Annotated in this window: 31 protein-coding genes and 1 tRNA gene; 21 read left to right on the top strand and 11 right to left on the bottom strand. The window is 33.4% G+C overall.

Annotated elements, in window-relative coordinates:
* Positions 1-39 precede the first annotated feature (39 nt).
* Positions 40-110: transfer RNA gene (locus AC1RRN_RS18860), tRNA-Cys, on the bottom strand.
* Positions 111-204: 94 nt separating this feature from the next.
* Complete coding sequence (folB, locus tag AC1RRN_RS18855) at positions 205-564, bottom strand: dihydroneopterin aldolase (protein ID WP_192186547.1); 360 nt, start codon at positions 562-564, stop codon at positions 205-207.
* 118 nt (positions 565-682) lie between these two features.
* Here folB and AC1RRN_RS18850 point away from each other — a divergent pair, with 118 nt between their 5' ends.
* The 5 genes from AC1RRN_RS18850 (at position 683) to AC1RRN_RS18830 (ending at position 5,261) form a co-directional block, all read left to right on the top strand.
* On the top strand, positions 683-2,800 hold the full coding sequence (locus AC1RRN_RS18850) for a glutamine--tRNA ligase/YqeY domain fusion protein (RefSeq protein ID WP_492968787.1): 2,118 nt from the start codon (positions 683-685) through the stop codon (positions 2,798-2,800).
* An 880-nt stretch (positions 2,801-3,680) separates the two neighbouring features.
* A complete protein-coding gene (locus tag AC1RRN_RS18845; protein ID WP_492968786.1) occupies positions 3,681-4,157 on the top strand; it encodes a hypothetical protein in 477 nt (158 codons plus the stop codon).
* A gap of 92 nt (positions 4,158-4,249) precedes the next feature.
* On the top strand, positions 4,250-4,576 hold the full coding sequence (locus tag AC1RRN_RS18840) for a YtxH domain-containing protein (protein WP_492968785.1): 327 nt from the start codon (positions 4,250-4,252) through the stop codon (positions 4,574-4,576).
* 76 nt (positions 4,577-4,652) lie between these two features.
* Entirely contained in the window at positions 4,653-5,003 is a 351-nt protein-coding gene (locus AC1RRN_RS18835; protein ID WP_492968784.1) for a competence protein, read from the top strand.
* Positions 5,004-5,006: 3 nt separating this feature from the next.
* Positions 5,007-5,261: a DUF6327 family protein gene (locus AC1RRN_RS18830; RefSeq protein WP_492968783.1), complete on the top strand. Its 255-nt coding sequence runs from the start codon at positions 5,007-5,009 to the stop codon at positions 5,259-5,261.
* 21 nt (positions 5,262-5,282) lie between these two features.
* Here AC1RRN_RS18830 and AC1RRN_RS18825 read toward each other — a convergent pair whose 3' ends face one another.
* Both AC1RRN_RS18825 and gltX read right to left on the bottom strand, forming a co-directional pair.
* Entirely contained in the window at positions 5,283-6,263 is a 981-nt protein-coding gene (locus AC1RRN_RS18825; protein ID WP_492968782.1) for an SPFH domain-containing protein, read from the bottom strand.
* Between the two features lie 247 nt (positions 6,264-6,510).
* Entirely contained in the window at positions 6,511-8,016 is a 1,506-nt protein-coding gene (gltX, locus tag AC1RRN_RS18820; protein ID WP_492968781.1) for a glutamate--tRNA ligase, read from the bottom strand.
* A gap of 285 nt (positions 8,017-8,301) precedes the next feature.
* Between gltX and AC1RRN_RS18815 the strand changes: the two genes are divergently transcribed.
* The 8 genes from AC1RRN_RS18815 (at position 8,302) to AC1RRN_RS18780 (ending at position 20,119) form a co-directional block, all read left to right on the top strand.
* Entirely contained in the window at positions 8,302-11,664 is a 3,363-nt protein-coding gene (locus tag AC1RRN_RS18815) for a coiled-coil domain-containing protein (RefSeq protein ID WP_492968780.1), read from the top strand.
* Entirely contained in the window at positions 11,661-12,080 is a 420-nt protein-coding gene (ybeY, locus tag AC1RRN_RS18810) for an rRNA maturation RNase YbeY (RefSeq protein WP_072970009.1), read from the top strand. The genes AC1RRN_RS18815 and ybeY overlap by 4 nt, the downstream gene beginning before the upstream one ends.
* A gap of 363 nt (positions 12,081-12,443) precedes the next feature.
* Positions 12,444-14,315 (top strand): tRNA uridine-5-carboxymethylaminomethyl(34) synthesis enzyme MnmG, encoded by a 1,872-nt coding sequence (gene mnmG / locus AC1RRN_RS18805; protein WP_492968779.1) that lies wholly within the window; start codon positions 12,444-12,446, stop codon positions 14,313-14,315.
* 156 nt (positions 14,316-14,471) lie between these two features.
* Positions 14,472-14,936, top strand: coding sequence for a hypothetical protein (locus AC1RRN_RS18800; RefSeq protein WP_492968778.1), 465 nt, complete (start codon positions 14,472-14,474; stop codon positions 14,934-14,936).
* 56 nt (positions 14,937-14,992) lie between these two features.
* On the top strand, positions 14,993-15,841 hold the full coding sequence (locus AC1RRN_RS18795) for a class I SAM-dependent methyltransferase (RefSeq protein ID WP_492968777.1): 849 nt from the start codon (positions 14,993-14,995) through the stop codon (positions 15,839-15,841).
* Positions 15,842-16,088: 247 nt separating this feature from the next.
* On the top strand, positions 16,089-16,658 hold the full coding sequence (locus AC1RRN_RS18790; protein ID WP_056196666.1) for an OmpH/Skp family outer membrane protein: 570 nt from the start codon (positions 16,089-16,091) through the stop codon (positions 16,656-16,658).
* 100 nt (positions 16,659-16,758) lie between these two features.
* On the top strand, positions 16,759-19,038 hold the full coding sequence (locus AC1RRN_RS18785) for a helix-turn-helix domain-containing protein (protein ID WP_492968776.1): 2,280 nt from the start codon (positions 16,759-16,761) through the stop codon (positions 19,036-19,038).
* Between the two features lie 319 nt (positions 19,039-19,357).
* Positions 19,358-20,119: a hypothetical protein gene (locus AC1RRN_RS18780; protein ID WP_492968775.1), complete on the top strand. Its 762-nt coding sequence runs from the start codon at positions 19,358-19,360 to the stop codon at positions 20,117-20,119.
* A gap of 37 nt (positions 20,120-20,156) precedes the next feature.
* Here the strand turns inward: AC1RRN_RS18780 and AC1RRN_RS18775 are convergent, their stop codons facing one another.
* Complete coding sequence (locus tag AC1RRN_RS18775) at positions 20,157-21,119, bottom strand: HU domain-containing protein (RefSeq protein ID WP_492968774.1); 963 nt, start codon at positions 21,117-21,119, stop codon at positions 20,157-20,159.
* A 257-nt stretch (positions 21,120-21,376) separates the two neighbouring features.
* On the opposite strand from AC1RRN_RS18775, the gene dprA reads away from it, so the two are divergent.
* The gene (dprA, locus tag AC1RRN_RS18770) at positions 21,377-22,477 is read left to right on the top strand and encodes a DNA-processing protein DprA (RefSeq protein WP_492968773.1); all 1,101 of its coding nucleotides are present in this window, start codon (positions 21,377-21,379) and stop codon (positions 22,475-22,477) included.
* A gap of 78 nt (positions 22,478-22,555) precedes the next feature.
* On the opposite strand, the gene trpS is transcribed toward dprA, so the two are convergent.
* Positions 22,556-23,530 carry a tryptophan--tRNA ligase gene (gene trpS / locus AC1RRN_RS18765; protein ID WP_492968772.1) on the bottom strand — a complete coding sequence of 325 codons (975 nt, stop codon included), beginning with the start codon at positions 23,528-23,530 and terminating at the stop codon, positions 22,556-22,558.
* Between the two features lie 183 nt (positions 23,531-23,713).
* Positions 23,714-24,088: a GxxExxY protein gene (locus AC1RRN_RS18760; RefSeq protein WP_492968771.1), complete on the bottom strand. Its 375-nt coding sequence runs from the start codon at positions 24,086-24,088 to the stop codon at positions 23,714-23,716.
* A gap of 188 nt (positions 24,089-24,276) precedes the next feature.
* On the opposite strand from AC1RRN_RS18760, the gene AC1RRN_RS18755 reads away from it, so the two are divergent.
* Positions 24,277-25,035 carry a lysophospholipid acyltransferase family protein gene (locus AC1RRN_RS18755; RefSeq protein WP_492968770.1) on the top strand — a complete coding sequence of 253 codons (759 nt, stop codon included), beginning with the start codon at positions 24,277-24,279 and terminating at the stop codon, positions 25,033-25,035.
* A 549-nt stretch (positions 25,036-25,584) separates the two neighbouring features.
* Here AC1RRN_RS18755 and recA read toward each other — a convergent pair.
* From recA to AC1RRN_RS18735, 4 genes are all read right to left on the bottom strand, one after another.
* Positions 25,585-26,592, bottom strand: coding sequence for a recombinase RecA (gene recA, locus AC1RRN_RS18750; RefSeq protein WP_086065163.1), 1,008 nt, complete (start codon positions 26,590-26,592; stop codon positions 25,585-25,587).
* A 174-nt stretch (positions 26,593-26,766) separates the two neighbouring features.
* Positions 26,767-27,276 (bottom strand): acyl-CoA thioesterase, encoded by a 510-nt coding sequence (locus AC1RRN_RS18745; protein ID WP_492968769.1) that lies wholly within the window; start codon positions 27,274-27,276, stop codon positions 26,767-26,769.
* 34 nt (positions 27,277-27,310) lie between these two features.
* Positions 27,311-27,694 (bottom strand): DoxX family membrane protein, encoded by a 384-nt coding sequence (locus tag AC1RRN_RS18740; protein ID WP_026982373.1) that lies wholly within the window; start codon positions 27,692-27,694, stop codon positions 27,311-27,313.
* 7 nt (positions 27,695-27,701) lie between these two features.
* Positions 27,702-28,850, bottom strand: a complete 1,149-nt coding sequence (locus tag AC1RRN_RS18735) for a DNA polymerase III subunit (protein ID WP_492968893.1) — start codon at positions 28,848-28,850, stop codon at positions 27,702-27,704.
* Positions 28,851-29,286: 436 nt separating this feature from the next.
* Here AC1RRN_RS18735 and AC1RRN_RS18730 point away from each other — a divergent pair, with 436 nt between their 5' ends.
* From AC1RRN_RS18730 to AC1RRN_RS18705, 6 genes are all read left to right on the top strand, one after another.
* Positions 29,287-29,739, top strand: a complete 453-nt coding sequence (locus tag AC1RRN_RS18730; protein ID WP_492968768.1) for a hypothetical protein — start codon at positions 29,287-29,289, stop codon at positions 29,737-29,739.
* 191 nt (positions 29,740-29,930) lie between these two features.
* Positions 29,931-31,220 carry a beta-helix domain-containing protein gene (locus AC1RRN_RS18725; RefSeq protein WP_492968767.1) on the top strand — a complete coding sequence of 430 codons (1,290 nt, stop codon included), beginning with the start codon at positions 29,931-29,933 and terminating at the stop codon, positions 31,218-31,220.
* Positions 31,221-31,321: 101 nt separating this feature from the next.
* Positions 31,322-31,744 carry a hypothetical protein gene (locus AC1RRN_RS18720; RefSeq protein ID WP_492968766.1) on the top strand — a complete coding sequence of 141 codons (423 nt, stop codon included), beginning with the start codon at positions 31,322-31,324 and terminating at the stop codon, positions 31,742-31,744.
* Positions 31,741-33,195: a gliding motility protein SprC gene (gene sprC, locus AC1RRN_RS18715; RefSeq protein WP_492968765.1), complete on the top strand. Its 1,455-nt coding sequence runs from the start codon at positions 31,741-31,743 to the stop codon at positions 33,193-33,195. Before AC1RRN_RS18720 ends, sprC begins: the two co-directional genes overlap by 4 nt.
* Before the next feature lies 1 nt (position 33,196).
* Positions 33,197-37,393, top strand: a complete 4,197-nt coding sequence (locus tag AC1RRN_RS18710; RefSeq protein WP_492968764.1) for a PorP/SprF family type IX secretion system membrane protein — start codon at positions 33,197-33,199, stop codon at positions 37,391-37,393.
* 129 nt (positions 37,394-37,522) lie between these two features.
* Positions 37,523-41,423 (top strand): SprB repeat-containing protein (locus AC1RRN_RS18705; RefSeq protein ID WP_492968763.1); only part of this gene is annotated, 3,901 nt, incomplete at its 3' end.

Below are 41,423 nucleotides of genomic sequence, written 5' to 3'. Positions count from 1 at the left end.
AAACATAAAAAAACCTTCAAATTGCTTTGAAGGTTTTTGAGGCATCGTCCGGATTCGAACCGGAGTAGGAGCTTTTGCAGAGCCCAGCCTAGCCGCTCGGCCACGACGCCATTGCTTGAACGGATGGCAAAAGTAACTAAAATCTTTAAAATTCAAAACTTTAAAAGTAACTATTTTAAAAAATTAGTTTTTTCCGGGAAAGAATTACTTTCTTATTTCCGTCATTTTTATAGTAACTGATTCAACATCACCACCAATAGGAGGATTTATTTTTGAAACCCAAACCGTTGTTTTTTCTATCGTTTCTATTTCTGCCAGGACACGAATATTGATTCTTTTAGCCACATGTTCTAATAAATGAGAACGAATTGCCATTTCTTCTGTAACAATTTTGTTTAAATGTACATAATCAACTGTGTCAGCAAGATGATCTGTTTGTGCTGATTTTTGTAAATTAGTTTTGATTTGTAGATCAACAGTGTAATCTGATCCAATTTTTCCTTCTTCAATTAAACATCCATGATAGGAAAAAGTGCGGATGTTTTTTAGTTTTATAACTCCCATTTCAAATTTAGTTTCAAGTTCTAAGTTTCAGGTTTACTGAGAAGTTTCCAAAGAAAACCATAAACTGTAAACCATAAACTGTAAACTTTTTTATCTTTGCTAAAATTACTATAAAATAATGGCATCAGAAGAGAAATCACTCAATTTTATTGAACAAATCATAGAGGAAGATTTAAAATCAGGTCTTTCACAAAACAAACTTCATTTTCGTTTTCCACCAGAACCAAACGGATATTTGCACATCGGACATGCTAGTTCTATTGCATTAAATTTTGGTTTAGGAATTGATTATCAGTCACCTGTAAATTTACGTTTTGATGATACAAATCCAGAAAAAGAAGAACAGGAATTTGTTGACGCTATTAAAAAAGATGTGGAATGGCTAGGTTATACCTGGGCAGAGGAACGTTATGCTTCTGATTATTTTCAACAATTATACGATTGGGCAGTTTTATTAATTAAAAAAGATAAAGCATATGTTGATAGTCAATCTTCTGAAGATATGGCCATTCAAAAAGGAACTCCATCAACTGTTGGAACTGATAGTCCGTTCAGAAACCGTTCTGTTGAAGAAAATTTAGACTTATTCGACAGAATGAAAAACGGCGAATTTGAGGCTGGAACTCACATTCTTCGTGCAAAAATAGACATGAAATCAACTAATATGTTGATGCGTGATCCTATCATGTACAGGATTTTACACAGACATCATCATAGAACCGGAGACGATTGGAAAATCTATCCAATGTACGATTGGGCACACGGACAAAGTGATTATTTAGAAGAAATCTCACACTCATTTTGCACCCTTGAATTCTTGCCTCACCGTGAATTATACGATTGGTTTTTAGATCAAATTATTGATGAAAATCAGATTCGTCCAAAGCAAAGAGAATTTGCAAGACGTAACTTATCACATACTGTTGTTAGTAAAAGAAAATTACAGCAACTTGTTAAAGAAAAACATGTTAACGGTTGGGATGACCCAAGAATGTCAACCATTTCAGGGTTAAGAAGACGTGGTTATACAGCTGCTTCTTTACGTAATTTTGCTAATACAATTGGTATTGCAAAACGTGATAATTTAATAAATGTATCGGTTTTAGAATTCTGTATTCGTGAAGATTTGAACAAAATTGCACCTCGTGTAATGGCTGTTTTAGATCCGGTAAAATTGGTAATTACAAATTATCCTGAAGGAAAAGAGGAGTGGTTGGAAGCTGAGAATAATCAGGAAGATGAGAATGCTGGTTTTAGAAAAGTTCCTTTTTCACGTGAATTATATATCGAAAGAGAAGACTTTTTAGAAGAAGCTCCGGCGAAATTTTTCCGTTTGACTTTGGGAAAAGAAGTTCGTCTTAAAAATGCTTATATAATTAAAGGTGAATCTGTTATAAAAGATGCAGCAGGAAATATTACAGAAATTCATGTAACGTATGATACTGATTCTTTAAGCGGAAGCGGAACAGAAGCAAGTCAAAGAAAAGTTTCCGGAACATTACATTGGGTTTCTATTCAACATGCAGTTGAAGCAGAAGTTCGTATGTACGATCGTTTGTTTACAGATGAAGCTCCGGACAGTTATAAAGACAAAAATTTCTTAGATTTTGTGAATCCAAATTCGTTGGAAATTATCAAAGGATTTGTTGAACCAAGTTTAGCAACAGCTCAAAATGAAGATAAATTTCAATTTCAACGTTTGGGTTATTTTACTGTTGATAAAGAATCAACTTCTTCAAAATTAGTATTTAACAAAACGGTTGGATTGAAAGATGCCTGGGAAGAAAAAGGTAAAAAGGAAGAAAACAGCATCAATAATTCTTTAAAGGATATCAACAAATATTTTAAAGTTGAGACTAAACCAGAACGTATTGCAATTGAAAGTGCAATAGGGGAGAGCATTAAAAATATTTCTAGTTTTTCATTATTACAAAATTCATTAAAGAAAAATATCAACAATAATAAAGCTTCTTTACTGTTTGCTCAGTTTATTTTGAAATACTCTCATTTAAAATCTGTTGATTTTGAAGAAGAGGATATCAAAAAATTATACAATATGTCATTAAGAAGTGAATCTACTTATGTTCGATCAAAAGCACTTTTGAATTTAAGAGATTTAGAAAATGAAAGTTTCAAAATTCAGTTTGAAGATGAAATTTTAAAATTATATTCAAATCCACCAAAAAATGCTTCGGAGAGAGAAATTGAAATTCTTTCTGAAATGGTAAAAAAATAATATCATTATAATCTATTGAAAAGCGCTTTTTATAAGCGCTTTTTTTATTATTTATATTTTCTATTTAAAATTAAATTTTTATAAATATTTTATATTAAAAATGACGTTCATAAATTGATTTTAAACGGTTTTTTTACTTATTCCGATACAGAATTCATCTTTTAGAAAATAATTAAAATAAACCCTTTATTTTAATTTTAGCTCATGTTTTAGCGATCTTTAGAGCTTATTAACAACGGAATGTTTATAAAGTTACTATTGAAGATCCATTTTTAAAAAATGTGTGAATTTCTTCAAAATAGAAAATGAAATTTTATTAGATCAATTTTAATTATCATTTTATTTTTTTTTAAAGAATATATCTATTATATATAAAATCTATTTTATTTTATATTTTAATAGATAATATAAGTTAAAAGTGACCTTCATAATTCAATTTTAAGACGTTTTTTTACTTCTTCCATCTCTTAACTCATCTTTTGAATAATTGTTTATTTTTGAGCTTTATTTTAATTTTAGACGTCGTTTTTGTCAGTTTAACGGGTTATTAACATATAATTGTTTATAAAGTTGGTATTTTTATCCAAAGGTCAAATCTGAAATTTTTAATTTTAAAAATGACACTTTAGGAATCGAATCTGAGTTTTTCTAAAATTCAAAAAATTAGTTTTTGTTTTTTAATTTGTATTCTAAGTCTGAATTCCGAAAATTGGTTTTATGGTCAATTCTAATTGTGTAAATGTTTTTGATAATACTCCAGTAAATGTATTTTTCAAAGTATTTCATAATTTTCAAATTTCATGAAATTGGTTTTGTGATTTATAAGTTTTGATTTTCATTTTTGATCAAAGAAATTTTTTAATCCTTAAATTTAATTATCATGAAAAATGTATTTTTTACTCTGGCTATTTTATTTGCAAACATTGCAATTTCTCAAACACATCAAATTTCAAAACACAATGGAGAAGAATTGGATGTTAATTTTATCAAACATGAAAATGATTTAATTCATTATTCTCTAAACGGAAGTTTCGAAGAACATAAAATTACCAAGTATGCTGTTTCAAAAATTACGAATAAACAAACGAATCAAACTCAAAAAATATCTGATAAAGTTATAGTAGATTCAAAATCAGATTATAAAATGGTAACAGTTTTACCTCAAGAGAAGACAATAGGTTTAAAACAAGCAGCTAATTTTTCAGGAATATCGACGAAGACAAAAGGGGAGCCGCCAATTGCAAATAAAAACCAAACTGCTTTGAGGATCAAAACGCAGTCAGCTTCAAAGGGTTATCCATTTGTAAGCATAGTTGAAAATGATGGGAAATATGAAGCAGTTGCTTACATGTATTAATTGTATTGTTAAATATTTGTAAATATCTTTTAACCAATATTTTATAATTTAAAAAAGAAGTATCTTTATTCATCACTTAAAATAATATAATCATGTCAAATAAATCAAATGCAATTGCGGCTGTTATAGCTGGCGCTGCAATAGGAGCGGCGATCGGAATTTTATTTGCTCCAGACAAAGGATCAAAAACGCGTGCTAAACTTAAAGAAGGTTTAGATGATGCATCTAATAATTTGAAGGATTCGCTTTCGGCTAGTTCTGAAGTGTTACGTGATAAGTTTACAAGTGCCACTCAGGGTCTTGATGGAACTTTTGATGAATTGTTATCAAATGTTAGCCATAAAACAGAAGAAGTAATTACTTTTTTAGAATCTAAATTAGCTGATTTAAAAGCACAGAACGCTAAACTTCAAAAATAATAAATACAAGAAGCACAAATTTGATTACTTTTAGAAGTAATTTTTGTGCTTCTTTTTTTAAATTTAAATTATAATTATGGCTTTTGAGGAGTTAAAAGAAAATACCGAAAACATTCAGGATCAGGCTAAAGTTTATTTAGACAGCCATTTAGCATATTACAAACTTTGGGGTTTTAAGGTTGCGATGAAATCAACCACTTTAATTTTTAAGTTTACGTTGATTTTATTATGCTTTAGTATGGTTTTAATTTTTGGATCTTTCGCTGCAGCTTATGCTTTCGGATCTTTATTTGAAAGTACAGCTCTTGGTTTTTTAGCAGTAGGAGGGATCTATCTTTTTTTTACAATTTTGCTTTTCTTTATAAAAGATAAATTTGTTGAAGGTCCGATTTTGGAAAAATTCTCAGAAATCTTTTTTAACGACTAATTTATGGAATCAAAAAAATACTCATCATACGCTGAAATCGAAAGAGATTTAGAAATTCTGAAATTAGAAAAAGATATTAATTATCAAAAATTAGTTTTAAGTTTTCAGAAAACGAAAGAAGGAATTACACCTCAGAAAATTGTTAATGGATTCTTTTCTTCTTATAAAGATTATTTTTCAAATAACTATCCTAAGATTTTACAATCCATTTTACCACATATTATCAGTTGGTTATTCAATAAAAAAAGAGGCAATTAAGCCTCTTTTTTATTTTTAAAATTATTTTGTTTCGGGTTGAATATCGTCTTCATAACCAGATTGAGGTTCAATTGGTTTTGGTTTCACGATTTTTTTATTGTTCTTCTTCATCATTTCACCAACCTGGTTTGATGCTGTGAATGAGGCAACCATATTATTTAACATGTCGCTTCCGGCTTGTGGAGAATTTGGAAGCAAAATTAAATTAGAATTGGCATCCGCTCCAATAGCCTGAAGTGTATCATAATGTTGCGTAACAACAATTAAGGCAGAAGCTTCTTGAGAATTGATTCCCACATTATTCAAAACTTCAACACTTTCAACTAAACCTCTTGCAATTTCACGACGCTGATCTGCAATACCTTGTCCTTGTAAGCGTTTACTTTCTGCTTCAGCTTTTGCTTTTGCAACGATTCTGATTCTTGAACTTTCAGCTTCAAATTCGGCAGCAGTTTTTTCTCTGTCGGCAGCGTTGATTCTGTTCATGGCATTTTTTACCTGAATATCCGGATCAATATCGGTTACCAAAGTATTGATAATATCATACCCGTAAGTCGTCATCGCTTCGTTCAATTCTCTTTTTACTGCAATAGCAATATCATCTTTTCTTTCAAAAACATCATCCAGTTTTAGTTTTGGAACTTCGGCACGAACGACATCAAATACATAAGCCGTAATCTGATCGTGTGGATATTCCAGTTTATAAAAAGCATCATATACTTTTTCCTGAATTACTTTAAACTGAACCGAAACTTTCATTTTGATAAAAACGTTGTCCTTTGTTTTTGTTTCAATGATAACATCTAACTGTTGAATCTTAAGATTTACACGTCCGGCAATTCTGTCCACAATCGGAATTTTAAGTTGTAAACCTGAATTTCTAACGCTTAAAAATTTACCAAATCTTTCGATCACAACGGAAGATTGTTGTTTTACGGTAAAAAATGAAGACATTAAAATGAATAATCCGAAGACTATTAAAATAATAAATGCTGTACCCATGGTGATATTAATTTAGTTTTTATGATCTGGTAAATTACGAATATTCTTCCAATTTTAATTTTTTAAACATTAAAAAAACGCTAAGAACATTTTGTAGATGTTTCTTAGCGTTTATAGTTTTTTACCATTAAGTAAATTAAGTCAACTTTGTCAAGATAATTAAGCTAACCTTTATGAACTTAAATAATTATATAATTTTACCATTCAGTTAAGCTTAATAAACTTAATATCTTAATTGTAAAATAATTTATAAGGTAGCTATCGCTTTCTGAATTCTCGAAATAGTTTCTTCTTTTCCGATGATTTCAACAATGTCAAATAGGTGAGGACCTTTAAGAGCTCCAACCAAACTTAGACGGAAAGGTTGCATTACTTTGCCCATTCCAATTTCATTTTTAGTTAACCAGTCTTTTACGATTGCTTCGATATTTGCTGAATCAAAACCATCAATATATTCTAGGGTCGAAATCAATTCCTGCATTAAAGCCGGAGTTTCTTCCTTCCAGTTTTTGCTTGCTTTTTCATCATAAGATGTTGGAGCCTGGAAAAAGAAATCAGTCAAATCCCAAAATTCAGAAACGAAATGCGCTCTTTCTTTAATCAACGAAACGATTCTTGTAACATCATATTTAAAAATATCAACACCTTTTTCAACTAAAATAGGAGTGAAGTCTTTCGCTAAATCGGCATCATTTTGTTTGATTAAATATTGATGATTGAACCATTTGTTTTTCTCCGGATCAAATTTTGCTCCAGATTTATGAACTCTGTTCAAGTCAAAAGATTGTACTAATTCTTCTAAAGAAAATAATTCTTTATCCGTTCCGTCATTCCAACCTAACAAAGCAAGGAAGTTTATAACGGCTTCTGGGAAAAATCCTTTTTCTCTGTATCCAGATGAAACACCTTCTTCCGTTTTCCATTCTAATGGAAACACAGGAAATCCTAATTTATCTCCATCTCTTTTTGATAATTTTCCGTTTCCAACAGGTTTTAAAATCAAAGGTAAATGTGCAAATTCTGGTGCATCCCAACCAAAAGCTCTGTACAATAAAACGTGAAGAGGCATAGATGGCAACCATTCTTCTCCACGAATAACATGTGAAGTTTCCATCAAATGATCATCAACAATATTGGCCAAATGATAGGTTGGCATACCATCACTTTTAAATAATACTTTATCATCAAGAAGATTGGTTTCGAATTTTACATCGCCACGAATGATATCTTTTAAATGTAAAGTTTCATCAACCGGAGTTTTAAATCGGATCACATAATGTTCTCCATTTGCAATTCTTTTAGCAACTTCTTCTGCAGAAATTACCAAAGAGGTATCTAATTTTTCACGATTATGATGGTTGTAAATAAATGTTTTTCCTTCTGCTTCGTGTTGTTTTCTATGTGCATCTAAAGCTTCCGGAGTATCAAAAGCATAATACGCCCAACCCGAATTGATCAATTGATCAGCATAAGATTGATATAAATCTTTACGATCACTTTGTCTGTACGGACCAAATTTTTCATTTTTACCAACGGTTTCTTCAGGAGCAATTCCTAACCATTCTAATGCTTCCATAATATAAGCTTCGGCACCAGGAACAAAACGAGTCTGATCTGTATCTTCAATTCTTAAATAGAAAACACCATTGTTTTTTTTGGCAAATAAATAATTAAATAGGGCAGTACGAACTCCGCCAATATGTAATGGTCCAGTCGGACTTGGTGCAAAACGCACGCGAACTTGCTTTGACATTTGTTTAAATTTTGATGCAAAGATACGATTCTAATTAGAGAATTAGAAAATGTGTTTAATTAGATAATTGTCTTGTTTCTGGTTTAATTTTTTAATTACCATTATTTAATTATACAAGAAATTTAAGTGGATAATGTTTTCCTGTAGCTCAATTTTCTAATTTTCTGATTGATCATTTTCTAATTAGTAATGCCTTGCTTGTAGCTTAATTGACTAATTTTCTCATTGATCATTATCTAATTAAAATTAGTACTTTTATAGGTTATAATCAAAAGAGATTTTATTTTGAAAACGACATCTGCCATATATCAAAAGTTAGAAGCTTTTATAAAGAAATATTACACGAATGAATTGATAAAAGGAGGACTTCTTTTTATTGGTTTTGGATTATTGTATTTTCTGTTTACGCTTTTTATTGAGTATTTTCTTTGGTTAAAACCAGTAGGAAGAACGTTTTTATTTTGGATGTTTATTGGAGTAGAAATTTTTCTGTTGTTCCGATTTATTGTGTTTCCAATTTTTAAGTTGTTCAAACTTCAAAAAGGAATTGATTATAATCAGGCTTCCAAAATTATTGGAAATCATTTTACAGAAGTAAGTGATAAGCTGACCAACTTTTTACAATTATCATCTTCTGAAAATTCAGCTGAAAGTTCAGAACTGATGTTGGCTTCGATAGAACAAAAAGCGAATTCGTTACAACCAATTCCGTTTGGAAATGCGATTAATTTTAAAGCAAACAAGAAATATTTGCCATTGGCAATTATTCCAATTTTACTTTTTGCAGTGTTTTATATTTCTGGAAACAGTAATATTATTTCTCAAAGTTTTAATAGAGTAGTGCATTTCAATGCTACTTTTTTACCACCGGCTCCTTTCAAATTTGTGGTTTTAAATTCAAATTTGCAAACAGAACAAAACAAAGATTTCGTTATTAAAATGGAATCGGTTGGGAAAGTAGTTCCGGAGAATGTGATGATTCATATTGGAGATGAAAGTTATTTTATGGAATCTTCTCAGCCAGGAAAGTTTGAATTCAAGATTGAAAAACCGGTTGATAATGTTCAATTTTCTTTTGAAGGAAATTCGGTTTCATCTGAGGAATATGAATTAAAAGTTATTACAGTTCCGTCAATTGCCAACTTTGAAATGGTGCTGAATTTTCCATCTTATTTAAAAAAGAAATCCGAAACTATTCAGGGAACCGGAAACGCAATTGTTCCGGAAGGAACTTTGGTAACCTGGAAAATGAATACACAATCAACTCAGGAGATTGTTTGGAAAGATGAAAACACAGTTTTTAAGTTCAATAAAGCAGAAAACGAATTTAAATTGGCTAAAAATATTATTCAAAATACAGAATATCAAATTCTTACTTCGAATAATAAGGTCAAAAATTACGAAAAACTGGACTATCAGCTCTCAGTTATCAAAGATCAGCATCCTACAATCACAGTTTCGCCTTCACCGGACAGTTTAAAGTTAGATAAGAATTATGTTTTAGGAAGATTGGGTGATGATTATGGTTTGTCGAAGTTACAGATTGTATATTATGAACGTAATAAACCAAAAACAGCGAAGCGTGGAACGATACCTGTGAAGCAAGGAGTTTTTGATCAGTTCGTTTTTAATTTTCCAAGTAATCTGGCTGTAGAAGAAGGAGTGTCTTATGAGTACTATTTTGAAGTTTTTGATAACGATGCGCCTCATCATTTTAAGAGTACAAAGTCTTCTGTTTTTTCAGACAGAGTTTCTACTACAGATGAAGTTCAGGATATGGAATTGCAACAGCAAAATCAGAATATTAACAGCCTTGAAAAATCTTTAAAAAATCAGAATAAACAATTTTCTGAAATGGATAAGATTCAAAATACAGGAAAAGAAAAGGATAATTTAGAGTTTAAAGATCAGCAAAAAATCAATGATTTTATCAAACGTCAAAAACAACAAGACGAATTGATGAAACAGTTTGCTGAGAAAATGAATCAGAATTTAGACAAATTCAAAGACGAAAAGAAAGACAAAACAGCTGAAGATTTACAAAAGCGTTTAGATAGTGCAGAGAAGGATTTGGAGAAAAACCAAAAGCTTTTAGATGAATTAAAAAACTTAAACGACAAATTGAATAGTGAAGATTTGTTTGATAAGATGGAAAAATTCAAACAGATCAGTAAGAACCAATCTCGCAACTTAGAACAATTAGTGGAGTTGACTAAACGTTTTTATGTAGAGAAGAAAGCAGATCAGGTTGCGGAGAAATTAAATAAACTGGCAGACCAACAAGAGAAGCTTTCTAATAAAGACAGTGAAAACACCAAAGACAAACAAGATGAAATCAATAAATCTTTTGATAAAATTCAGGAAGATTTAAAGGATTTGAAAGAAGAAAATAAAACATTAAAAGCACCTTTAGATATTCCTTCTGATGCTTCAAAAGAAAAAGATGTTGATTCTGATTTGCAAAAAGCTTCTGAGGAATTAGCTAAAAAGAATACTTCTTCGGCTAAGCCAAAACAAAAAAGTGCTGCTCAAAAAATGAAGAGTATGGCACAACAAATGGAATCAAGTATGGAAGGCGGAGATCAGGAACAATTAGAAGAAGATGTTGCAATGCTTCGTCAGGTTCTGGATAATCTTCTGGCTTATTCTTTATCTCAGGAAGATGTGATGAAACAATTTAAATCGATGAAATTGGGTTCTTCGGCTTATACTAAAAATATTAAAGTGCAGCAGAATTTGAAACAACAATTCAAACATGTCGATGATAGTTTGTTTGCTTTGTCTTTACGAAATCCAAAAGTAGCTGAAGATGTAACGAAGGAAATTGGTAACGTACAATATAATGTTGATAAAGCGATTGAATCTTTGACAGATGTTCAGGTTCCAAAAGGAGTTTCGCATCAACAATATGCCGTTTCATCTGCGAATAAATTAGCTGACTTTTTGAGTGATTTATTAAACAACATGCAGATGTCAATGTCTAAACCAGGATCTGGAAAACCAAAACCGGGAGATGGTCAAGGAATGCAATTACCAGATATTATTCAAAAGCAAAAAGGGTTAGGTGAAAAAATGAAGCAGGGAATGAAAGAAGGGAATAAACCTGGAGAAGGACAACAAGGGCAAGGTCAAAGTGGTGAAGGTAAACAAGGTCAGGGAAAAGAGGGGCAAGGTAAAGATGGACAAGGAAATAAAAGTGGTGGAAAAGGAAATGAAAATAAAGAAGGAAATGATGGAGAAGGGGACGCTGAAGCCATTATGGAAATTTATAAAGAGCAAGTAAAACTTCGTGAAGCGCTACAAAAAGAATTAGCAAAACAAGGTTTAGATTCTCAAGGCAAATCTGTAATTGATCAAATGAAACAATCTGAAAAGCAACTTTTGAATAAAGGTTTTAAGAATGAAAACCTTCAAAGGATTTTAAATATTCAACAGGAATTATTAAAATTAAACAATGCAGTTCAGCAGCAAGGTCAGGATACCAAGCGTCAATCTGAAACAAACAAAGCTGAATTTTCTAATCGTTCTAATGCTTTACCAAGTTCACTTTTGGAATATTTAAACAGTGTAGAGATTTTAAACAGACAATCACTACCTTTGCGCTCGAATTTTAATCAAAAGGTTCAAGAATATTTTAATACAAAATGATCAATTTTAATTACGAAACCGAATTTACTTTAGATAACGAACAAGCCTTTTCTGATTGGTTAAGTGCTGTAATCGTTTCTGAGAATAAAAACGAAGGAGAGATAAATTACATTTTTTGTGATGATGAATATCTTCATAAGATAAATGTAGAATATCTAGATCACGATACTCTAACAGATATTATCAGTTTTGATTATACAGTTGGTAACGAGCTAAACGGAGATATATTTGTTTCAGTAGAAAGAGTAGAAGATAACGCAAAGGATTTTAATGTTTCTTTTGAAGAAGAATTGAAACGTGTTTTAGCTCACGGCATATTACATTACTGTGGATATAAAGATAAATCAGATAAAGACGCTGAATTAATGCGTTCAAAAGAAGACGAAAAAATCGCAATGTTTCACGTGGAACAGTAAAGAATTGTTTTAAGTTTTTTATTGTTTCAAGTTTCAAGTTCAGGTTTTGAAAACGAAACAGATGATTAAAATTGTTCCACGTGAAACGTTTCTGGTTTAAATTATTTCAAAAGTGTTTCACGTGGAACATCAGGATTGATTTAAATCTTATTAAAAAGAGTAATGTTTCACGTGGAACATCTCGGATCAGGTTTTAATTTTGGAAGAAAACAAAACATGTTCCACGTGGAACTTTAAGTTTGGTTTTGAAACCTGAAACCGAAACCTGAAAAAACAAACAAAACCGTTCCACGTGGAACAAAAGAGTAAAGAAGTTAATTCTGAGAACCGACTTAACCGGTATCCCAGAGAATAAAAGAAAAAATGTTTTTAGAAGAATACGATGTTATTGTAGTTGGTGCAGGTCATGCTGGATCTGAAGCCGCGGCAGCGGCCGCGAATTTGGGATCCAAAACTTTATTGGTTACAATGAGTTTGCAGAACATTGCTCAAATGTCTTGTAATCCTGCCATGGGTGGAATTGCAAAAGGACAAATTGTGCGCGAGATCGATGCGCTTGGAGGTTACTCCGGAATTGTTTCAGACCGAACTGCAATTCAGTTCAAGATGCTGAACAAATCAAAAGGACCTGCAATGTGGTCGCCAAGAGTTCAGAGTGATCGAATGCGTTTTGCCGAAGAATGGAGAATGATGTTGGAGGGAACTCCAAATTTGGATTTCTACCAAGAGATGGTAAAAGGTTTGATTATCGAGAACGGAAAGATAAAAGGAATTAGAACTTCGTTGGGAGTTGAGATTCGATCCAAATCGGTTGTGTTGACAAACGGAACTTTTTTGAATGGTTTGATTCATATTGGAGAAAAACAATTTGGTGGAGGAAGAGCAGGCGAAAGTGCCGCAACCGGAATTACCGAAGATTTAGTGAAAGCCGGATTTGAAGCTGGAAGAATGAAAACAGGAACACCGCCAAGAGTTGATGGTCGTTCTTTGGATTATTCTAAAATGAACGAAGAAAAAGGAGATGCAAAACCGGATAAGTTTTCTTATTCTGATTTGACAACTCCATTAACACATCAAAGATCTTGTCACATGACATATACGTCTTTGGACGTTCATGATATTTTGAGAGAAGGTTTTGATCGTTCGCCAATGTTCAACGGAAGAATCAAAAGTCTTGGTCCAAGATATTGTCCTTCGATCGAAGATAAAATAAATCGTTTCGCTGATAAGGAACGTCACCAACTTTTTGTTGAACCAGAAGGATGGAATACTTGTGAAGTTTATGTAAACGGATTTTCAACTTCGCTTCCAGAAGATATTCAATTTAAAGCTTTGAGTTCTGTTGCCGGATTTGAGAAAGTGAAATTCTTCCGTCCAGGTTATGCAATTGAATATGATTATTTCCCACCGACACAATTGAAACATACTTTGGAAACCAAGTTGGTTGAAGGATTATATTTTGCAGGACAAATTAATGGGACAACAGGATATGAAGAAGCAGCTTCACAAGGTTTGATGGCTGGAATAAATGCGCATTTAAAAGTGCACGAAAAAGCACCATTAATTTTAAAACGTGATGAAGCATATATTGGAGTATTGATTGACGACTTAATTACGAAAGGAACAGAAGAGCCTTATCGTATGTTTACATCAAGAGCAGAATATAGAACATTGTTGCGTCAAGATAATGCCGATTTCAGATTGACGCCAATGTCGCATGAAATTGGTTTGGCTTCTGAAGCTCGTTTACGTCGAATGGAAAAGAAATTAAACGAGTCTGAAAAGATGGTTGCATTTTTTAAAGAAACAAGTGTTTCGGTTGCAGAAACAAATCCAATTCTTGAAGCGAAAGAAACAGCTCCAATTACGCAAGGTGATAAAATGTTTAAAGTTTTCTCTCGTCCGCAAATTGATTTGGAAGACATGATGAAGTTTGAAAAAGTAAAAGAATATATCGAAGCAAATGATGTTGATCAGGAAATTTTGGAACAAGCCGAAATTCAGGTTAAATATTCTGGTTATATCGAAAAGGAAAGAAATAACGCTGACAAATTAACGCGTTTAGAAGAAGTGAAAATTCCCGAGAATTTCGATTACAATAAAATTAAATCAATGTCAATTGAAGCAAAACAAAAATTGAGCAAGATTCGTCCTGTGACAATTTCGCAAGCTTCAAGAATCAGCGGAGTTTCTCCGAGTGATATTTCGGTGCTTTTGATTTATATGGGAAGATAAAGATTTTAGATTTCAGAGTTTAGATTTTAGATTATGCAGTACAAAAGTATTTAGCCAATCTAAAATCTAAACTCTGAAATCTAAAATTAAAATTGTTCCACGTGAAACTATTTCAATAATCTAAACTCTAAACTCTGAAATCTAAAATTTTGTTATATGAAGATTGTAGAAAAAGAAATTCTGTCTTTAGAAGAAAAAGAGGTTTTGCGTGAACTTTGGAATAAGGAATATCCAGCGAGATTGCATTTGAAAAACAATGAAGATTTTGAGTTGTATCTAAACGGTCTTTCAAATACAAAACATTATTTGTTATTTGATGATTCGGATAAAATTAACGGCTGGGCATTTACCTTTTTGAGAGAAGGTGAAGATTGGTTTGCTATAATTTTAGATCATACAATACAAGGCAAAGGAAATGGTTCTCGTTTGATAAATGAATTAAAAAAGAATAATACTAGTTTGAATGGTTGGGTTATTGATCATGAAAATGAAGTGAAACAAAACACAAAACATTATAGATCTCCAATGCCGTTTTATATTAAAAATGGTTTTACAATTTTGACTGAAATAAGAATTGAAAATGAAAAGATGTCGGGTGTAAAAATAAATTGGAAACACTAAAGAAACATAAAAATAATAGACCCAAAAAAATAAACCAAATACCTACTAATTATAAAATGGACGTTTTAAACAAAAAACATTTTCTTACTGTAAAAGACCATTCTGTTTCGAAAGAAATTTTTGAATTATATCATGATGAAACTTTAGACATGTTGATTACATCTCCACAACCTGCATTAGAAAATCTGGGAAGATATTACGAAAGTGAAGATTATATTTCGCATACGGATAACAAACGTTCGTTATTTGAAAAAGCATATCATTTTGTGAAAAATATTGCTTTGAAAAATAAACTGAATTTGATTAATTCTGAGCAACCTCACAAAGGAAGAATTTTAGACATTGGTGCCGGAACAGGAGATTTTTTATTGACAGCAAAAAATGACGGTTGGGAAACTGTTGGAGTAGAACCAAGCGAACGCGCAAAAAATATTGCAATACAAAAAGGAATTTCTTTTGTGAACGAAATTGACGCTCTTGAAAATAATTCTTTTGATGTGATTACAATGTGGCACGTTTTAGAACACGTTCCAAATTTAGAACTTCAAATTCAGGAATTGAAGCGTTTACTAAAACCAACTGGAACATTAATTGTTGCGGTTCCAAATTTTAAATCTTACGACGCAAAATATTATAATGAATTTTGGGCAGCTTATGATGTGCCAATTCACTTTTGGCATTTTTCAAAAAAAGCCATTCAATCGCTTTTTGAAAAAGTAGATATGAAACTTGAAAAAGTGCTTCCAATGAAATTTGATTCTTTTTATGTGAGTTTATTATCTGAAAAATATAAAACCGGAAAAATGAATTACATCAGTGCTTTTTTCATCGGATTAAAATCAAATTTAAAAGCGAGCAGCACAAAAGAGTATTCATCCCACATTTATGTCTTAAAAAACAAGTAAAACGCAATTTAAGCGCGTTTCTGCCATCTTTTCGCCTTTACCGAGGGGAATTTATGTCTTTTTTGAGAAAATGTTTCTAACGAAAGCTATTAAAGCCGGTTTTAATAGGGTCAAATTATTGACATTTTTCTTTCCATAAATAAAAACAATATCATAAAATTATAGCATTTTTTAAACTTTATGTTGGTGCTATTTATTTTTTTATATTTTTGTCTTCAATACAATAAAAAAAATAGAAATTTAGAAAATGAAAAAAGCATTAGTAATTATCGCACTTTCAATTTTGGTTGTTTCGTGTAATAAAGCAACAGAGGTTAAGGAAGTAAAAACAGCTTACGTTGATACTTCGGTTTTAATGAAAGAGTACACTGAAGCAAAAGATCTTGAAGCAAAATACAAAGCTCAAGCAGAAGAAAAAGGAAGACAGCTACAAGCGGAAATTACTCGTTTTAAACAAGACGCTGCTAATTTTCAAAGTCAGGCACAAGCAAACGGACAAGCTTGGGCACAACAAAGAGGAGCTGAATTGCAAAAAAGAGAGCAACAATTAGGTTATGCTCAACAAGCATTATCTCAACAATTGCAACAAGAAAGTGGTGTTGAAATGGATTCTCTAATCAGTGGAGTTAAAAAATTCATCAAAGATTACGGTAAGAAAAATGGTTATTCTTATATCTACGGTACAGGAGATGCAGCATCAATTTTATACGCTGAAGAGAAGTATGACATCACAAAAGATATCATTAAAGCTTTGAACGATAAATATAAAGCTGAGCCTAAAACAGAAGCTCCGGCTAAAGAAGAAGCTAAAAAATAATACCAAACAAACTAACTAATTTTAAAAACCTAAATCTGTCAAGATTTAGGTTTTTTCTTTTATAAAAACGCGATACTTTTGGTATTTCAATACAAGCCCAATGCAAAACGTTTCAGAAGCTGCTGCTTACACCTTACAATTCATTAATCAAACGCAAAAATCTATATTCCTGACCGGTAAAGCGGGGACAGGAAAGACTACTCTTTTGCGCGAAATCATTGCCACTACACATAAAAATACGGTTGTTGTGGCGCCAACTGGTATTGCCGCACTAAATGCGGGCGGCGTGACGATTCATTCGATGTTTCAGTTACCTTTTTCAGCTTTTTTGCCCACTTATGAAGAGAGTTCACAGTTTACAGAAACGGTAAAATTCGAAAACAAAGAATCGCTACGCAGGCATTTCAAAATGAATAATGTAAAGCGTAACGTAATCAGAAACATGGAATTACTAATTATCGATGAAGTTAGTATGCTTCGTGCCGATTTGCTTGATGCAATTGACTTCATGATGCAGACGGTGCGCAGAAATACACGCGCTTTTGGAGGTGTTCAGGTGCTTTTTATTGGAGATTTATTGCAATTACCGCCGGTAATTCGGGATGAAGAATGGAGAACTTTGCGTAATTATTACAAAGGAAAATTTTTCTTTCATTCGCATGTAATTCAGCAAAATCCGCCTTTATACATTGAATTATCTAAGATTTACCGTCAGAGTGATGATAAATTTATTTTGGTTTTGAACAATCTTCGAAACAATCAGATAACACCACAGGATATTCAGATTTTGAACGAATATGTGAAACCAGACTTCGATTTAAAGAATAATCCCGGTTATATAACCTTGACCACGCATAACGCAAAAGCCGATTCTATGAACGAGCAGGCGATAGGCGATTTGGCTGGAAATGAATATGCTTATCAGCCCTTTGTGGTCGGAGATTTCCCAGAAAAAATCTTTCCGGTTGAAGAAAATCTGAAGTTAAAAGTTGGTGCACAAGTCATGTTTGTCAAAAATGATTTGTCTTTTGACAAACGCTATTTTAATGGAAAAATGGGTGTTATTAAATCTCTTTCGCCCGAAGAAATTTTTGTTCATTTTCCGGAAGAGAATAAAACCATTGAAGTGGAAAAGTACGAATGGAAGAACATTCGTTACAAAGTAAACGAGCTGACAAAAGAGATTGAAGAGGAAGTTTTGGGTACATTTGCGCATTATCCGCTTAAATTGGCGTGGGCAATTACGGTACATAAAAGTCAGGGATTAACTTTTGAGAAAGCTGCGCTCGATGTATCGCAAGTTTTTGTTCCCGGACAAGCCTATGTTGCATTATCTCGTTTAACGTCTTTAAACGGCCTTATTTTGCTTTCTCCGATACAAATGAATGGCATTTCGAACGATCAGGATGTAATGGACTATGCTTTGAACAAAGCAACTGAAGAAGTCCTGAAAAATTCATTGCACTTTGAAACTAAAAATTTTATTCATAACTATTTGATTAACAGTTTTAATTGGACAGATTTAGCGCAGGAATGGCGAAATCATCGTTTCAGTTATAATGAAAATGCAGTTAATTCAGAAAAAGCCAAGCATTCTGTTTGGGCGCATAAGCGTTTAGAGACTATCGATTCGTTGGTAGATCCTTCTCAAAAATTCGTTCAGCAGCTTAATAAAATTTTCAGTAAAGAAACTGTCGATTTGGTTTTTGTGCAGGAAAGAGTAGTGGCGGCTTACGATTACTTTTTCAAATCGATGGATAAGCTCGTAACAGATCTTTTGCAGAAAATGGCTGAAATTCAGAAGTTTAAAAAAGTTAAAGAGTTTTACGAAGAACTGGCTCTTTTAGACGATTTGCAAACAAAAGCTGTTTTGCGCTTAATGAAGGCCAAATTGCTCATAGAAATTGTTGTAGCAGGCGAAACCATCTGCAAAGAGAAATTGACGTCTACAGCGATTAAAAACTACAAAACAGACAAGGTTAATAAGATTCGCGAGGAGTTTAATATGTCGAATACCGATATTTTTAAATTGGATGAACCTACAGTGCGTTATACGGCCAGAAAATTAGATAAAAACGAACCAAAGGCCGTTAAGAAAACGACAGTTGAAGAAACGCACGATTTATGGCTGGAGAAAAATTCAATTAAGGATATTGCCAGAATCAGAAAACTTACCATTCAAACTATTGAAATGCATTTAGTTAAATTAATTCAGGCGAAGAAAGTTGATATTGCTGATGTCTTGCCATACGATAAAATCCTGGCGCTGCGTGAGGCTTTTGAGTTCTATCAGGAAGAATCTTTGAATGGTTTGAAAGAAAAACACGGAGACGAATTTACATGGGATGAACTTAAAATGTTCAAAGCCAGCATCAATTGATTTTGTATTTTAAAGTCGTAACTCTGGAATAAACAAAATAACATTATGTAAAATAGAAGCAGTAAGAATTATTTTTTTTAGATTACAGATATGCTTTGAGGTTAATTAAATACCAGCATTTCGCAATTATAACGCGAAAATAGCCACTAAATAATAGGAAATCCTGTTCCACATGGAACGGGATTTTTTGTTTGGAAGAAGTAAAAGTCAAATGGATTTATCTCTAATATGCTAAAAGTTTCCTGAGAAAGGATAAATTAGTTACTTTTATATTTAGAACTTAATAATCAGATTAATAATCAATTAAAATGTTTTTAATATGAAAAAAGTAAATCTGTTTCTGGTTTTAGTACTGTTTTTGGGCAGTTTCGTTTCTGGACAAACTGTAAAACCTGAGTATCAAAAATGTATCAAAAGTTTTATTGATACTTTGAAAAGTGACAAAAGAGAAGCCATCGCAGAGATGGTTGCTTATCCTCTAAAACGAGAATATCCAATACCTGATGTTGTCGACAAATCTGATTTTATCAAACGTTATGATGAAATTTTCGATACAACTTTAAAAAACGAAATTAAAAATTCAAATCCCGCAAAAGACTGGTCTGATATGGGTTGGCGTGGTATAATGCTAAATCAGGGAATTGTCTGGATGGATTTTGACGGACGTTTAACGAGTGTAAATTATCAATCAAAAGCTGAAATTGATCTCAAAAAGAAACTGATCGACGCCCAAAAAAAAGAACTTGATTCCAGTATTGCATTTTTTCAAAAGCCAATTTGTATTCTGGAAACAGCTAAATTCAGAATCAGAATTGATAATCTGGGATTTGAAAATTATCGATATGCTTCCTGGTCAATTGATAAAGCGATGAGTGAAAAACCTGATTTAATAATTTACAGAGGAAATTTAGTAGTTGAAGGAAGCGGAGGAAACCACCAATATGAATTTAAAAAGGAAAATTATATTTATGAATGTGCCTTTATAGTTGTGGGCGAAAAAAATTCGCCTCCGGCGAAACTTACTATTTATCAAGGAGGTAAAGTGATTCTTTCGCAAAACGCCAAGATAATTGCTAAATAAAAAAAGGCCTAATCTTCTGGATTAGGCCTTTTAAATTTTATAGATTTTCGATTAAAATCCAGGCATCCGGATTTTCGCCTTTTTGTATTTCTTTTTGTGCTTTTTCTGCTTCAGCCATTGTTGCATAACTTCCGTATAAAACCGGAAATAAACCATGTTTGTTTTCGCCAAGCATTCGGGCTTCGTAACCATCTTTAATCAATTGGTTATAAGCTTTTCTTGCATTTTGCTCACTTCTAAAAGCGCCGGCCATGATGTGATAAGGCATCACTTTTACAACTTCAGTTTTTGCTGAATCTACAGATAAAGTTACAGCAGGTAGTGGGTTTTCAATAAAAAACGTAGCTTCCTGAATTTTGTTTTGAACTTTTTTCTGAACCTCATTTTCTACCACAAGTGTTTTTGTAGTAATTTGATTTTGGTACAAAGGATAACCGATGCTTCCTGTAATTCCAAGACCTAAAACAAAAATTGCTGCGTATTTCAGGAATGAACCTGAAGATTTTGATTCCTCTTCAGAATCGTGTAATTCAAATACTTTTGATTCTTCGATTTCCTGTAATTTTTTCTCAAAAATTTCTCTTTTTACCATTGGAGAAACAAACGGACTTAGTCCGAAAGAACTCGTCAGATAATTAGTTTGATCACTTGGAGTGAAAACCATATTATTATCGGCATTTAGACGAATATCACCGATGTTTTTAATATTTAAAACACCAAATTCCTCTAATGTCTTTTGCCAGTTTAAAACTTCAAATGCAATAGCACTTACAGCAAATCCATATGATGTTTTTTCTGTTAGTGCGATATGATTTGCCAACAGACCATCATTGTTTTTCAAAAGACTGTTAAATGCGATCGTTTTCCTTGGTGGAGTAAACGAATTTGTACTTGAATTAAGCTGTGCCGATTGAATTTCGGTTAAAAATGCTCCAAACCCTGGAACCGTTACACACTGATAACGATACAATAACTGTGCTATATAAGTTTCGATTTTCATAGTAACAAAGTTATACATCCAATATAGTTATCAAAATTTTATTCACAATTTTTATTAACAATTCTGATAATTTTATAGACATTTAATTTTCAGTTAGTTAAATAAAATTCGCTTTTTGCCAAAAGTCATGCTCAATCTTTAATATTTATTTTTTTATAAGAATTTACTTCTAATTTATATCTTTGCGCTCCTTTTAATTTCAAAAAAAATGTTTTTAAAAGATTTTTTTATCCTCTCAATAAACTGTTTTCTAAACAATGTCAGATCAAGAATTATTTTATTTATTAGCCTTATTAAAAGTAGATGGCATTGGTGATATTATGGCCAAAAAACTATTAACACATTTTAAAAAACCGGAAGCCATTTTTAAAGCAAAAAGCAACCAAATTTCTGGTATTGATGGCGTTGGTTCGATTTTATTACGGAATTTAAAAGATAAAACTGTTTTTGAAAAAGCAAATAAAGAATTAGAATTCATTAAATCTAATGCTATAAATGTTTCTTTTTTTCAGGATGAAAATTACCCGGATCGGCTGAAACATTGCATAGATTCGCCAGTTTTGATTTTTACTTCGGGAAATATTAATTTAAAAAACAAAAAGTTAATCAGTATCGTGGGAACACGGCAGATCACCTCATACGGAATGGAATTCTGTAAAAAATTTATTGAAGATTTGGCGCCGTTAGATCCTGTAATTGTTAGTGGTTTTGCGTATGGAGTAGATATTGTAGCGCATCAATTGGCAATGGATAATAATTTACAAACAATTGGGGTTTTGGCGCACGGACTAAATCAGATTTATCCGAAAACGCATAAAAAGTATATTGCCAGAATGGAGGAAAATGGTGGATTTATAACAGAATTCTGGAGTTCTTCGAATCCTGATAAAGAGAAATTTGTTCGCCGAAACAGAATTGTAGCCGGAATGACTGAAGCCACAATTGTAATTGAATCTGCAGATAAAGGCGGATCTTTAATTACAGCCAATTTAGCAAATGATTATAACCGTGATGTTTTTGCCGTTCCCGGGCGTGTTACAGACAAATATAGCCAAGGCTGTAATGATTTGATCAAAACACAAAAAGCTAATGTTTTGACAAGCGCGGCCGATTTGATTTATATATTGAATTGGGATGTAGAAACGAAAGCAAAACCAATTCAGAAACAACTTTTTGTAAGTTTAGAATTGGAGGAGCAAAAGATCTATGATTTCCTTCTGAAAAATGGAAAAGAATTGCTTGATGTTATTGCACTTCAATGTGATTTTCCAATTTATAAAATATCAGGAATGCTTTTAAATATGGAACTGAAGGGAGTTATTCGGCCTTTGCCAGGGAAGCTGTTTGAGGCGATTTAATTAAATGAAAGTTGCTACGAATTACACAAATTCCCACTAATTAATTCGTGAAAATTTGTGTAATTTGTGGCAAAAAAATTATTTTCCGAAACCAAGAATATTTCGAACTTTAGCCAAAACACCATCAGCAACTACAGAAGCTTTTTCAGCACCTTTTTTCAATAAGGAGTCTACTTCTTCAAGGTTATTTATGTAGTAATTGTATTTTTCTCTTTCTGTTTTAAATTTTTCAGTAATCAATTCAAACAAAGCTTGTTTGGCGTGACCATAGCCGTAATTTCCTCCTAAATAATTGGCTCTCATTTCGGCGATTTGAGTTTCATCAGCTAAAAGCGAATAAATAGCAAATGCATTACAAGTATCCGGATTTTTAGGATCTTCAAGCGGAGTACTATCGGTTTCGATGCTCATAACTTGCTTTCGCAAAGTTTTATCGTCCAGGAAAATGTTAATGATATTATTGGCAGATTTACTCATTTTTCCGCCATTAGTTCCCGGAATCAACATACTGTCTTCCTGAATTTTAGCTTCAGGAATTACAAAAGTTTCTCCCATTTGATGGTTAAAACGAGAAGCCACATCACGAGTGATTTCTAAATGCTGCAATTGATCTTTTCCAACGGGTACAAATTCAGCATCATACAACAATATGTCTGCCGCCATTAACATCGGATACGTAAAAAGTCCCGCGTTAACATCGTCTAAACGATCTGATTTATCTTTGAATGAATGTGCCAAAGTCAATCTCTGAAAAGGAAAAAAACAGCTTAAATACCAGGTTAATTCGGCTGTTTGTGTAACATCAGATTGTCTGTAAAAAGTAACTTTATCTGGATTTAAACCACAGGCAAGCCATGCCGCTGCGGTGCTGTATGTATTTTCTCTTAATGTTTTACCATCTTTAATTTGTGTAATCGAATGTAAATCAGCAATAAACAAATAAGATTCGTTTGCAGGATTATTTGATAATTCAATTGCAGGAATAATTGCTCCTAATAAATTTCCCAAGTGTGGCGTGCCAGTACTCTGAACACCAGTAAGTATTTTTGCCATTCTATTTTTCTTATTCTATAAACGCAAATGTCGTGATGTTTTTTTATAACCACAAAGTTTATTTTTTTCTAACAGCTGGTGTTTTTTACCACAGAGAACACAGAGTTTTTCACAGAGGAAAGGAGTTTTCTTTTTGGAATTACCTTTAGAGAAATATTTGAGAACAACACAGAGGTTTTGTTTTTAGTCATTTATAACTCTTCTGATTCCGTTTTTTAGTAAAGTTTCGTTGAAGTTAATTAATAATCCTAGTCTATATTTTCCAAGTTTTAAATATGTTAGCGTTTGTGCTAAATGAATTGTAGTAAGTGATTGGACACTTTTAATTTCAACTACAAATTTGTTTTCTATTAATAAATCAATACGATAACCACAATCTAATTTGACTTCTTCGAAAATTAATGGCATTGCTTTTTCTTTTTCGACCAAAAGACCACGCTTAGATATTTTATAGAATAAACATTCTTTATAGGCATTTTCTAGTAATCCTGGACCTAAAGCTTTGTGAACTTCTATTGCCAATCCAATTATAATGGTTGATATTTCATTTTCTGTCATAATTAAAAAAACAAATATAATAAATTTTTTCTTACAAATTTTACAATAAGGGCAACAGCTAAACTTCTTTTCTCTGTGAAAAACTCTGTGCTCTCTGTGGTAAAAAAACAGAATATCTTTAGAGTAAATGCGACCATTTAATAAATTCTTTTTGTAAAGTTCACTTCGGTTTTCTTACATTTGAAACTATGAAAGGATTAAAGATTATTTTTTGGGTTTTATGGCGCATTTGGTTTTATGTTTTGATGGCCATTCCGATATTGATTATGTTGCCGTTTCTGCTGATTTCAATCATGTCTGAAAGCGGATATCCCTATTTCTTTAAAATGGCCCGCATTTGGGCTAAATTCATCCTTTTCGGTATGGGTTTTTATTATAAAGTGAAACGTCAGGAAAAGCTAATTAAAAATAAAAGCTATATGATTGTGGCAAATCATACTTCAATGACAGATATTATGCTGATGCTGGCTGTAGTTCGAAATCCTTTTGTTTTTGTTGGAAAGAAAGAGCTGGTGAAGATTCCTTTATTTGGATTTTTCTATAAAAGAACCTGTATTTTGGTAGATAGAAATTCTTCAAGAAGTAAAAATGAAGTTTTTAAAAGAGCACAAAATCGTCTGAATCAGGGATTAAGTATTTGTATTTTTCCAGAAGGTGGCGTTCCGGATGACGAAAGTGTTTTGTTGGATGAGTTTAAGGATGGTGCTTTTCGTTTAGCGATTGAACATCAAATTCCGATTGTTCCGATTATTTTTGCAGATAACAAAGAACGTTTTTCGTATACTTTTTTAAGCGGAAGTCCTGGAAAAATGCGTGTAAAAATATTACCTTTTATAGAAACCAAAGGATTAACAGGAGAAAATCGAAAAGAACTTCGGGATAAGGTCAGAGATTTGATTTATAAAGGTTTACTTGAGTTTCAAAAGGTGAAAAAGAAAGAATCATAAAAATTTAAAAGCCGACTAATTACTACAATTAGTCGGCTTTTCTTTTGAATTAAAACCCCCCATTTTATATTCAAAAACTACTTATCTATGGATAATTTTTTCTGAAATAAAGCGTAATACTTTTTTAAATTTTAGTCTGGTTTTTTTACGGTTTTTATTCAACAACACTTCTAGTTTCTCTTTCATGATAAAAAATCTTAAGGTTGATAATAAAGAGTTTGGTAAACTCAGTTAACGTTACAATCTATAGAGTGCAAAAAATGAAAAAGGTTGCGTTGAAATAAAAATTATTTAAAAAAAACAATAAAAACCCGCTAGCACCAAACAAACTAACGGATTTTTATTAAAACAAATGAACCAAATTTATTCTAAAAACCATTCGAAATGGATACTTATGGCTATACCAAATCTTATGTCTTTTATAAGATGAAATTGTTTTGAAAAGGTTGCGTCATTTTTTAATTTTATTTTAAAAATAAAAAACCCGACACAATTTAAATCGTGTCGGGTTAGATTGTAAAGTCTTGTTTTAAATAGACTTATATAAGCTTAAGCGTTTGCTAATTCTTTGATATGCGCTTTAATTTTCGCTTCTAATTCATCAGCTAATTCTGGATTGTCTTTAATTAACGCTTTAACAGCATCACGACCTTGTCCTAATTTTGTATCTCCGTAGCTGAACCATGATCCTGCTTTTTTAACGATATCAAATTCAACCGCTAAGTCAAGAATTTCACCGGTTTTAGAAACACCTTCTCCGTACATGATGTCGAATTCGGCAGTTTTAAAAGGCGGAGCTACTTTGTTTTTAACCACTTTTACTTTAGTTCTGTTTCCGATTACGTTTTCACCATCTTTAATTTGAGAAGAACGACGAATATCTAAACGTACTGAAGCATAGAATTTTAAAGCGTTACCACCTGTTGTTGTTTCAGGATTTCCAAACATAACACCAATTTTCTCTCTCAACTGGTTGATGAAGAAAACAGTACAATTTGTTTTACTAATTGTTCCGGTTAATTTTCTTAAGGCCTGAGACATCAAACGTGCATGAAGACCCATTTTAGAATCTCCCATTTCACCTTCGATTTCACTTTTTGGTGTCAACGCCGCAACAGAGTCAATAACCACAATATCAATTGCTCCTGAACGAATTAAGTTTTCAGCAATTTCTAAAGCTTGTTCACCATTGTCTGGTTGAGAAATGATTAGGTTTTCGATATCAACGCCTAATTTTTCGGCATAATTTCTATCAAAAGCATGCTCAGCGTCAATAAAAGCAGCAATTCCGCCTGCTTTTTGAGCTTCAGCAATTGCATGTAAAGTTAAAGTCGTTTTACCAGAAGACTCCGGTCCGTATATCTCGATAATTCTTCCTTTTGGATAACCGTTTACTCCAAGCGCTAAATCAACACCAAGAGAACCTGAAGAAATAGTTTCAACTTCGACAATGGCTTTATCGCCCATTTTCATCACGGTACCTTTTCCGTAAGTTTTATCTAGTTTGTCAAGCGTAAGTTGTAACGCTTTTAATTTGGCATCTTTCTCTGAACTCATCTCTTTTTTTTCTTTTTCTTTCATCTAAATTTTTATAATTCTTTCATTCTCAAGACAAATCAGAAATTAAATAACGTACTAATTTAGATTTGTATCAGGCTTGTAATGGTGTAAAAATACTTCTTTTTTTTGATGTACGTTATTTCAGATTGTTCCAAATTGTCACAATTTTCATTATAAAAATAACGCCTTTAATTCAGTGGCCTCAGACGGTTTCATTTTTCCTGCAAGCACTAAGCTCAATTGTTTACGGCGTAATGCAGCATCAAAACGCTGAATTTCTAATTCTGTTTCCGGTACAATTGCAGGAACTTCAACAGGTCTTCCGGTGTCATCAACGGCAACGAAAGTATAAATGGCTTCGTTGGCTTTTGTTCTGCTTCCGGATTCACGGTCTTCTACCCAAACGTCAATAAAAACCTCCATTGAGCTTTTGAAAGATCTCGATACTTTTGCCTCAACAGTAACAACACTTCCTAACGAAATAGCTCTGTTAAAAGCAACGTGATTTACAGAAGCCGTTACTACAATTCGGCGAGAATGTCTGCGCGCTGCAATACTGGCAGCACGATCCATACGGGCTAATAATTCTCCACCAAAAAGGTTGTTTAAAGGATTTGTTTCGCTCGGTAAAACTAAGTCAGTTAATATAGTCAGAGATTCTGAAGGATGTTTTGGATTCATTTTTTTAATGTAAAAATTTAAAATAACGGTCGATTTAATTCAACCAATAAACAGCCATAACAGCTGGAATAAAATATATTACAATGGTTCTTGCACCATCATAATCTTTGGCCAAACGCTGACCAAAAAGCATCATTAACAAAGAAATACAAGAAAAAATAGCTCCATAAAAACCAAATTCTCGGCCGCTATTTGTTAATAATTGTATCGCTCCCACTACACATAAAATTCCAGAAATTAATTCTAAAACTAAAAGATGCGCTAATGCAAGCGGCACTTGATTTTTTAATGGCGTTTTGGCAAAATGACCTTTTAGCCATTCAACATTATCTTTCCAATAAAATATTTTTTCATAACCTGATTGTAGAAAGGTTAAGGCCAAAAAAGCTAACAGTAAAATGGAGGCAACATTATTCATTTGAAAACTATTTTTTATGAATTAAACGAGTCAGTTTTATAGATAAATCAGTTAAAATTATTTTTGCATTTCCGTTTCTTTCAATGTGATACATCGCATCTGAAAGTTCTTTGAAAATATCGTGAATGTTATTTCCGTTTACAAAAGGCGCAAAGTTTTCCAGTTTAAATTTATCAACTCTTGGTTCTATATAAACCAAACCCGGAGCTTCATAATTAAGTAAGAGCGCCTGTCTGAACATTTCGATACAAAACTGAATGAATTTTTTTTGGCTTTCACGACCAAGTCCGGCAATTTCTTCGCTCCAGTAAATTAAATCCTGAATTGCGGCAGCATTTCCTTTTGCTCTAAAAGCGGCACGGACCCAATTAACAAACCATTGTTCAAAAGGATATTCTGAATCATCTTCTTTTAATAAAGAAATTGCTTTGTTAAAATTTCCCTGAGCCTGATGCGCAATTTTTTTAGCTAAGTTCGAATCAACGTTTTCTTGAGAAACCAGTGCTTCAGCAATTACTTTTTCGGGTAAACCATTAAAGTGAATTACCTGACAACGAGATCGAATGGTTTGTATAATATCTTCTTCATTTTCAGAAATCAGAATAAAAATTGTTTTATCGGATGGTTCTTCCAACAATTTCAAAAGTTTGTTTGATGCCGCAATATTCATTTTATCCGCCATCCAGATAATCATAATTTTATAGCCGCCTTCGTATGATTTCAGCGAAAGCGATTTTAAAACTTCCTGTGCATCTTCAACACGAATTTCTCCTTGTTTGTTTTGAACGCCAAGCATTTTATACCAATCAAATAAACCTCCGTAAGGCATTTCCTGTATAAAAGTTCGCCAGTCCTGAATGAAATCTAAACTCTTTGGTTTCGTTTTTACATCTTCAGTGGTAACTGTCGGATAGATAAAATGCAAATCGGGATGCGAAATGTTTTGAAACTTAAGATTGCAGGAATCGTTACCGTTTTCATTTTCGTTACCGGTGTTGTTGCATAAAATGTATTGCGCGTAAGCAATGGCGGTAGATAACGTACCACTTCCTTCTGGTCCAATGAACAATTGTGCATGCGGAATTCGTCCTGAAGCAGCACTTTTTATCAAGTGACTTTTGATGTAATCCTGACCTAAAATTTGTGAAAATTGCATGAAGCAAAGATATAAGAAAATCATGTAGTCAAAAATTTTCATAAAAAAGTTTATAAGGCTACTTTTTATTTCTGTTTTTTCGCGAAGGTTTTTAACTTAATTTTTTTCGTTTTTGATGTCAGCTTTTGTTAATAAAGGGATTAATTGAGAGAGATATTAAGAATATTTTGTTAATAGTTTTTTCGAAAAAGCTGTAATCGATGGTTTTTTTTGGTTATTATTTTGTAAAAACACTATTTTTTAATGTGTAATATCTTACAGTATTTGTTTTAACAATTTTAACAAAAACCCCGTTAAAACGCAGATTTTCTCGACATAAGACCCCTTTTTAAGATTTTTTTAAGGATTTTTTTTGAAAAAAGAAATCAATAAAGTTGCAATTTAAGTTAATTTATATATTTTTGTTTTCATAACAACCAATTATAATTAAGAATCTATGAAAGGGAAAATTATTTTATTAAGCGCAGTTTTTTTCTTGACAACTGGTGCTATTTCAGCACAAGCAAAAAATGCTCCTAGAAGTATTATTAGTACAACAGCTCTAATTCGAAAATACCATGATCAGAAAGAATTGAGTGGTATGCAAAAAGGAGAACTTTTGGAATTATACATTGAGCGTATTAAAGTTTTAGTGAAAACCCTTCCTTACATTGCATTGGTTACTAAACCGGGTGTGACAATGGCAGACTTAGGTATTCCAGACGATTCTGAACACAAAAAAGTATTAGATGCTCAGGCAGTTGGTACTACAACTTTCCTGGATACTACAGTAGATTTTCAAAGAAAGATGATGCCTTATTCTGATAAAGGTAACCTAATCGCTGCGATTTTATTCTACGAAAGCACATTGAAATCACTACATGAGTTCAACGATTTGAACGAAATGTAATAAAACAAATATTTTTTAAAACCTTTTTTAAAGTGTTTACGTAGATGAACTAGATTTCATAACGTCATTTTAGAAAGAGATATAAAAAACAACTCGTTCTCGACGTGTTCTGAAAGATTATCAGAAAACTCGAGATGAGTTTTTCATTTACGCATGCCCAAATTTATTATTAACCCTAATACCCCCTTATCATGAAAAAATTTACTCAAATTATCTGCGTGCTTTTGACAGTGACAAGTATGAGTGCACAACAAGAGAAAGGAATTATGGGCTACACTAATTGGTTGAATAACTGGACCGAATTTAAGCCTAACAAAGTAGAGTATGGAGAAGCAAACCAAATTTTAGCAGGAAACATTTCTGTTAATACTAAATTGCTGAAGAGGAATATTTATGTTTTGCAAGGAAACGTTTATGTTACAAACAATGCTGTTTTAACAATCGAACCTGGAACTTTGATTATTGGTGATTTCGAAACAAAAGGAACATTGGTAGTTACAAAAGGTGCACAACTTGTTGCAGATGGTTTAGAAACAGATCCAATTGTATTTACTTCAAACCGTAGCCAGAAAAAAGCTGGTGACTGGGGAGGAATTGTAATGCTTGGTGATGCTCCAATCAATAAATTTGGAAATGTAGGTTCTTATAACTTAGATCTTGATCCAACACTTACAACTTACGGTGGTGACAATGCTGCTGGAAACTCAGGTGTTTTAAGATATGTAAGAATTGAATTTGCTGGAAAAAAAGTAAAAGGTGCCGATACTTTCAACGGATTAACACTTGCAGCAGTTGGAAACAAAACTATATTAGAAAACGTTATGGTAAGTTACTCAGGTGGTGACTCATTCGCTTTCTTTGGAGGTGATTTAAACGCTACCAAATTAGTTTCTTATAAATCAATTAACGACGATTACAAATTTACTCAAGGTGTACAATGTCGTTTATATAACTCTTTAGCAGTAAGATCTTCTTATTTATCAAGTAATAAAGACGGATCTCGTTGTTTGGAAGTAAAATCATTCGAAAAGAAAAATGAAACTGATTTTACTAAAAAACAAACTTTAGTTGTAGCCACAAATATTACAATGCTTAACGACAGTGAGAACATCAAAGCTGATATTCAGGCTGGTTTGGTAAAAGAGGCAATTTATGTTGCTGAAACTGCTTCACTAGAAATGAAAAGAAGCGTAATCTCTGGATTTAATCCTGCTGTTTTATTAGACAGTAAAACAGAGATCAACGATGCTAATCTTAAGAAAATCAAAATTGAAGAAATGTATTTAAACCTATGTAATGGAAACATCTTTACAGAATACAATTCTAACAATGAAGATTTAGAAAGCTGGTACGGAAACCCTGTGTTTTTCAATGTTATGTCACAAAGTGATAACAAAGAAACATTCATTGACATCTACAATCCTAAAAAACCGGATTTCAGATTACAATTAGGAAAAATCACAGCGTCAAGCGGCAAATAAATAGATTTCGATTTTTATTTTACAGCGTAAATTTTATTAATAAGTCCCCAGACACAATTTATGTATCGTCTTACACCGGACTAAATAAAGATCAAAACATAATGGCCCCAACTATAAAAAAGTATTTTATTTATACAATATTTTTGGTTTCTCCTATTGCGTTAAGTTTACATGCACAATGCACTGAAGCAAACAAAATTGTTTCTTTTGCTGCAAAATGCGAGAAAACTGCGTCAATTATTTTAAATCAAAATAATGATATAGCTGATAAACGTATCAGCAAATTAGATGATAATTCTAATCAGTTAATAGCAGGGCTATCCATCCCCAAGGATAGCCTTTCTATGGCAGCTGAGGCGAACAGTCAGTCTACTACAAACAGTCAGGAGAATTCATCATTAACAGCTTTTCATTCTCTCCTTGCAAAGGATATTATTGAGAATTATAAGTATGATTTCTCTGAAACGTTTATTGATATTTTGTTTTTTGAAGATATAGATCTTGCCAGAACTCGTACTATATGATTCAAAAAACTACTTTATTTTTAATGCGTTTTTTCCTTTTTTTTAGTATAATCCTTTGTACTAAAACAAATTCCTATGCCCAGACAATAGTGCCTCAACCATTAGATGGTTTGGAAAAAATTTGTGCTGGACCATCTTTTAATGAATTTTATGCAACATTTACCTACGTTGATTTTCCTGGTGATGCTACGTTTGTGGTAGAGCTTTCGGATAAAACAGGTAGTTTTTCAGTTCCAACACCAACCATTTTACTTCAGGTTAGTAATATATCTGCTAACCAACAAACGATTAAGTTTGGTGTTCCTACAAATCTGGAAGGCTCTGATGTTTACAGTTTAAGAATAAAAAGTTCAACAGGTGCAGTTAGTTCAAGATTTAAAAATTCGCTTGATAAAACGTCATTTGCAGCGTATTACAAGAGCTATCAATCACTTTATTTTATTAACAAAAAAAGTGCTTCTGCTGTAATTTGTACAGGGGGTTCAATGACATTATCTGTTGATAATGATACCCCTGATGTTCCAGGTTCTTCACCATTATTAAACCCAAATTTGAAATACAAATGGTATAAAGATAATGTTATTATTGCAGGACAAAGTTCTAGCTCGTTAGTTGTAAATGCAATTGGAGAATATTACAGTGAAATTGATTATGGATTGTGTACTGAAACAAATATTAGCTCTAATCACGTAATTGTTACCTCTTCAGTTTCTGGTTCTGCTGTAACAATAAATTCAAGTCTAGGAAACCCTTTTTGCTCTAATGGAACGGGAACAGTTTTAACTGCAACTTCAGGAAATAGCTATATCTGGAAGAAAGATGGAACTGTTATTAATGGAGTTACTACTCGTACGTATACAGCAAATGAATCAGGAACTTATACAGTTGAAGTTGATTTTGGTGGATGTAAAGCAACAGGTAGTATTAATCTAAGTACTAATGGATTTAATGCCAGTATTGATGTTGCAGACACAGTAGAACTTCAGGAAGGAGAAACGGTTAGTGTTACTGTAACAAGTGATGCGACAAGCCCATCGTATGAATGGTTTTTAAATAACAATCTTATTGCCGGAGCAACAACAAATACGTATTTGGTAGCCGCAGTAGGTGATTATAAAGTTAAAATTTCACAGGCTTCAGGCTGTATTGCTACAAAAGAATTTCCTTTTAAAGTTACTGGACCAGCCCCTCCAGCAACGGTAATTCCAAACATAGTAAACTTAAGTGGCAGTTACCCATATTGGAATATTCCTGATGTGTACAAGACAGCAAGTACTAAAGTTATAATTATAAGTTCAAACGGAGAAATTATGTTTGATGATGTTGGAAGTAATTATGACCCCCAAGTTAACTCGTTTATTAAAGATTTTAAAAATGTAAATCCAGTTTATTACTATGTCATTAAATCAGACACAGGTGAAAAAAAAGGATCAATAACTGTGATAAAATAATATGAAGAAAATCCTACTATTCATAACTTTATTTTACGGTTTTTCTAATGCACTCTATTCCCAGGAAGCCACTGAGAATGGAGTTGTTTCGTTTTCATTACCTATCAGAAATTCATTAAAGTTTAATAGATATTTAATCAATCCAACATTTAGTTTTGTTCGTGAATCTAATCCATATATAAGTTTTTATAATAAAAGACAATGGGTTCAGTTTGATGATGCGCCAAATACTTATTTATTTAATTATTCTGGTCGTTTTAGAGAGAATGAAGCTTTTGCTATTGGATTATTTCAACAAAATTATGGTCTAATGACTGTTTTTGGAGGAGTAGTCAATTTTGCGCATAATATCGTTTTGGAGCAAGACAGTAATTTAACTTTTGGTCTAAATGTAGGTGCTTATCAAAGTGGTTTAGACAAAGGGAAAATAATATCTGACGATACTACTATTTTAACTGGTGAGTATCCTTCAAATACAATGCTTACAGTAAATCCGGGTATTAACTACGGTACTGCTTTTCTTGATTTTGGATTATCGGTAAACAATCTTATTCTATACAATTTCGGTGGCGGAATGATAAAAGAGGATCCGGAAAGAGCGATTGAACTTCACGCGATGTATACGGGATATCTTGATAGTTATGGTTTTTTTGACAGAAGTAAATTTTCCGGAATTGTAAAAACAGAGATTAAACAAGATAAAACGGTTATTTCTGGTCTTGCCATGCTTGCTATTCCGCAAGGAGTTTGGGCACAGGCAGGTTATAATACCTTATATGGAGTATCAGCAGGTCTTGGTGTAAATATTTCACCAAGTATTGCTATTGAATATAACTACGAAAGAGGAATGGGTAATTTTACGAATTTGGGTGGTTCACACGAATTTGTAATTGCCTATAGATTCAAAAATAAAAATTACTATTACGGAGATGATGATGAAGGTTCTCTTATAGATCCATCTAAGCCAAAAGCTGTAATGGCTAAAAAGACAACTACACCAGTTACCAGAGTTGATGGTGCTGAAAAAGCAAAACTAGCTGCAGAAGCCAAAGCAAAAGCTGATGCAGAGGCACAACAGACAAGGTTAGCTGCTGCAGAAAAAGCTAAAGCAGACGCTGAATCAGCCAGAATAAAATTAATAGCAGATAATAAGGCTAAAGCCGATGCGGCACAAGCCCAAAGATTAAAATTAGCTGCTGATGCTAAAGCTAAAGCAGATGCTGAAGCTGCTGCCAGAAAAACAGCTATCGCTGCTAAGCCGGCACCACAAAAAACGGCTGCGCAATTAGCTGCTGACAAATCAAGAGCAGATGCTGAAGCTGCTGCCCAAAAAGCAGCCGTTGCTGCTAAACCAGCACCACAAAAAACAGCAGCTCAATTGGCTGCCGATAAATCAAGAGCTGATGCAGAAGCATTAAAAATAAAATTAGCTGCTGATGCCAAAGCTAAAGTTGATGCGGAAAATAATGCTAAAGCAAAAGCAGCGACAACACCGGCTACACCACAAAAAACACAAGCACAATTAACTGCTGAAAAAGCGAAGGCAGATGCCGAAACAGCTGCTAAAGCAAAACTTGCAGCCGATGCTAAAGCAAAAGCAGATGCAGAAGCATTACAAATTAAGTTGGCTGCTGATGCAAAAGTAAAAGCTGATGCTGCAGAAGCGAAAAGAAAGGCCGATGCTAAAGCAAAAGCTGAAGCGGCAGATCTTCAATCAATTTTAGCTGCTGATGCAAAAGCAAAAGCCGATTCAGATGCGTATCAGGCTAGATTAGCTGCCGAAGCAAAAGCAAAAGCCGCTGCCGACTCAAAAACTAAAGCAAGCATTGATGCAGCGAATAAAGCAAAATTAGCTGCAGATGCCAAAGCAAAAGCTGCTGAGGATGCAGCCCTAAAAGAAAAATTAGCTGCAGATGCCAAAGCGAAAGCCGATGCAGAAGCAAGACAAGCATTAATAGCTGCAGAAGCAAAAGCGAAAGCTGATGCAGAAGCATTAAAAATAAAATTGGCTGCAGATGCTAAATCAAAAGCAGATGCAGAAGCATTACAAGCAAAATTAGCTGCTGATGCTAAAACTAAGGCCGATGCAGAAGCATTACAGGCAAAACTTGTTGCCGATGCTAAAGCAAAAGCCGATGCAGAAGTGTTACAAGCAAAATTAGCTGCTGATGCCAAAGCAAAAGCGGATGCCGAAGCTTTACAAACAAAATTAGCTGCCGATGCTAAAGCAAAAGTCGATGCAGAAGCACTACAGGCAAAACTTGTTGCAGATGCAAAAGCGAAAGCCGACGCAGAAGCATTACAAGTAAAATTAGCTGCAGATGCTAAAGCGAAAGCCGATGCAGAAGCACTTCAGGCAAAACTTGCTGCTGATGCCAAAGCAAAAGCCGATGCAGAAGCATTACAAGTAAAATTAGCTGCAGATGCAAAAGCTAAAGCCGATGCAGAAGCACTTCAAGCAAAACTTGCTGCTGATGCCAAAGCAAAAGCAGATATGGAAGCATTGCAAGCAAAATTATTAGCTGATGCAAAAGTAAAAGCTGATGCTGAAGCCAGTGCTAAAGCTAAAGAGGAAGCCGAAGCAAAACAATTACAACTAGCTGAAGAAGCACGTTTAGCAAAACTTGCGGCCGATGCCAAAGCCAAAGCAGATGCGGAAGCTCTACAAACAAAATTAGCTGCAGATGCTAAAGCAAAAGCCGATGCAGAAGCATTACAAGCAAAATTAGCTGCAGATGCCAAAGCGAAAGCCGATGCAGAAGCACTTCAAGCTAAACTTGCTGCAGATGCTAAAGCAAAGGCCGATGCAGAAGCATTACAAGCAAAATTAGCTGCAGATACAAAAGCGAAAGCCGATGCAGAAGCCCTAAAAGTAAAATTAGCCGCAGATGCCAAAGCGAAAGCCGATGCAGAAGCGTTACAAGCAAAATTAGCCGCAGATGCTAAAGCAAAAGCCGATGCAGAAGCGTTGCAAGCAAAATTAGCTGCCGATGCTAAAGCAAAAGCTGATGCAGATGCCCTAAAAGCAAAATTAGCTGCAGATGCACAAGCAAAAGCTGATGCAGAAGCATTGAAAGTAAAATTAGCCGCAGATGCCAAAGCGAAAGCCGATGCAGAAGCGTTGCAAGCAAAATTAGCGGCTGACGCTAAGGTCAAAGCTGATGAAGAAGCACGCTTGGCAAAATTAGCTGCTGATGCAAAAGCGAAAGCCGATGCAGAAGCTTTACAGGCAAGACTTGCAGAAGAGGCCGAATTAAATGCTAAGCTGGCTGCCGATGCTAAAGCTAAGGCCGATGCAGATGCTGCTGCAAAATTGGCTGCAACTCCAAAAGATGATTCAGCAAAAGAAATTGAAGCTTTATCTAAGGCTATAGAAACTGCTATTAAAACACAAAAAGAGTTGTTTGCCCAGTTTACTTCAACAGTAGCCAATAAGCAAAAAGACTTAGATGACTTAAGAGAAGAGAATGATTTAAGTGAAAAAGGAATCTATAGAGAGCCTAAGCCATTTAAAAGTGTTGCAGCAGAAAATAGTCAGTTAGAGGCTTTCAAAGTACAGCTTGCTGATGCAAATAGAACATCAAAAGAAGAACTTAACAAGCTTACAAATTTATATAACGAGAGACTTAGAAAAGTTCCGAATAAAAATGACGCTTTAAACAAAGCTTATCTTGAAAAAATAAATGAGTTAAAAGCGGCTCAATTAAAAATGGAACAAGACAGTGCCAATTTATTAGCGAATTTAGAGCGTATTAAAGCAGAGACTGAAATTGAGAAGAAACGTAGAATTAAACGTGCAGCTTACGAAAATGACCAGGGAAGATACAATCAGGATCTTGCAGCTCTTAAACGTATTAAGGAAACTACAAAAGTAAGTAGTACACCATTAACAGCAAGTGATTTTGATTTTGGTGAAGATCAATCAAATATGCAAATTATCAAGAATATCAAAAATTCTGAAAGTGGTTATTATATGATTATTGCAGTTCATAGCAGTATTGAAAAAAGAGATGAATTTCTGACTAAAGCAGTTGCTTCAGGACGTTCAGATGTTAATTTCTTTTACAATATAGCAACAAGTAAATATTATATCTATTACGAGAAATTTGATGGTTTATCTGAAGCTACTAAGGCATTAGAAGCAAAAGGAAATAAACCTTATAACGGAAAAATGGCCATTGTAAAAGTGGAGAATTAATACAAATCATAGATTAAAAGCAGGTCTTCTTAATGAGGGAAGAAGGCCCTAAATAATAAATAGAATACTAATTGTTTTATTAACTAATGCCCCTTAGCGGATAAGACGTAAGTAAACACAAGAATGATTATGAAAAAACCTACTATTTTAAGAACGTTGATTTTTGTTTTAGCTATGTTATTCAATTTTGCAACCTATGCGCAAAATTCGATAGCATTTAATTCAAAGTCTTATGGAAATTCCAATGAGAATATTTTCTTAAAGGCATATAATCAGTTTGAAAATAAAACTACTTTTGAAAATTCGACTGAGAAATTAGCTGCCCCTATTACGACGAATCCTGTGCTTAAATACGCAACAGGTCAATATGCGGGAACAATTTCAATTTGCCCAAATGATGGTAAAGAACTGCCAAAATTATTTATTTGTGGTTCTAATGATGCCAGAAATATTGAGACTGGTATTGATATGTCAACTGTAAATAGTATTTCATGGCAAAAGCTTAATGTTACTGCGAGTTGTCCTGCTTTTGCTAATGTTAACTGTGCCAATGAAAATGCTTCATGTGGATGGAACCAAGTAGCAACAGGAGCTAACTATTCAGCTGGTGTAGCGGGAGAATTTAGATTGGTAATAACATATCCAGATCTTTCGACTTCGACTTTTTATTTCAATGTTTATACTAATGATTTAGATCCAACAGGTATTAAAAAAGCTGACATTTATACAGGAAATAGCTGTACAATGGCAGGGAAAATAATTGTAGGTGGATTTAATGCTAGCTATGAATATACGATTGCTCCAACTTCTACTACTTCAACTCCTACTCCTACACCTACATCAGGATGGCAGAATAGTAATATTTTTGATAATATTACCGCAGCTGGTAATTATGATGTTTTTATAAGATTAAGAGGTGTAACTGGAACATGTACTTTTAATGTTAGAAAAATTGCAATTAAAAGTGTTGCCATAAGTAATACAGTATTAGTAACAAACCCAAAATGTTCTGGTGATAAAGGAAGTTTAAAAATTAGCACTGGAAATATTGGTTTACAATATGTCTATACGCTTTTAAAAGGGAATACTGTAATCACGACGACTATACCTACTGAAGCTCCGGAATATACTTTTTCAGGTTTAGATCCTGCAACAGATTATAAAGTTCGGGTTGCGCTAAATGGCAATGGTAAAAATAGCAGCGGAGGTAACTGTACGGTTTCAAGGACTTCAAGTGATCAAATAATAACTGCACCACCAGCGGCATTATCAGTATCATTATCTGATGATTCTGCTGTAACAGGATGTAGTACACGAAACATAAAAATAAACGTAACAAATGGTACAGCCCCTTACAAATATTATGTAAGTACTGATGGGGTAAATTATGTTATCAATACTTCAGATGTTGTGGTAGTTACAACTTCGGGTACTTACACAATTCGTGTAGAAGATTATAATGGTTGTACAACTACAGCTTCGGTTGTAAAGACTATTAACACTAGTAAACCAAGTTATACGATTTCATCTACAAACCCAAATTGTAATACTACTACAGGTAGCATGACAGTAAACCTTGTCAATGCAAACGGTTATACAGTTCAGTATAGTAGAACGGGAAATTCAGGTTCATATGGAAATACGAATACTTGGAATGGTCTTGCTGCGGGAACTTATACTATTTATGTTCGTTATAGACTTCCATCAACTTCGACTTGGTGTATAGACAGCAATGTCGTTACAATTTTGTCAGCGGCTGATCAGTTGCGTGCTTCTGCAGGAGTTGCGGCATTATCAGGTTGTGGTGTAGCTCCTAACCCGTCAGAGTACGGTTTGCTTAGAATTACAAACCCAACTGGAGGTACCCCACCATATACTTATAAGTTTGGAACTCAACCTACAGATCTTTTTGGTCCCTTAAATGAGCAATGGAGAAAACCAGGAACTTATACTTTGACGATTAAAGATGCGATTGGATGTACTTATACAATGTCAAATGTTACTATTGATCCAAAACCAGCTTTGCCAACGATATCAATTCCAGATCCAGTTTACGATTGTAATGGAGTAGCATCGGTTACGGCAACAGCAACTAGTCCTGAAAGTACTAACTATAATTTTACCTATTTAATTGATGGTGTTGAAAATACCAATATCCCTCGTAATGTTTTTCCGAATATTTTAGCAGGGCATCATAAAATTGAAGTGGTTTATAATTTAGTAAAAGTATCAACTTTCAGTAATCTATTAACCGAAGATTTTGGAAGAGGAGCTCCAACAACGTCACCAGGTATTAATACTGCTTATTGTTTTGAAGACCAAACCGATACTCACCCAGCAAGTTATCCTTGTAATAAAGATCAATACATTAATGATGGTGAATATGCGGTAACAAACTTAATTGATCCAAGATTTGGGACTTGGCTGAACATTAAAGATCATACTAGTGCTGCAAATGGTCCGGTTGATTCTCAAGGAAGATTTTTGGCAATCAATATTGGTGGTGTAGCAGGTGTTGGTGGAATTATTTATAGAAAACCAATTTATGATGTTATACCAGATCAAGATGTAAAAGTTTCATTTTGGGTTGAAAATTTAATTGAAGGAGGTAAAAATTATCCAGATGTTGATCCAGATATTACTATCGAATTAATTGCTGATTTTGGATTACCAACTCAAAAACTAGTTGCCTCTCAGGCAACTGGTATTGTACCAAAATCAAATAAGTGGGAAAATTACAATATGAGTTTAAATCCGGGAGGCTACACCACTTTGGATTTTGTTGTTAGATCATATAGTATTGCAACGGGAGGTAACGATTTAACTCTAGATGATATTTCAGTTTATCAAATTCCTAGATCTTGTAATGCTAATGTTTTTAGAGAATTTGATGTTTTTGATAATCAAGCATTTACTGCTGTAATTTTAGGAACTGCACAAGAAAAATGTCCAGGACAAGGAGATGGAACAATAACAATATCAGTAAAGAATTTTGGTACTGAATATGAATATTCATTAAATGGTGCTGCTGGACCTTGGATTCCTTCTAGTGTTTCTGAGCTTACCATTGGTCCTTTGGCAGCAAAAACATATGACCTTCAAGTTCGTAGAAAAACAGGTCAAGCATGTACTAAGAGTCTTAGTCCAGTTGTTGGTTCACCAACAGGGTTTAATTTAGTAGCGAGTTCTACACCAGCTACATGTGATGTTACTAAGCCTGCGACTATTACGGTTACTCCCACTGGTGGAACACAACCTTATACACTTATTCTTACTAATAAAGGCACTGGTACGGTAAGTAATTTCCCTGCTAATGGAGGAACTTTAAATGTAGGTCAAGGAACATATGTTGTCTCAGGAAATGATTTTAATGGATGTCCATATAAAATTAGCCAAGAAATAGTTATTGATGCACCACCAACGATATCAGCGACGGCTGTCAAAACTGCAGCTTTGTGTTTTGATTCAACTGCCACAATTACGGTTGATGTTAGTGGAGGAGTAGGTCCATATAAATATCAGGTAGCTTATGAATCAGCAGCTTTTGGCTCTATCACAGATTTTACAGGAACTAGATTAAGCTATACGGCTACTGCTCCTGGAACATATCATTTTAATATTATTGATCAAAATGGTTGTAATACAACAGCGGCAAGCCAGAAAGTTGACCCTAAAATTTCTGCGACAACTGCTGTTAGAACTGCCTTAAGTTGTAAAACTGTAAAAGATGCCACTATAGAGGTAACAATAAACGGAGGTACTGCACCATTTACTTACACAGTAACGAATAAAACTACAGGGCAACTCTTATTTACTAGTGGTTCAATAACATCATCAATTTTTACTTATGATACTCCTAACTCAGGAACTTATACATTTGATATAAAAGATAGCAATGGTTGTATTGCTACAAAAGATGGAACTGTAGATGCTTTAACTACGGTTATTGCTAATGCTAGTCCGACTAATCCAAAATGTTTTGGAGCTTCTACGGGTTCTGTAACCTTATCGGGTTCAGGCGGAGTTGGTC

Source organism: Flavobacterium sp. GW821-FHT11G01 (assembly GCF_058808175.1).
The sequence above is the reverse complement of the archived record's forward strand: the minus strand, read 5'-3'. Positions and strand labels throughout refer to the sequence as shown.

Bases quoted from the DNA above. Each gene is read 5' to 3' on its own strand.
- folB (WP_192186547.1), bottom strand. From the start codon at position 564: ATGGGAGTTATAAAACTAAAAAACATCCGCACTTTTTCCTATCATGGA.
- AC1RRN_RS18850 (WP_492968787.1), top strand. From the start codon at position 683: ATGGCATCAGAAGAGAAATCACTCAATTTTATTGAACAAATCATAGAG.
- AC1RRN_RS18845 (WP_492968786.1), top strand. From the start codon at position 3,681: ATGAAAAATGTATTTTTTACTCTGGCTATTTTATTTGCAAACATTGCA.
- AC1RRN_RS18840 (WP_492968785.1), top strand. From the start codon at position 4,250: ATGTCAAATAAATCAAATGCAATTGCGGCTGTTATAGCTGGCGCTGCA.
- AC1RRN_RS18835 (WP_492968784.1), top strand. From the start codon at position 4,653: ATGGCTTTTGAGGAGTTAAAAGAAAATACCGAAAACATTCAGGATCAG.
- AC1RRN_RS18830 (WP_492968783.1), top strand. From the start codon at position 5,007: ATGGAATCAAAAAAATACTCATCATACGCTGAAATCGAAAGAGATTTA.
- AC1RRN_RS18825 (WP_492968782.1), bottom strand. From the start codon at position 6,263: ATGGGTACAGCATTTATTATTTTAATAGTCTTCGGATTATTCATTTTA.
- gltX (WP_492968781.1), bottom strand. From the start codon at position 8,016: ATGTCAAAGCAAGTTCGCGTGCGTTTTGCACCAAGTCCGACTGGACCA.
- ybeY (WP_072970009.1), top strand. From the start codon at position 11,661: ATGATCAATTTTAATTACGAAACCGAATTTACTTTAGATAACGAACAA.
- mnmG (WP_492968779.1), top strand. From the start codon at position 12,444: ATGTTTTTAGAAGAATACGATGTTATTGTAGTTGGTGCAGGTCATGCT.
- AC1RRN_RS18800 (WP_492968778.1), top strand. From the start codon at position 14,472: ATGAAGATTGTAGAAAAAGAAATTCTGTCTTTAGAAGAAAAAGAGGTT.
- AC1RRN_RS18795 (WP_492968777.1), top strand. From the start codon at position 14,993: ATGGACGTTTTAAACAAAAAACATTTTCTTACTGTAAAAGACCATTCT.
- AC1RRN_RS18790 (WP_056196666.1), top strand. From the start codon at position 16,089: ATGAAAAAAGCATTAGTAATTATCGCACTTTCAATTTTGGTTGTTTCG.
- AC1RRN_RS18785 (WP_492968776.1), top strand. From the start codon at position 16,759: ATGCAAAACGTTTCAGAAGCTGCTGCTTACACCTTACAATTCATTAAT.
- AC1RRN_RS18780 (WP_492968775.1), top strand. From the start codon at position 19,358: ATGAAAAAAGTAAATCTGTTTCTGGTTTTAGTACTGTTTTTGGGCAGT.
- AC1RRN_RS18775 (WP_492968774.1), bottom strand. From the start codon at position 21,119: ATGAAAATCGAAACTTATATAGCACAGTTATTGTATCGTTATCAGTGT.
- dprA (WP_492968773.1), top strand. From the start codon at position 21,377: ATGTCAGATCAAGAATTATTTTATTTATTAGCCTTATTAAAAGTAGAT.
- trpS (WP_492968772.1), bottom strand. From the start codon at position 23,530: ATGGCAAAAATACTTACTGGTGTTCAGAGTACTGGCACGCCACACTTG.
- AC1RRN_RS18760 (WP_492968771.1), bottom strand. From the start codon at position 24,088: ATGACAGAAAATGAAATATCAACCATTATAATTGGATTGGCAATAGAA.
- AC1RRN_RS18755 (WP_492968770.1), top strand. From the start codon at position 24,277: ATGAAAGGATTAAAGATTATTTTTTGGGTTTTATGGCGCATTTGGTTT.
- recA (WP_086065163.1), bottom strand. From the start codon at position 26,592: ATGAGTTCAGAGAAAGATGCCAAATTAAAAGCGTTACAACTTACGCTT.
- AC1RRN_RS18745 (WP_492968769.1), bottom strand. From the start codon at position 27,276: ATGAATCCAAAACATCCTTCAGAATCTCTGACTATATTAACTGACTTA.
- AC1RRN_RS18740 (WP_026982373.1), bottom strand. From the start codon at position 27,694: ATGAATAATGTTGCCTCCATTTTACTGTTAGCTTTTTTGGCCTTAACC.
- AC1RRN_RS18735 (WP_492968893.1), bottom strand. From the start codon at position 28,850: ATGCAATTTTCACAAATTTTAGGTCAGGATTACATCAAAAGTCACTTG.
- AC1RRN_RS18730 (WP_492968768.1), top strand. From the start codon at position 29,287: ATGAAAGGGAAAATTATTTTATTAAGCGCAGTTTTTTTCTTGACAACT.
- AC1RRN_RS18725 (WP_492968767.1), top strand. From the start codon at position 29,931: ATGAAAAAATTTACTCAAATTATCTGCGTGCTTTTGACAGTGACAAGT.
- AC1RRN_RS18720 (WP_492968766.1), top strand. From the start codon at position 31,322: ATGGCCCCAACTATAAAAAAGTATTTTATTTATACAATATTTTTGGTT.
- sprC (WP_492968765.1), top strand. From the start codon at position 31,741: ATGATTCAAAAAACTACTTTATTTTTAATGCGTTTTTTCCTTTTTTTT.
- AC1RRN_RS18710 (WP_492968764.1), top strand. From the start codon at position 33,197: ATGAAGAAAATCCTACTATTCATAACTTTATTTTACGGTTTTTCTAAT.